The sequence below is a fragment of the Pseudomonas sp. Yb2C2 genome (assembly GCF_052112325.1).
GTDB lineage: Bacteria > Pseudomonadota > Gammaproteobacteria > Pseudomonadales > Pseudomonadaceae > Aquipseudomonas > Aquipseudomonas marginalis.
In genome coordinates this window covers 1-57,671 of the sequence record NZ_JAVAJK010000030.1, presented here as the reverse complement: position 1 = coordinate 57,671, position 57,671 = coordinate 1, and the positions used below count along the sequence as shown (strand labels likewise).

General features: G+C 61.2%; 39 protein-coding genes and 1 pseudogene. 31 read left to right on the top strand and 9 right to left on the bottom strand.

Translation table 11 applies throughout. From position 1 onward, the window contains the following. Positions 1-66: 66 nt before the first annotated feature. Positions 67-561 (bottom strand): DUF1543 domain-containing protein, encoded by a 495-nt coding sequence (locus Q8X51_RS29200; protein WP_074847003.1) that lies wholly within the window; start codon positions 559-561, stop codon positions 67-69. Between the two features lie 106 nt (positions 562-667). On the opposite strand from Q8X51_RS29200, the gene Q8X51_RS29195 reads away from it, so the two are divergent. Next, a complete protein-coding gene (locus Q8X51_RS29195; RefSeq protein ID WP_065927153.1) occupies positions 668-1,489 on the top strand; it encodes an aldo/keto reductase in 822 nt (273 codons plus the stop codon). Between the two features lie 53 nt (positions 1,490-1,542). On the opposite strand, the gene Q8X51_RS29190 is transcribed toward Q8X51_RS29195, so the two are convergent. Continuing rightward, on the bottom strand, positions 1,543-2,058 hold the full coding sequence (locus tag Q8X51_RS29190; RefSeq protein ID WP_065927152.1) for an Hcp family type VI secretion system effector: 516 nt from the start codon (positions 2,056-2,058) through the stop codon (positions 1,543-1,545). A gap of 477 nt (positions 2,059-2,535) precedes the next feature. On the opposite strand from Q8X51_RS29190, the gene tssA reads away from it, so the two are divergent. The 16 genes and pseudogenes from tssA (at position 2,536) to Q8X51_RS29110 (ending at position 22,282) form a co-directional block, all read left to right on the top strand. Next, positions 2,536-4,083 (top strand): type VI secretion system protein TssA, encoded by a 1,548-nt coding sequence (gene tssA / locus Q8X51_RS29185; protein ID WP_074847002.1) that lies wholly within the window; start codon positions 2,536-2,538, stop codon positions 4,081-4,083. Positions 4,084-4,114: 31 nt separating this feature from the next. After that, positions 4,115-4,612, top strand: a complete 498-nt coding sequence (gene tssB, locus Q8X51_RS29180) for a type VI secretion system contractile sheath small subunit (RefSeq protein ID WP_065927150.1) — start codon at positions 4,115-4,117, stop codon at positions 4,610-4,612. A gap of 28 nt (positions 4,613-4,640) precedes the next feature. Beyond that, positions 4,641-6,116, top strand: a complete 1,476-nt coding sequence (gene tssC, locus Q8X51_RS29175; protein WP_074847001.1) for a type VI secretion system contractile sheath large subunit — start codon at positions 4,641-4,643, stop codon at positions 6,114-6,116. 14 nt (positions 6,117-6,130) lie between these two features. After that, positions 6,131-6,532 (top strand): type VI secretion system baseplate subunit TssE, encoded by a 402-nt coding sequence (gene tssE, locus Q8X51_RS29170; protein WP_065927190.1) that lies wholly within the window; start codon positions 6,131-6,133, stop codon positions 6,530-6,532. Beyond that, positions 6,522-8,310, top strand: a pseudogene (tssF, locus tag Q8X51_RS29165) (type VI secretion system baseplate subunit TssF). Before tssE ends, tssF begins: the two are co-directional and overlap by 11 nt. Next, positions 8,274-9,281: a type VI secretion system baseplate subunit TssG gene (tssG, locus tag Q8X51_RS29160; RefSeq protein ID WP_407694193.1), complete on the top strand. Its 1,008-nt coding sequence runs from the start codon at positions 8,274-8,276 to the stop codon at positions 9,279-9,281. The pseudogene tssF and the gene tssG overlap by 37 nt, the downstream one beginning before the upstream one ends. Before the next feature lie 12 nt (positions 9,282-9,293). Continuing rightward, entirely contained in the window at positions 9,294-11,720 is a 2,427-nt protein-coding gene (locus tag Q8X51_RS29155) for an AAA family ATPase (RefSeq protein ID WP_065927146.1), read from the top strand. Then, positions 11,717-13,249 (top strand): sigma-54 interaction domain-containing protein, encoded by a 1,533-nt coding sequence (locus tag Q8X51_RS29150; RefSeq protein ID WP_137212511.1) that lies wholly within the window; start codon positions 11,717-11,719, stop codon positions 13,247-13,249. The genes Q8X51_RS29155 and Q8X51_RS29150 overlap by 4 nt, the downstream gene beginning before the upstream one ends. A gap of 59 nt (positions 13,250-13,308) precedes the next feature. Continuing rightward, positions 13,309-13,440: a type VI secretion protein gene (locus tag Q8X51_RS29145; protein WP_074846997.1), complete on the top strand. Its 132-nt coding sequence runs from the start codon at positions 13,309-13,311 to the stop codon at positions 13,438-13,440. 16 nt (positions 13,441-13,456) lie between these two features. Continuing rightward, positions 13,457-14,641, top strand: a complete 1,185-nt coding sequence (gene tagH / locus Q8X51_RS29140) for a type VI secretion system-associated FHA domain protein TagH (RefSeq protein ID WP_065927189.1) — start codon at positions 13,457-13,459, stop codon at positions 14,639-14,641. A 5-nt stretch (positions 14,642-14,646) separates the two neighbouring features. Further along, positions 14,647-15,147 (top strand): type VI secretion system lipoprotein TssJ, encoded by a 501-nt coding sequence (gene tssJ / locus Q8X51_RS29135; RefSeq protein ID WP_407694192.1) that lies wholly within the window; start codon positions 14,647-14,649, stop codon positions 15,145-15,147. Further along, positions 15,134-16,462: a type VI secretion system baseplate subunit TssK gene (tssK, locus tag Q8X51_RS29130; RefSeq protein WP_065948209.1), complete on the top strand. Its 1,329-nt coding sequence runs from the start codon at positions 15,134-15,136 to the stop codon at positions 16,460-16,462. Before tssJ ends, tssK begins: the two co-directional genes overlap by 14 nt. 5 nt (positions 16,463-16,467) lie before the next feature. Then, the gene (gene icmH / locus Q8X51_RS29125) at positions 16,468-17,331 is read left to right on the top strand and encodes a type IVB secretion system protein IcmH/DotU (protein WP_407694191.1); all 864 of its coding nucleotides are present in this window, start codon (positions 16,468-16,470) and stop codon (positions 17,329-17,331) included. Positions 17,332-17,346: 15 nt separating this feature from the next. Continuing rightward, positions 17,347-20,721, top strand: coding sequence for a type VI secretion system membrane subunit TssM (gene tssM / locus Q8X51_RS29120; RefSeq protein WP_407694190.1), 3,375 nt, complete (start codon positions 17,347-17,349; stop codon positions 20,719-20,721). A 5-nt stretch (positions 20,722-20,726) separates the two neighbouring features. After that, positions 20,727-21,443 carry a PP2C family protein-serine/threonine phosphatase gene (locus Q8X51_RS29115; RefSeq protein ID WP_074848182.1) on the top strand — a complete coding sequence of 239 codons (717 nt, stop codon included), beginning with the start codon at positions 20,727-20,729 and terminating at the stop codon, positions 21,441-21,443. After that, on the top strand, positions 21,440-22,282 hold the full coding sequence (locus Q8X51_RS29110; RefSeq protein ID WP_065927139.1) for a serine/threonine-protein kinase: 843 nt from the start codon (positions 21,440-21,442) through the stop codon (positions 22,280-22,282). Before Q8X51_RS29115 ends, Q8X51_RS29110 begins: the two co-directional genes overlap by 4 nt. An 8-nt stretch (positions 22,283-22,290) precedes the next feature. Here the strand turns inward: Q8X51_RS29110 and Q8X51_RS29105 are convergent, their stop codons facing one another. Further along, a complete protein-coding gene (locus Q8X51_RS29105) occupies positions 22,291-22,620 on the bottom strand; it encodes a DUF6388 family protein (protein WP_065927138.1) in 330 nt (109 codons plus the stop codon). A 287-nt stretch (positions 22,621-22,907) separates the two neighbouring features. On the opposite strand from Q8X51_RS29105, the gene Q8X51_RS29100 reads away from it, so the two are divergent. After that, positions 22,908-24,983, top strand: coding sequence for a PTS sugar transporter subunit IIC/EAL domain-containing protein (locus tag Q8X51_RS29100; protein ID WP_407694189.1), 2,076 nt, complete (start codon positions 22,908-22,910; stop codon positions 24,981-24,983). Here the strand turns inward: Q8X51_RS29100 and Q8X51_RS29095 are convergent. Genes Q8X51_RS29095 through Q8X51_RS29085 form a run of 3 tightly spaced genes read right to left on the bottom strand, consistent with a single transcriptional unit; the run spans position 24,980 to position 28,254 of the window. Continuing rightward, positions 24,980-25,813, bottom strand: coding sequence for a metal-dependent hydrolase (locus Q8X51_RS29095; protein ID WP_065927136.1), 834 nt, complete (start codon positions 25,811-25,813; stop codon positions 24,980-24,982). The genes Q8X51_RS29100 and Q8X51_RS29095 overlap by 4 nt on opposite strands. Positions 25,814-25,828: 15 nt before the next feature. After that, positions 25,829-26,719 (bottom strand): SDR family NAD(P)-dependent oxidoreductase, encoded by an 891-nt coding sequence (locus tag Q8X51_RS29090; protein ID WP_074846993.1) that lies wholly within the window; start codon positions 26,717-26,719, stop codon positions 25,829-25,831. Then, positions 26,716-28,254 (bottom strand): flavin-containing monooxygenase, encoded by a 1,539-nt coding sequence (locus Q8X51_RS29085; protein ID WP_407694188.1) that lies wholly within the window; start codon positions 28,252-28,254, stop codon positions 26,716-26,718. Before Q8X51_RS29085 ends, Q8X51_RS29090 begins: the two co-directional genes overlap by 4 nt. 275 nt (positions 28,255-28,529) lie before the next feature. Here Q8X51_RS29085 and Q8X51_RS29080 point away from each other — a divergent pair, with 275 nt between their 5' ends. The 11 genes from Q8X51_RS29080 (at position 28,530) to Q8X51_RS29030 (ending at position 43,151) form a co-directional block, all read left to right on the top strand. Further along, entirely contained in the window at positions 28,530-29,528 is a 999-nt protein-coding gene (locus Q8X51_RS29080) for an alpha/beta fold hydrolase (protein ID WP_323146011.1), read from the top strand. A gap of 294 nt (positions 29,529-29,822) precedes the next feature. Then, on the top strand, positions 29,823-31,103 hold the full coding sequence (locus tag Q8X51_RS29075; protein WP_065948215.1) for an alkane 1-monooxygenase: 1,281 nt from the start codon (positions 29,823-29,825) through the stop codon (positions 31,101-31,103). Between the two features lie 116 nt (positions 31,104-31,219). Further along, on the top strand, positions 31,220-31,714 hold the full coding sequence (praA, locus tag Q8X51_RS29070) for an alkane oxidation protein activator PraA (protein WP_065927131.1): 495 nt from the start codon (positions 31,220-31,222) through the stop codon (positions 31,712-31,714). Between the two features lie 123 nt (positions 31,715-31,837). After that, entirely contained in the window at positions 31,838-32,332 is a 495-nt protein-coding gene (gene praB, locus Q8X51_RS29065) for an alkane oxidation protein activator PraB (RefSeq protein ID WP_027608591.1), read from the top strand. 131 nt (positions 32,333-32,463) lie between these two features. Further along, positions 32,464-33,918 carry an outer membrane protein transport protein gene (locus tag Q8X51_RS29060; protein ID WP_065927130.1) on the top strand — a complete coding sequence of 485 codons (1,455 nt, stop codon included), beginning with the start codon at positions 32,464-32,466 and terminating at the stop codon, positions 33,916-33,918. Between the two features lie 254 nt (positions 33,919-34,172). Further along, a complete protein-coding gene (locus Q8X51_RS29055; protein ID WP_330214587.1) occupies positions 34,173-36,698 on the top strand; it encodes an acyl-CoA dehydrogenase in 2,526 nt (841 codons plus the stop codon). A 223-nt stretch (positions 36,699-36,921) separates the two neighbouring features. After that, positions 36,922-38,265 carry a 3-oxoacyl-ACP reductase gene (locus tag Q8X51_RS29050; protein WP_407694187.1) on the top strand — a complete coding sequence of 448 codons (1,344 nt, stop codon included), beginning with the start codon at positions 36,922-36,924 and terminating at the stop codon, positions 38,263-38,265. Between the two features lie 4 nt (positions 38,266-38,269). Further along, positions 38,270-39,160: a MaoC/PaaZ C-terminal domain-containing protein gene (locus tag Q8X51_RS29045; protein ID WP_315871707.1), complete on the top strand. Its 891-nt coding sequence runs from the start codon at positions 38,270-38,272 to the stop codon at positions 39,158-39,160. After that, complete coding sequence (locus Q8X51_RS29040) at positions 39,157-40,455, top strand: acetyl-CoA C-acetyltransferase (protein ID WP_065927126.1); 1,299 nt, start codon at positions 39,157-39,159, stop codon at positions 40,453-40,455. Before Q8X51_RS29045 ends, Q8X51_RS29040 begins: the two co-directional genes overlap by 4 nt. Positions 40,456-40,486: 31 nt before the next feature. Beyond that, entirely contained in the window at positions 40,487-42,190 is a 1,704-nt protein-coding gene (locus Q8X51_RS29035) for an AMP-binding protein (RefSeq protein WP_065927125.1), read from the top strand. Between the two features lie 112 nt (positions 42,191-42,302). Further along, positions 42,303-43,151 (top strand): hypothetical protein, encoded by an 849-nt coding sequence (locus Q8X51_RS29030; RefSeq protein WP_407694186.1) that lies wholly within the window; start codon positions 42,303-42,305, stop codon positions 43,149-43,151. A gap of 72 nt (positions 43,152-43,223) precedes the next feature. Here Q8X51_RS29030 and Q8X51_RS29025 read toward each other — a convergent pair whose 3' ends face one another. Continuing rightward, positions 43,224-44,339, bottom strand: coding sequence for a Gfo/Idh/MocA family protein (locus Q8X51_RS29025; RefSeq protein ID WP_407694185.1), 1,116 nt, complete (start codon positions 44,337-44,339; stop codon positions 43,224-43,226). A 298-nt stretch (positions 44,340-44,637) separates the two neighbouring features. On the opposite strand from Q8X51_RS29025, the gene Q8X51_RS29020 reads away from it, so the two are divergent. Together Q8X51_RS29020 and Q8X51_RS29015 are read left to right on the top strand one after the other, a co-directional pair. Then, positions 44,638-45,666 (top strand): WD40/YVTN/BNR-like repeat-containing protein, encoded by a 1,029-nt coding sequence (locus tag Q8X51_RS29020; RefSeq protein ID WP_174562745.1) that lies wholly within the window; start codon positions 44,638-44,640, stop codon positions 45,664-45,666. Positions 45,667-45,681: 15 nt separating this feature from the next. Next, the gene (locus Q8X51_RS29015; protein ID WP_027608582.1) at positions 45,682-48,057 is read left to right on the top strand and encodes an efflux RND transporter permease subunit; all 2,376 of its coding nucleotides are present in this window, start codon (positions 45,682-45,684) and stop codon (positions 48,055-48,057) included. Positions 48,058-48,111: 54 nt separating this feature from the next. Here the strand turns inward: Q8X51_RS29015 and Q8X51_RS29010 are convergent, their stop codons facing one another. Both Q8X51_RS29010 and Q8X51_RS29005 read right to left on the bottom strand, forming a co-directional pair. Further along, positions 48,112-52,782 (bottom strand): dermonecrotic toxin domain-containing protein, encoded by a 4,671-nt coding sequence (locus Q8X51_RS29010; protein WP_407694184.1) that lies wholly within the window; start codon positions 52,780-52,782, stop codon positions 48,112-48,114. Between the two features lie 44 nt (positions 52,783-52,826). Then, positions 52,827-57,671: dermonecrotic toxin domain-containing protein (locus tag Q8X51_RS29005; RefSeq protein WP_407694990.1), on the bottom strand; the 4,845-nt coding region annotated here is incomplete at its 5' end.

The following is a 57,671-nucleotide window of genomic DNA, read 5'->3' as shown; positions in this document are numbered from 1 at the left end:
ACAGCAAAAGCAGTGTTACGTCTGACGTTGCCGGAGTCATCTGATGTCAGGTCGAATAAGCCCCCATCAATTCAAGACGATATAGTCATTCTGCTGAATGATCGGCCGATGGGCGCCTTGCACCAGGTGCAGGTAGCGGCCGTCCACCAGGTCGATGGGCAGGCAGTCGTCGATATCCATCACGCCGTCGGTGTGGGCCTGGGACCAGTGGCGCAGCATTTGTTGCTTGCCCTTGCTGGTCGCCTCCCGTTTGTTGCGGGCGACCACCAGCAGGTAGTGGTGGGCTTCGCCAAAGCTGTTGGCTTCATAACCGCCAAGGTTGATGAAGTACAGGTGATGGGCGTCGGCAGCGGGGGCCAGGTGGCTGAGTTCGACTTTCCAGCCGTCGACGCCGTCCACCGCCATCCACGAATCTATATGCACGCCCTTTGGGCTGCCAAACCAGCTCTCGCGCAGTTGCGGGTAGGTATCTTCCAGGGTGTCTGCTACGGCGAACACCACATCGTGCACTTCAATTCTTGCTCGTGGGTGCTTGCCCCCGAGCATCACGACAAACAGCATTGCAGGTCCTTCCTGGCGACTTGGCAAAGGGCAACCATACTTCGATTGAACCCTTTTGTCCGGTCAATGCCACACTGTTAATCCGCGAATTCATCAGGAGGTTGTCATGCGCACCATTGATCTGGCGGGCGTTCCCGTCCCTGTCATCGGCCAGGGAACCTGGCGCATGGGCGAAGACCCGGACCGGCGTCGCGCCGAAGTCGCGGCATTGCAACTGGGGATCGACGAGGGCATGACCCTCATCGACACCGCCGAGATGTATGGCGAGGGTGGCGCCGAGGAAGTCGTCGGCGAAGCCATCAGCGGCAGGCGCGACCAGGTGTTCCTGGTGAGCAAGGTCTACCCGCACAACGCCAGCCAAAAGGGCGTGCCCCGTGCGTGTGAAGCCAGCCTCCGGCGCCTGGGCACGGACTACATTGATCTGTATCTGCTGCATTGGCGTGGCCAGTACCCCCTTGAAGAAACCGTCGAAGCGTTCGAGCGCCTGCGTGAGGCTGGCAAGATCGGCCGCTGGGGCGTCTCGAATTTCGATGTGGCCGACCTGCAGGAACTCGCATCCCCGGCCTGCGCGACTAACCAGGTGCTGTACAACATCGAAGAACGCGGGATCGAATTCGACCTGTTGCCCTGGTGGCAACAACACCATTTGCCGCTGATGGCGTACTGCCCGATTGCCCAGGGTGGGGCGTTGCTGTCCAGTCAGACCCTCAAGCAGATCGCCCGCCGCCACGAGGTCACGCCCGCCCAGGTTGCCCTGGCCTGGGTGCTGCGCCAGGACGGTGTGATCGCCATCCCCAAGGCGGTCACCCCGGAGCATGTACGGCTCAATGCGGCCGCCGCCAAGATGGTGCTCGATGAGCACGACCTGGATGCCATCGATCGGGTGTTCGGCGCACCCAAGCGCAAGCATCCCTTGGCGATGGTGTAGTTGCCTGGCAGAAACGGTGCCGTCCCTGGCACCTGTTCCTGCTCAGGTGCGACCTAACCCGCTACCGGGCTGCGCCAGTCATCGGACCCGGATGTGCCGGACACTTCGTGGGTCCACACGATCTTGCCATAGGTGAAGTGCACGTCCTCCAGGTGAGTGAAATGGGCATTGTCCGGATCCTGGCAGTGGGGCATGCGTGACTGTATGTCCACGATCTTCGCCCTCTCCAGTTCAATCGTGAAGTAGTGCTCTTGGGTGCCGGCTGGCGACGTACGGAACCACTCGAGTCGGCAGGTGACGTCTTCACCGCTGGTCAAGGCGCTGAACAGCAATGGCGATGACTTATCGAAGACCTTGCTGATCATCAGCGGCTTATGGACCCTCTGGCCCGTCGGCTGGCCGGACTGCGGGTCGCGTGGAACAATCACCTGATGGGAGAAGGCCTGGACCAGAATCTGGTCTTCATGGCCTTCCTGGTAAATATTGCCCACCGAGTCCTTGGTAAATGTGCCTGCCGTAATCAAGCCTTGCTTGGAGCCAGTGACGGAAAGATACGCGGGTGTTGGCATGACGGGTTTCCTTGTCTGATTGATGAGGTAGTTCCAACGGTTAATCGTACCGGTTGGGAATGTGGCTATTACAAGAAGCGTGCCGGAAAGTGTGGGAACCAATACGGACTTGGCGTGCTGTGGATATAGGCGTTGGATTTAAACGGGTGTTATGGTTTTTTTGGCTGTTTTGCGGAAAATGTTTGCGCATAAGTGCGCATTTAGTTGCTCATGTTGAAACGTCGCTCAGTAGTTGGTTTTCCGCTGGGGTTAGGTGAAATATATCTCTGTAGCTGCGCAAAAGCCTGCATATGCCTTGGTTTACGGGTGGTGTAGGAAATGTCTTAAGTGTGAGTCTGTTGCTTGCTGGATGTTATTGTCGTGGCTAAGGTTTACGAACTTCGCGGCGATTCAAGCGAAGGTTGATGGCAATCTAGTGTGAAAGTTAAATGCACTTAGTTTGTCGCTCGTGCCTTGGATAGTCGAGTGCGCTCCTAAATGGTCCATTCAGAAAAACTCTGCGCTTATTACCTCGAGGTTGCCCGGCAGCCCTGTTTGCCAGCGAACTTTGCCGGCAGTGATATGCGCTATTCAAATGAATATGAAACCCTGGAGTCCGAACTGGCAAAGTTGCAGTCCATGCATGGCGCCGGCCAGCCGGACTGGCAAAAGCTCCTGGAAATCAGCGAATGCCTGTTGCGTGAGCAGTCCAAGGATCTGCGGGTGGCCGTCTGGCTGACCTGGGCGCTTTACCACCGCGAGTCCTTTGCCGGACTGCTGGCTGGCCTCGGGTTGCTGCGCCATCTGTGTGAGCACCATTGGTCGGCGGTATACCCTGGAAAGCTGCGCACCCGCAGCGCAGCGTTCGGCTGGCTGGTCCTGCGCCTTGAGACACTGCTTGTCCAAGACCTTTCGGTTCAAGGCCCGCAACCCTTGTTCCAATCTATGCTTGAACACCTCACGCGCCTTGATGAACTCTGGACTGCACATTTGGGAGGCGACGCGCCGCTGTTGCTGCCGATTCGCAAACAATTGGAGCAGTGGTTGGCGCTTGCTGTGCAAGGCCATCCCCCTATCGCCGGGTTGAACGCCGCCGTTGCGCAAGTGCAACCCGCTGCTACGCCATCCTCAACGGCCAAACCGACGGTAAACAACGAAAAAGATGCGCATGACTTGCTGTTTGCCTTGCAGGAACAAGCTCGTCCGTTGTGTGCCTGGTGGTTACGCCAGGACGCCGCCGACCTACGGGCCTTGCACCTGAGTCGAACGCTGGCCTGGCTGTCCATCGTCCGCTATCCGGATGCCAACGGTGAGCGAGTCACCGCGTTGTGCGGGCCTGCCCCCGACAGACTCAAGTACTACCAGCAACGTTTTGCCCAAGGCCATCACGCCGAGCTGCTGCCTGAACTTGAGGCCGGCCTCTCAGGTGCGATGTTCTGGTTCGACGGGCTGTACATGCTCTGGCAATGCCTGGAAGCCCAGCAGGCGGAACTGGCCGTGAGCGAGTTGGAAGTGAGTTTCGCCCTGCTGTTGCAACGATTGCCGGACTTGCCGGCGTTTCGCTTTCAAGGGGGCGCTCCTTTTGCCGACGACGCCACTCGCGGCTGGATCGCATTGCATGTTTCCCATCACCTGCAAACCCCTGAGGCGCCCCGCGTGGGGGGCGATGCCGAGCCCTGGGAGATCGCCTTGCAGGATGTGCTACCGCGGCTGCGCAAGGATGGGCTCAAAGCCGCGGTACATGAGCTCAATCAAGGCCTGCATGCCGCTCGCAGCGATCGCGCCCGCTTTTATTGGCGGTTGGCCCTGGCGCGCTTGTGTGCACACGCTGGCAAACATGAACTGGCGAAGATCCAGCTCGAACAACTGGACCTCGAGCTGCAGCGCTCGGGCCTGGAGCGCTGGGAGCCGGAGCTGGCGTTTCAAGTGACACGCCTCTTGCACCGCTGCTGCGACCTGCTGCCACAAAACCATGCCGTGCGCGAGCGCAAGGAAGACACCCACCGCAGGCTGTGCCTCTTCGATCTGGAAGCGGTACTTGAATAGGCTTACGAGCCGCTTGAAAAGGAGATTTACCATGGCCAAAGAATGTTCGGTAGCACCCAAGGAACGCATCAATATCACCTTCAAACCCGCCATCGGCGGTGCGCGGGAAGAAGTCGAGCTTCCGTTGAAACTCCTCGTGCTGGGGGACTTCACCCAGCGTGAGGACCTGCGCAAGCTTGAAGATCGCAAGCCCATCACCCTCAACCAGAACACCCTCGATGAGGTGTTGGCCAAACAGGCGCTGAGCCTGACGCTGAATGTCCCCAATCGCCTCCAGGACGGCGCCGAGGTCGAAGACCTGGCCATCCAGTTGCGAATCAATTCGATGAGGGATTTCAACCCGGCGAACCTGGTGGAGCAGATCCCCGAGTTGCACAAGCTGATGGCCCTGCGTGAGGCGCTGATGGCGCTCAAGGGACCACTGGGAAATACGCCGAGCTTTCGCAAAGCCATCGAACAGGCCCTGGCCGACGACGAATCCCGTGCCCGAGTATTGGCGGAGCTGGGCCTGAGCGGCCGGACCGCCTGACATTTTTCAGTAAAAGGACACTGGCGCCATGACGACTCAACACACCTCGATACCCGTACTCATCACTGACGAGCACAGCATTCTCGACAACATCATCGCCCAGACTCTGTTGAGTGCGGATGATGAGGCCTACGGCATAGCCAGGCGTGGCGTCTCGGCATTTATCGAAGAGCTGATCAAGCCGCAGAACAGCGGGGAACCGGTCAAGAAACACCTGGTTGACCGGATGATTGCGGAGATTGACGAGAAGCTCGGTCGGCAAATGGATGAGATTCTGCACCACCCGCGCTTCCAGGCCCTGGAATCCTCATGGAAAGGCCTGCAGTTGTTGGTCGAGCGCACCAACTTTAGAGAAAACATCAAGATCGAACTGCTGAATGTCTCTCGGCAAGACCTGTTGGATGACTTCGAAGACTCACCCGAGGTGATCCAGTCCGGGCTCTATAAGCACGTCTACAGTGCGGAGTACGGTCAGTTCGGCGGTCAACCTGTGGGCGCAATCATCGCTGACTTCTTTCTTTCCCCCAGCGCCCCCGATGTGAAGCTGATGCAATACGCTTCCAAGGTCGCCTGCATGGCCCATGCACCGTTTATCGCGGCCGCCGGGCCGACTTTTTTCGGCTTGGAAAGCTTCACCGATCTACCTGACTTGAAGGATCTCAGGGATCATTTCGAAGGTCCGCAGTTCGCCAAATGGCATAGCTTTCGCCAGAGCGAAGATGCCCGTTATATCGGGCTGACGGTGCCGCGATTCCTGCTGCGCACGCCTTACGATCCCCTTGAATGTCCGGTCAAGACCTTCGCCTACCGGGAAACCGTGGTGAACAGCCACGAGCACTACCTTTGGGGTAATACCGCCTACGCCTTTGCCACACGATTGACCGACAGTTTTGCGCGGTTTCGTTGGTGCCCGAACATTATCGGTCCGCAAAGCGGCGGCACAGTGGAGGACTTGCCCTTGCATCACTTCCACAGCATGGGCGAAATCGAAACCAAGATTCCCACTGAAGTGCTGGTATCCGACCGTCGCGAATACGAACTGGCGCAAGAGGGTTTCATTGCCTTGACGATGCGCAAGGGCAGTGACAATGCCGCGTTTTTCTCCGCCAGCTCGGTGCAACAGCCCAAGCGTTTCGGCATCAGTGCCGAGGGCAAGGAGGCCGAGCTGAATTACCGCCTGGGCACTCAGTTGCCCTACATGATGGTGGTCAACCGCCTGGCCCATTACCTCAAGGTTCTGCAACGGGAGCAACTGGGCTCGTGGAAGGAGCGTACTGACCTGGAGCTGGAGCTCAACAAGTGGATTCGCCAGTACGTGGCAGACCAGGAAAACCCCAGTGCCGAAGTGCGTGGGCGGCGGCCATTGCGGGCGGCACGTATCGTTGTCAGTGATGTCGAGGGCGAGCCTGGCTGGTACCGCGTCAACCTGAGTGTGCGACCGCACTTCAAATACATGGGGGCGGATTTCACCCTGTCCCTGGTTGGCAAGCTCGACAAAGAATGAGCAGGGGCCAAGGGATGACCCGTAACCAAAGCCTCTTCGAGCGACTTGAAAGTCCGGCCGCGAAATCATCATGTGCAGTGACGTCCGTCGCAGCTCATCTGGGAAAGATGCTCAGCATCCGCGCTGGCAGTGTGCAGACACTGGAGGATTACGGTATGCCGGATCTCAATGACACGAGCCAGAGTCTGCATGAGTCATTGAGCCAGTCGCGCTTGTTGATCGAGCGGTTTATCCGGGCCTATGAGCCCCGCTTGAAGGATACGCACGTGAGGGCGTTGCCTTGTGGTGACGATCCTCTGGCGCTGGCGTTTGCCATTGACGCCACGCTCTGCGTTGACGGTGTGACGCAGCCCGTGGTGTTCACCGCGCGCCTGCAGGATGCTGGACAGGTTGAGGTCTTGCCTGATGTCCTTTAACCACTATTACCAGAGCGAACTCAGTGCGTTGCGACAGCTCGGGCGGCGCTTTTCCGAGCGCAATCCTGCTCTTGCGCCCTTTTTAGGGGAGGCCGGTCAGGATCCGGATGTGGAAAGACTGCTGGAAGGCTTTGCTTTCCTCACCGGTCGCCTGCGCCAGAAGCTGGATGACGAGTTGCCTGAGCTGACTCATTCCTTGATGCATCTGCTGTGGCCCAACTACATGCGGCCCATACCGGCGTTCAGTATCCTGCAGTTCGATCCGTTGAAACATGCGGGGCCCGGTGTGATGGTCGCACGGGATACACCGGTCGAAAGCGCTGCGGTCAATGGTGAGCGCTGTCGTTTTCGAACCTGCTACGCCACCTGCATCTTGCCGCTGCAACTGAGCGCGCTGGAGTACTGCGTCCAGGGAGAGCAGGCGTTGCTGAGCCTGCGCCTGGACATGGGCGGCGAAGGCAATTTCAGCGAATGTGCGTTCGATCAATTGCGCCTGCATTTGTCGGGAGACCGCTACATCAGTCAAGCGTTGTACCTGAGCCTGTTGCGCGAGGTTGAGGGTATCGAGTTGCTGCCATTGGGCGGTGATGGGCTTGCGGTCAGCGGGGCTGATGGCCAGCCCCTGCTGTTGCGATTGGGTGGCGATCAGGTCAGTCCGGTGGGGTTCGCGGAGGAGCATGCGCTGATGCCTTATCCGCAGAATACCTTTCGTGGATACCGCCATCTGCAGGAGTATTTCGCCTTTCCTGAAAAGTACCTGTTCGTCGATGTGCGTGGCCTGGATGCGTTGCAGCGGTTGCCCCAGGACGTACTCAAGCAAATCTGCAGCGTCAGGCTGTGCTTCAAGTTACGCACCCGGTGCCAGGCAACCGGATGCCCCACGCTGGACAACGTGAGGCTGTACTGCACGCCCATCGTCAACCTGTTCAAACATGATGCGGTGCCGATTCGCCTGGATGGCAAGCAGGACGAATACCTGTTGATTCCTGGGGGAATATGCGCGCGCAAACGCCTGTGTATTTTCCGTCGACAAGGTCACGGGCTGGCGCCCTGGCGGGCTGGGGTATCAGGCGTACGTACCATTTGAATCCTTTGAGCACGACGGCGTTATCGATGCATCGGCAGCGCCCACCAGCTACAGCATTCGTCAGCGTGCTTCGGCGCATCATGCCGGGCTCGATACCTGGCTGGGGTTCGGAAACGGGCGGGGGCATACCCAGGAAACGCTGTCGATCGAACTGACATGCACCAATCACAACCTGCCTCGGCAATTGCAGGCAGGGGAGATCAATCAGCCCTGTGAGCAGACACCGGAGGGCTTGTCATTTCGCAATATCTGCGCGCCGACTGCGAGTTTTGCACCGCCCCTGGACCAGGACTTTCTCTGGCGACTTATCAGCAACATGTCGCTCAACTATTTGTCACTGAGCGACATCAATGTCTTGAAGGTGGTCCTCGAAACCTATGACGTGCCGCGTTACCACGATCTGCAAGCGAAAAAGGTCAGCCAGAGAAGGCTGGGGGCCTTGCGATCCATCAGCCATACGGCCGTCGACCGCTTGCACCGGGGCATGCCGATTCGAGGGTTGCGGGTCGACCTGAGCATTGATTCCCAAGGTTTTCTGGGGGCGGGCGAAGCGTTTTTGTTCGCCTCGGTGCTCAACGAGTTCTTCGCGCTTTATGCCAGCCTTAATGCCTACCACGAGCTGCGTGTCATCAGCACACAAGGAGATGTGTACCTATGGCCACCTCAGATGGGGCAGCAGCCCCTGCTTTGAAGCAACTGTGCCGTGCCATCCGTGAATATTCGCTGTTCCAGGCGATTTCGCAGGTGATCAAGCGCCTGCGCGATGCCCATCCGCTACTGGATGACAACGCACTCTATGAGCGGCTGGAGTTTCAGGCCAACCCGGGTCTTGGTTTTCCCGGTCACGATATTGACCGGTTGGAGTTTTTTGTTGAACACGATCAATTGCGTGCGCGTCTTCGCCTCAATGTCCTGGGCCTCTGTGGCGCAGGTTCACCCTTGCCGGCCTTTTACGGTGAGCAGGCGTGTGCCGATGGAGCGGGCGGCCCCGCGACTCGAGACTTCCTGGACCTGTTTCACCATCGTCTGCAACGGCTGATGCTGCCGATCTGGCGCAAATACCGCTACCAGGCGTGTTTCCAGGCGCAGGCGCGTGATGCTTTTTCCGAGCAGATGTTTGCGTTGATCGGGTTGAGGGGCCAGCGCATCCGTACCACTGCGCAGTTGGACTGCAAGCGACTGTTGCCCTACCTGGGGTTGCTTGGCCTGCGGGCGCACTCGGCGGCGGTGATCGAGACAGTGCTGCGCTACTACTTCGAGCATGAGCGCGTGTTTATAGAGCAATGGGTGGAACGCACGGTTGCCATTGCTCCCCCGCAGTTGAACCAGCTTGGCTGTGCCAACAGCCTGTTGGGCTTCGACCAGGTACTGGGAAGCCGGATCACCGACTGCAACGGTAAGTTCCGGGTGCATATACAGGATCTGGATTGGCAGCGCTTCCATGGTTTCTTGCCGACGGGGTCGGAGTATCCACTGCTGTGTTCGTTGGTGCGACTGGCTGCACGAGACCCGCTGGAGCATGACCTGCGGCTGGTGCTGGCCAAGGAGGCGATCAGGCCGTTGCACGTGGGTGAACACAATGTCTGCAGGCTGGGGTGGACCACTTGGCTGGCACACGAGTGCGCCGATGGTGCGGTCATCGTGGCCAGCAATGCTCACTAGGGAACAATGATCATGATGAATGTAGACCTGCAACAGCTGATCCTGACATTGACGCCCGCAGTCCGTCAGGACCTGGAGCGCTCGGCCGAACGTTGCGTGACGCGAGGTGGCAGGGAGGTCCTGGTGGAAGACCTGCTACTGACCCAGCTGGAACGTCCCAGGGGGCTTTTGATACGAGCCTTGGCCGACGCCGGGATCGAGGCGCAGACGCTGCAAGCAACGCTGCAGCCCAAGGGGCAGGCAAGTGCCACGCGTAATCCGGTGTTCGCCCCGGCCCTCGTGCAGTGGTTACAACAGGCGTTGATGGTTGCCCATCTGGAGTTGCGCCAGAGCGTCGTGGACCACGGTGCACTGTTACTGGCGTTGTTGCGCCACCCGCTGCAGCACGCAGGCACCGGCTATCACGCGTTGTTGAGCCGTTTGGATGCACAGCGTATACACGGGTTTGTGCTGGACCAGGGGCCTGACATCTGCCCGGCAGCAGGCGGCGAGTCACTGCTGGCGCGCTTTACCCATGATCTGACACGCCAGGCCCAGGAAGGGCGTATCGACCCGGTGCTGTGTCGCGAGGGTGAGATCCGCCAACTGATCGACATCCTTATGCGGCGGCGCAAGAACAATCCGATCCTTGTCGGCGAGGCCGGGGTGGGCAAGACCGCGGTTGTCGAAGGCCTTGCCCTGCGCATCGCCAGCACGCAGGTGCCGGAGCCACTCAAGGGTGTGCGTGTGCTGACCCTGGACATGGCACTGCTGCAAGCCGGTGCCAGCATCAAGGGCGAGTTCGAGCGGCGTCTCAACGGCGTGATTGACGAGGTGAATGCCGCGCCGACACCGGTGATTCTGTTTATCGATGAAGCGCATACCCTGGTGGGGGCGGGGGCCGGCGATGCCGCCAACCTGCTCAAGCCGGCCCTGGCCCGCGGTGAGTTGCGGACCGTCGCGGCTACGACTTGGGGCGAATACAAGAAATACTTTGAAAAAGACCCGGCCTTGGCGCGGCGTTTCCAGCCTGTGCTGGTTGGCGAGCCCAGCGTTGAACAGGCGACTTCGATCCTGCGCGGGCTGGTCCCGGCCTACGAATCCAGCCATGGCGTGCATATACGTGACGATGCCGTCGTCGCGGCGGCGCAGATGAGCGCCCGCTACCTGGCAGGGCGTCAGTTGCCCGATAAGGCCGTGGATGTGCTGGACACCGCCTGCGCACGTGCGCGCATCAACCAGTTGACGGTGCCCGAGGCATTGGAACGCCTGTGTACCGAACAGGCTGAAGGCTCGCGCCAGCGCGAGGCACTGAATCGAGACAGGGATGCGGGGCTGCCAGTTGATGAGCAGTCTGCGCAAGCGCTGGGCCTGCGCTTGGCGGCTGTCGAGAGCGAACGTCAACATCGGCAGCAGCGCTGGCTTGCACAGCGCGCACTGGAGGAGCCGGTGCGCGTATGCCCTCGCCTGGTGGCAGAGGTCATCAGTACCTGGACGGGCATTCCGGTTGAACAACTGTCCCTTGAGCACAGTGCATCGGTGCTGGGGGTTGCCGATGCGCTGCGGTCGCGCATTCTCGGCCAGGAACCTGCCATACAGGCGCTTGACCGCAACCTGCGCGCGGTGGCTGCCGGACTGAACAAGGCCGATGCGCCGGTCGGTGTGTTTCTGTTGGTGGGCCCAAGTGGTGTGGGCAAGACCGAAACGGCGCTGGCCCTGGGTGATTTGCTGTATGGCGGCGAACGTTTTGTCACCACCCTCAACATGTCGGAGTTTCAGGAAAAACACGCCCTGTCTCGGCTGATTGGCGCACCTCCCGGTTATGTCGGCTATGGAGAGGGCGGGGTGCTGACGGAAGCCGTGCGCCGGCGCCCCTATTCGGTGGTGCTGCTCGACGAAGTCGAAAAGGCCGACCCGGAGGTGTTGAACCTGTTCTATCAGATCTTCGACAAGGGGCTGGTCAATGATGGCGAAGGCCGGGAAATCGATTTTCGCAATACGCTGATCCTGATGACTTCCAACCTGGGCAGCGATTGCATTATCGACTTATGTGCAGGCGGCCGACGACCTGGCACCCAGGTGCTGCAGGACGCAATTCACCCTCTGCTGCGCGACTATTTCAAACCGGCACTGCTCGCCCGCATGCGAGTCGTGCCCTATTACCCGTTGATGGGCGCTGTGTTGCATGACCTGGCAAGACTCAAGCTTGACCGTCTTGGGCGAAGGTTGCAGTCCCGCAAGCTGGCCTTGAGCTATACGACCGAACTGGTCACGCATATGGCTGAGCGGTGCGTCCATAGCGACAGCGGAGCGCGGTACATCGACCAATGGATCGAGATCCACCTGTTGCCGCAGATGGTCGATCGACTGCTTGGGGCGGTGGCGACGGGTGAGCCGCTGTCGCGGGCCCACGCCTGCCTGGATGGTGACGGGCTGCCGATCTGTGAGTTCAGCCAATGATGAACGATGTGCTTGCCCCTTTACCCCAGCCCCTGGCATACGCCGAGACGTTGTTGGCCTGGTTCACCCGAATGGGCATCGAGGGTGACGAGACAACGCTGCCAGGCCTGTGTGTTGCCGCGGCTGCGCAACTGAGTGAATGCGAACTCGGCCAGTTATATTGGCGGGACGAGGTCACGGGTCGGCTCGACTTGATTGCCCAGTATTTGCCTGGCGCATTGCCCCTCGGCGAGGGTGCTTGCGGCGCCGACTTTCAGCATCAGCAACTGTTGCGTCACGTGCTCGGCCATCCCAGCATCCTGAGCGTGGAGAACCTGGACGACAGTGTGTACGAAAGCGGTTTTCTACCCGCGACAGCTACGCCCTGGCACTCGTTGATATGCCTGCCGCTGTTCGGTCGCCACAAGGCCGTTGCCGGTCTATTGCTGTGCGCCAGCCAGCGGCCGAAATTGCTCCTGGACTACGGACCATCGTTAAGCCAACTGGCAAGCTTCGCCTTGAGTCAACTGGCGCTGTTGCGACGTGTGCGTCCGCCGCACAACGGCTCCCAGGCCAGGCCTTGTCTACCCTCGGCGCGTATGAAGTATGGGCTGATCGGCAACAGCGCAGCCATGGAAGAAACCTACCGGCTGATCGGCAAGGTGCTGAATGCGCCCTGCACGGTGCTGCTGCGCGGGGAGACCGGAACCGGCAAGGAGGTGGTGGCACGGGCCATCCATGCTGCCGGGGCGCGCCGTAGCAAAGCCTTTGTGGTGCAGAACTGTGCGGCCTTTCCCGAGGGTCTGCTGGAGAGCGAGCTATTCGGTTATCGCAGGGGCGCCTTTACAGGCGCCGAACGTAACCATGCGGGGCTATTTGACGCCGCCGATGGCGGCACGTTGCTCCTCGACGAAATCGGCGATATGCCGCTGTCACTCCAGGCCAAGCTGCTGCGGGTGTTGCAGGAAGGCGAGGTTCGCCCGTTGGGAGCCGATGCGGCCCATAAGGTCGATGTGCGAATTATCGCAGCGACCCATCGTGATCTGGCTGCAATGGTGGCGGAGGGTAGTTTTCGCGAGGACCTGTACTACCGACTGGCGCAGTTCCCGATCGAATTGCCGGCCTTGCGCGAACGCGACGCAGATGTGCTGCTGTTGGCGCGACAGTTCTCGCAATCGGCCTGCGCTGCGCTGGGGCTCTCGCCGGTGGAGTGGTCTGCTGCGGCCTTGGATCAACTGTCGTGCCACGCTTTTCCCGGGAATGTCCGTGAACTCAAATGTCTGGTGGAGCGCGCGGTACTGCTGTGTGACGACGCAGTGGTGCTGCCTGAACACCTGTCCCTGGCGCCCGGGTCGACCCCTGCAGCCGTCGGCGCGACGTTGCGCCAGCGCCTGGAGCGGGTTGAACGGGTATTCCTGATCGACTGCCTGCACAAGAACCGTGGCAACCGGACCCGTACGGCACGTGAGTTGGGGCTCGCACGCCGCACCCTGCTTTACCGACTTACACGCTTGAACATCCCTGGCGGCGATGTCCGAGGGGGATGCTGAATGGTGCACATATGGCTTCCACTCTTCGCCGCCGGCCTTACTTTCATTGGAGATACCTGATGCCACTTCGTACTTGGAAAGCCTGGGGGCTTGTCCTGTGCTTGTTGAGCGGCTGCAACGCCAATTACGTTTTTGATGACGCTGACTACCGTCCGCTGGGTGACCCCCAGGCGACACGTCGCAGCGATTGAACAGCGGAGCCTTGTCATGCAACTAGTGTTAGAGGTGTGCAATACCGGAAGCGGTGAGCCTGCATCCTGTAAGACATTCGACGGCGTCGGCGGCGTGATCGGCCGCGGGATCGGCTGTGACTGGGTCATCCCCGACGCCAGTCGCTTGCTCTCCAGTCATCATGGCCTGGTCAGTTACCGGGATGGCCAGTATTTTTTTACCGACATCAGCAGCAATGGCATTGGCGTGTCGGGCAGCGCGGAGCGTTTGTGCAAGGGGCAGGCACGACTGATCAGCGAGGGTGATGTCTACCAACTGGGGCCAGTGGATATCCGTGCACGACTTGTGGCGCCCGGGAGACAAAATGGCCGGCAGATGTTTTTCGGCAACGATACGATTCCGGATGACGCGTTTTTGGTGCTTGACCCCTTGCACGCACTCGATACCGAGCAGGTGCATGGCAGCTCACCCGGGGATCCGGAGGCGCTGAAACTCTCGGCTGCGAGGGCGGCCTGCGCACTGTCCCACTGCCCCCTGGAACGGGATCACTTGATCGTGCCGAGATGGGCCGAGCCAGTAACGGAAGAGGCCTCGACTCAACCCGCCCAGGTGACTGCAGCCAGTCGTGCCCCATTCTGGTCGCAGTTCGCGGACGCGATGGGCGTGCCCCTGGATACGCTCGATACCCAGGCATGCGAAGCCCTGGCGATCAAGGTGGCTGGCCTGTTCAGGCAAACCATCGAAGGGCTGCAGCAGAGTCTGCGTACTCGCGATGAGCTGAACGGCGAGTTGAACCTCGGTTGGACCGTGCCTGCCATTAAGAGTCACAACCCCTTGAAGGATTGCACCGATACCCCGTCTGCCCTGGCCTCACTGTTGGGCCTCGCTGAGCCGGGCCCGCTGCCTGCAGAGGTAGCGGTCGCCCAGGCATTCCGGGAAATGCAAATCCACCAGCTGGCCTTGGTCGTGGCTTGCCGTGCTGCAATACGTGGCGCTGTGGAGGCATTTGCACCAAGCCATCTATTGCTGTGCTTCGAGCGCCAGGACATGCCGGCCAGGTTCTCTACCGATGGAGCCCACTGGCGGGCCTACCAGCGCCATTACCGACACCTTATCGACGAGCAACCCTTGGGCGAGCAGCTGTTGCGTAACGAATTTTCCAAAGCCTACGCGGAGCAGGTGCGCCTGGTCGCCACGCTGCATGCGGCTTATCCGGGATGACTGTCATGTATCGAGCTGCCGTTCTGTCAATGCTGTTTGTACTCGGCTTGCTGACCGGGTGTGCCAGCGTCTCACCGTATTCAACCCTGACCAAGCTGGACCTGGCGTTGAGCGCCAGCGAAGGCGTCAACCGCGATCTTCACGGTCGCCCGTCTCCCATCGTGGTGCGCCTGCTGGAGCTGCGGCACCCGGTGGCTTTCGAAAACGCTGATTTCTTCACCCTCTATAGCCGCGCGGAGCAGGCGCTGCCCAAGGACTGGGTCAACAGCGAGGAGTTGGAGCTGCGCCCCGGTGAGCGGTTGGCGCTGAAGCTCAGTGTCGAACCACAGAGTCGTTATGTCGGGGTGGTGGCTGCCTACCGGGACCTGCCCCATGTGCAATGGCGGCTTGTGCTGCCCGTCGCCCGGCAGCGCCTGACGCGTGTCGAGCTGATGCTCGACGAGTCCGGGGTTCGCGTCTTTACCCCTCAAGCCCGGAGGTCGGAGGATAGACATGCAGGTTCATAAAGTCGTGTGGCAGGAGGGCATGCTGCTGCGCCCCCAACACTTGCAGCACAACGACCGTTACTACCACCAGCAACTCAACCGTACCCGTTTGCTGGGCATTGATGGTTGGGGATTCCTGACCCTTGACGTCGACGTGCAGTACCTCAACCTGGGTAAGGTAGTCGTCAACCAGGCCAGCGGTGTATTTCCCGATGGCAGCTTGTTCGAGCTGAGCAGCGTAATGGAGCCACTGGTGTTGCAGGTTCCTGCCCACACCAGTGGGCAAGCCATTTACCTGGCGTTGCCGTTGGCCATCGGCAATCAGGTTGAAGTGCGCCAGCAGGAGCACAGTGATGTGCTGGCGCGCTACGTAAGCTGCGAAGCGGAGATCACTGATTCGAATGCTGGCTTTGATTCCCTTTGCCGGATCAACTGTGCACGCCCGGACCTGCGATTGCTGTTAGGGGAGCAAACCAGTGACACGTTGCAGGTGAAACTCCAGGTTGCCCGGGTGCTGGATTCGACTCGCGAGGGCGGCGTGCGGCTGGACGCGGATTTCGTACCGGCGTTTATCCATGTGCAGGGCTCAGGCTATGTCGCGTCATGTATCAAGGAAGTGCTGAGTCTGCTGGGCACCCGAGGCGATGCGATCGCCGCGAGGATCCGGGGAGGTGGTGGATCGGAGGGGGCCCAGGTCGGCGATTTCCTGATGCTGCAGCTGATCAATCGAACCGAGTTGGTGTTGCGTCACTTCCTGAGTCAGAGCCAGGTACGTCCGGAGGTGTTGTACAGGCAGTTGTTGTCGATCCTCGGCGAGTTGTCGACGTTCGCCACCGACAACAAACGCGCGCAACTGGAGACTCGTTACCAGCATGGTGAGCAGGGGGCGAGTTTTCGTGGGTTGATGGAAGGCATTCGCACCGTGCTGTCGTTGGTGCTGGAACAACACGCCACTGAGCTCCCGTTGGAGCCGCGACAGTATGGTGTGCTGGTCTGTCCGGTGAGTGATCTCAAACTGCTGGGTAGCGCAACATTCATTCTGGCGGCAACTGCCCAGTGCGATTCGGAGGAGCTGCGCCACCGCCTTCCGGCGCACTTGAAAATCGGCTCCGTGGAGCGCATCCGCGAGCTGGTCAATCTGCATCTGGCCGGCATCAAGGTCAAGCCACTGCCGGTGGCGCCCCGACAGATCCCGTTCCATGCCGGCAAGACCTATTTCATGCTCGAACTCAGTGCCCGTGATATCACGCAGCTGGAGCAATCGGGCGGTTTTGCCTTCCACGCCAGTGGCGAGTTTGCCGAACTCAAACTCAATTTCTGGGCCATCAGGAACTGAATGCCATGACAATGGACAGCGAATACCCGCAGGACGAAAAAACTATCCTGCTTGACCTCGATGGTCGCGCGCCCGCAGGGGCGCCGGTGACGGACTTCCCATCGCCACCGCGCTTCGAACGGTTGGAAGACCGGATGATCTACACCGCCAGCCTGCAAGGGGCACAGAGTTTCAAGATCGGGCCCAACGTCCTGGTGGCCGCCGCCTGGGAACTCTTGTCGCAGGTCGTTCGACTCAAGCGCAGTTCCGGCCGGGAAAGCTTGCAGGCCCTCAATGATCGGTTGTCGTCGGGGATCACGGCGTTTGAAGCGTATGCCTTGCACCAGGGTGCAGAGGACAGGCAGGTCATGTCGGCGCGCTATGTGCTGTGCAGCGTTATTGACGAAGCCGTGGTCACTACCCCGTGGGGCAGTCGCAGTGACTGGTCGAAATCCAGCCTGTTGAGCCGCTTTCACAACGAAACCTTCGGTGGCGAAAAATTCTTCCAACTGCTGGAGCGCTTATCCCGCGACCCCGTCAAGCAACTGGCAATGCTGGAGTTGATGTACCTGTGCCTGTCACTGGGGTTTGAAGGTAAATACCGCGTCATGGAGCGGGGCGGGCCGCAGTTGGAAGCGGTACGAGATGGCTTGTATCGACAGATCCGGCATGTGCGCGGTGAGCGCCCGCCGATGTCTGTGCCCGCTGCCGCAGCACAGGCACCGGGTGCCGGGCTGCGCATCTTTTCCCCTGCCGGGGTCGTCGTCTTCACGCTCGCCTGTTTGCTGGCCATGTACCTGGGCTTTGCCTGGGCATTGGGCAATGAACGCATGGCGGTGCTGCAACCTTTTCAATCTTTGGCGTCGGATCAGACACGGTCGCCGTTGTAACGCTGGGAGCAATGAATGAACGCATTCTTCAAGGGCGTGGGCACGGCGCTGCGCAAGACTTGGGTCTGGAGCCTGTTTGTGGTGTTCGCCAGCGCGTTGCTGGTGTGGTTTTTCGGGCCATTGCTGGCGGTGGACGACCATCGTTTCTGGCAGGGCGCTCCAGCTCGTCTGTTGACCATAAGCGGGTTATTCCTGCTGTGGGGGTTAGCGATGGTCATGGTCGACTCACGCCGTACCGCACGATTGAATCGGCGCGAGCACCAGGAGCGCCACCAACGCAAGGGGTTGATTGACGAAGAGCGGAGGCAGGTGCGGGGGCGTTTCAAGGAGGCGTTGCACACACTGAAAACCTCCCGTCGTTATGGCGAGCGCAATGAGCGTTGGCGCAACGACTTGCCGTGGTATCTGTTGCTCGGCCAGCAGGGCAGCGGCAGAACCTGTCTGCTGGCCGCCTGCGGATCGCAGTTCCCACTGGATCGGGAGGAAGCGATGGCACCGGGCGCAACCCAGTATTTTGATTGGTATCTCGCCGACGAAGCTGTCCTTGTCGAGAGCGCAGGGCGCTACCTGGCCCAACCCGACAGTGCCGTGGATGGGGCCGGTTGGGCGACGTTTCTGGACCAGCTCAGATTGCGGCGCAGGGCTCGCCCGCTCAATGGCGTGGTGGTGACGCTGGCGGTGGAGACGCTGCTTGGCAGCAATGATCGCGACCTGGACCTGCATGCGCGCCACGTGCACACCCGGTTGCAGGACGTACAGCAGATGCTGCATGTGGATGTGCCGATCTATCTGGTATTGACCCAGGCTGACCGGTTGCCGGGCTTTGTCGAGTTCTTTGATGCGTCCCAGGGCGACGGCGCCGAAGCCCTGCTCGGAGAACCCGTGGCAACAGGTCCGGCCGGTACCGCGATCACCCAGGTTCGCGAAGCGTTTGAGGCGTTTCTGCAACGCCTTGGAGCAGAGCTGATTGCGCGTTTGCATCAGGAACGCGATATCGAACGTCGCGGGCTGATGCTCGATTTTCCTCGGCAGGCTGCGCAAATCGGTGAACGTTTGTGCCTGTTTGTGGAGTCTGCGTTCTCCTCTCATCGCTTTCAGCGTATTAACGGATTGCGTGGCTTTTACCTGACGAGTGCGCAGACTGCCGACAGGCGTTCCTACTTCGTCCAGGGCCTGTTCAACCGGGTGATTTTTGCCGAGGCCAATCTCGCCGGGCTGCAAACTCCGGAACGACAGCGTATCCGTCGACACCAAGGGTTGCTGGCGTTGGCCGCCTCCCTGGTCATTGTCGCGGCGGGGTGGCTGTGGGCACACAGTTATTCGATCAATCACCAGCGGCTGGTGCAACTGGCGCAACTGCTCAAGCCACAGCCGCCCGCGTCACCCGGTCTGGACGATACCCTGGTGCTCCTGCGTGTGCTGGACGACCGCCTGGCTGCGACCCAAGTGTTTCCAGCGTTGGCGGATGCCCGTGCGGTGGAGCGGGGCGGCTTGTATCAAGGGGAGGCGAGTCGGCCACTGTTGGTCAGTGCCTATGAAGACTTGCTGCACCAGCAGTTGTTGCCGCTGGTATCTACGATGCTTGAAGAACAGGTACGGGCCAGCCTTGGCGACCGCGAGGGGCTTTTGGACATCCTGCGGGCTTACCTGATGCTCAGTCTTCGCGAGCGGCGCGATAAGGTTTGGCTGGCGCAACGCGTGGCCGTTCATTGGGCTGTGCGCTATGCCGGTGATGCTTCGGTGCAGAAACGATTGAATGCACATTTTGCACGGCTGCTTGAGCGCCCCTTTGCGATGCCCTTGAACGTTGAGCTGGTCGCCGAGGCCCGCCAGGAACTGCGCGGCGAATCGTTGGCGGGCGTGGTCTATCGGGCGCTGCGTGACCAGGCGCGTGACCTTGAGCCCTTGCGCCTGGCCGAGGGGAGGGGGTTCGCAGCGATCGAGCAGCCCATCCCCGGCTTCTATACCCGGCGGTATGTGCAGTATTTCGAAAGGCAGGGCTCTCGGCTGGTGAATGCCATTGCTCAGGACAACTGGGTACTTGGGGAGGACGCAGACCTCAGCAGCCTGGATTTGCGCCAATTGATGCTGGAGCTCGAGCAGCGTTATTTCAGTGAGTACGCCGACACCTGGAGCCAAGCCATCGGCCAGGTGCGCCTGCAGGAAAGTGACAGCCTGAGCCAGCATGCTGACGGGCTTGCCAGCCTGGCGTCAGCGCAGTCGCCGTTGGTGCAGCTGTTGCGACAGGTTCGGGAAAACACACGCCTGCTGTCGACCAACGACCCCCTTGAGGCCTTGAGCCCGCCCGCCGGCGAGCTCGAGACCAGCGCTTCCAGCGTGTTGTCCAGCCCGTTGCATGGGCAGGCAAAGCCTGATTCTGCCCGGCGTGCACTGCAGCGTCGGTTCGAGCACCTGCACCAATTGCTGGACGCGGATCAGAACCCTGGAGCTGAACTGACGCAGGCGTTGCGGCTGCTCGATGAATGGCATCTGCAACTGGCGGCCCTTAACCGCGAAGCTACCCCAGGGCAGGCGGCATTCATGATGGCCAGGCAACGAATGGAAGGGCAGCAGCCATTGCTGGGGAATCTGCGGGATGCTGCCGGGCGCCTGCCGTTGCCGGTCAAGGGGTGGTTTGAAGGCATTGCCGATGACAGTTGGCGGCTGCTGCTCGATGATGCCTATGTGTATATAAATCAGCGTTACCAAAGTGAGGTCTATGGCTTTTACGCCAAGGCGATCCAGCGTCGGTACCCATTCACCCCACGGTCCGAGAGTGATGTTGCCCTTGGCGATTTCCAGGACTTTTTCAAGCCGCGGGGTGGCATGGCGCGCTTTTATGAAAGCTACCTGCGGGCCTTTGTCAGTGCCGAGTCCGGTCGCTATCGTCTACGCGGCCTGGATGGCCGTAGCCTGGCGCTGTCGCGCTCATTGCTGGACCAGCTGACGAAGGCCCAGGTGATTCGCCAGGGGTTTTTTACTGAGGACCAGGGGGAGTGGGCGGTTCGCTTCACGCTGGCCCCCTATAGCCTGGACCAGGCGGTTAGCCGAGCGATCCTGAGCATTGGTGATCAACACCTTGAATACCGCCATGGCCCGATCGTGCCCATGGCTTTCCAGTGGCCAGGCGAGGCGGACGATGGCCGTAGCAGCCTGGTGCTGGAGCGGGGGGCGGAGCGGCCGCTGGGTATGGAAAAAAACGCTGGTCCCTGGTCGTTGTTCCGGTTTTTCGAGCTGATGCAAAGTGAGCCTGGGAGTGGCCGGGGTTCTCGGCTGCTCAAGGCTGAGCTCGCTGGCACGCGTGCCACCTTCCTGCTCAACAGCCATCGCAACCCTGGTCCTTTTCAGATGGCGAACTGGCGCACCTTCCGTTTGCCGGAGCAACTGTGAGGCATGTGCATGCCGATGGGTGCAGCGCCGGGCGAACGGCGCGAGGCAAGACACGCGCGCGCAATGAGGATGCGTTCCTCGACTGCCCCCGGCGCGGTTGTTGGGCGGTAGCGGACGGAATGGGTGGGCATTTGGCTGGGGATTTGGCCAGCCACTGGGTCATCAGCAGCCTGGCTTCGTTGCCCGACCAAGGCAGCTTTGACGAGCGGATCGATGCCATACGCCGCTGCTTGCGATGGCTCGACCGTCAAATGGGGCAAGCCACGACGGAACAAGCTGCCCACGGCATCATGGGCAGCACCGTGGTTGCGTTGCTGCTGGAGGGTAATCGCGCAGCCTGCATCTGGGTCGGGGACAGCCGTTGCTATCTTTGGCGGGGACGACGTTTGTACCAACTGTCGCGGGACCATTCCCTGTGGCAGCAACTGATGGACAAGCAGCAGTTGAGCCTGGAACAGGCCCTGGCGCATCCGGATGCCAGGGCGCTGACCCGTGCCATTGGTGGTCGGCAGCCATTGAGCCTGGCGGTGCTGGAGTTCATTACCCAACCTGGGGATGTGTTTTTATTGTGCAGCGATGGTTTGTATCAGGGGCTCAGCCATGGCGAGTTGGGCAGCGCCCTGAGTGTGGGGCCGCCCCGCCAGGTAGTGGATCGGTTGTTTTCCGACGTGCTACGGGGGGCGGCCCAGGATGACCTGACGGCCGTGGTAGTCCAGCCATGAGCGAGGTCGCCGGCCCGCCGAAACTGCTTGCGGGGCGCTATCAGCTGGATCGGCTATTGGGCAGCGGTGGCATGGGAGTGGTCTACCGAGCCAGGGATATGCTGCACGAGGCGTTCGGCGAGCCCAACGCGTGGGTGGCTCTCAAGTTGTTGGGCGATACGCTTGCCGAATCTTCCGACGGCCATGTATTGCTGTACAGCGAGTTTGCCCTGACCCGGAGCCTGCGGCACGATCACGTGGTCAGAACGTACGCTTTCGAGGTCGATACTCCGCGTCAGGTTGCGTTCTTCACCATGGAATTGCTGCAGGGCAGGACCCTTGACCGCATCCTCTCGGAGTGCCCGTATGGATTGCCGTGGCGGGAGTTGCAACCCATCGCCCTGCAACTGTTGGATGCACTGGCTTATGCCCACAGGCAGGGCGTTCTGCATGGCGATGTGAAACCGGCCAATATCATGCTGGGCGAGCAGGGAGTGCGGCTGTTCGATTTCGGCCTGGGCCATGCCGAGGCGGAGCAGGCTGCGGGGCTGCCCACCTTGAGTCGCAGTCGCTTTAAGGCTTGGACGCCCGGGTATGCGGCGCCGGAACTGGTGGCCGGGGGAAACATCTCCGCCAGGGCCGACTTGTATGGCGCCGCCTGCGTAATCTATGAGCTCGCCCAGGGACGGCGCCCCGGCGAGCATCAGTCGGATCAGCCATTGTCCAGGCCTCGGCAATTGCCTCGGCGGTGTTGGCCGGCATTGCGTTCTGCGCTGGCCCTGGACCCTGAGTGCCGAACCATTGCCGTCGAGGAGTTGTGCGAAGCGATGAATAGACGACGGCGCTACTGGTTTGTGTAGTGGGCGTGTCAATCAGCCAAATCATGCAGTTGGCAGTATTCGGTCCAACTCAAGCCGGCCATCTGGGCAACTTCCTTGTGTACTTCCAGGCGCCGCGCCTCGAAGTCAGCAGGGGACTGGCTGGTCAGCCTGAGGGTCAGCTCCCAGGCAAACAAACCCTGGCGTTCTGCTTCTGCCTCGAAGGCTTCATGCAGCCGTTCGGCGCGGTACTGTGCCAGGGTTTCACCCTTGGCCTGAGCGGCCAGTGGGTTCAGGGTGTTCAGTTCGGCAGCCACATCGGGATGTTCGTTCAGGAATCGATCCAGCGCGAGCTGGTGGTTATCGCCGGGAGGTGACAAGGGCGTGCTCCAAATCAGGTGGGACCAGGCCTCGGTTTCTGGCGCGAGGCAAGCCGTGTGTGCATAAGCAACACGGATAACGGGTATTGAAGCAGATTCCAGGACCGGTCCAGATCAGAAAATTAAATTATTGGAGATGCCCGGCTTTGACTGTCACTCATTGCTGGAAATTCACCGATACCCATGGCAAAGGACTTTCGCTCCCGGTGCCAGGACGTGTAGCGTTAGCCCCGGTGCTTCCGACCCTGCTTTCCAAGGGCAGCGGGCGATGGGCAGAGGGATGGGTCATGGCGCAAACGCTGTTCAAACTTTTCTTTACCCAGCGCCTGGCCGCTTTGGCCAGTGCCGATTCGTTGCGAGCGATCCGCGAAGGGCTGCTGTGGATCTTGCCGTGCCTGCTGGTGTCGGCGGCCTTTCTGATCCTGTCCGAATGCGCTCGGGTGTTGGGCTGCAGCCCGCAGGTGGTGAGCTTCCTGGCGGGGTTGCACAATCAGATCAGTTCGGTGATCCCGTGGCTGGTGGCCGCCTCCATTGGCTACATGCTGGCGATCCAGCACCGCCTGCCGCAATTGCCGGTGGCGTTCCTGTGCCTGGCCCATGTGGTCTTGGCGACGTTTATCCTGCGGGAATATCCCCGGGCATCGGCCACCTTCCTGCTGTTTATTGCTATTGCCTCGCCGCTGCTGAATGTACCGGCCTTGGCCTGGCTGCACCGTTTTCGCTGGACGCGCCTGGTCAACGAAGACCTGGTGGGGCACAACCTGCGAGGCACGATCAATATGGTGGTGCCAGGGGCCATTACCGCCCTGGCGCTGGTGGCAGCGCTGTCCTTGTTGTTGCAGATACCCTATGTGGCGCAGTTGCAGGGCCCCCAGGTGCTCGATGCGCTGGAATCGCCCTACGGCAGCGGTTTGTTTGTCACCCTGATGAACTCGCTGTTGTGGTTTTTCGGGGTTCACGGCGTCTATGCCATGCAACCGCTGTTTGATGTGCTGGACCAGGCCGTGGTGCTCAACGGCGCCGCGTTGGCAGCGGGCGAGCCAATCAGGTATGTGCTGAACGGCGGCCTGTTGGGCAGCTTTGCCTTTATCGGTGGTTCGGGCGGTGCGTTGTGTTTGTTGATCGCAATCCTGCTGTTTTCCAAGAGCCAGTCCATGCGCCTGGTGGCCGTGGCGAGTTTGCCGCTCTCGCTGTTCAACGTCAGTGAAGTCCTGCTGTTCGGCCTGCCGATCATCCTCAACCCGCGTCTGTTCATTCCGTTTCTACTGGTGCCTGCGCTGAACGCAACGGTGGCGCTTACCGTGGTGCAACTGGGCTGGGTATCCCCGGCGGTGGCCAGCGTCCCGTTTACCGCACCGGTGTTGCTCAATGCCTACCTGAGTACTCATGGCGACCTGGCGGCAGTCGCGCTGCAAGTGACGCTCCTGGGCCTGGGCACGCTGGTGTATGCACCCTATGTGCGCGCGATTCATCGCCAGGCTGCCGAAGGTGGCACGGTGTACCTCAAGTCCCTGGACATGACCTTCCGCGGCCTGGAAGAAAAAGGCCGGCTGCGCGAACTGGACCCGGTCCTGGCTTCCCACAAGGCCCTGGCGCGCCAGGCCAATGAACTGAATCGCATCCAGCAGATCAGCGATTATGAGTTCTATCTTGAATACCAGCCCCAGGTCTCGACCCGCACCGGGCTGTGTACTGGCTGCGAAGCGCTGATGCGCGCCCGCGATGCCCAGGGTAAGGTGCATTCACCGTGGGAGTTCCTGCAATGGCTGGCCCAGGCGCGGTTGATGCCGGACGTGGATATGTGGGTGGCATCCCAGGCGATTCGCCAATACCAGAAATGGCAGAAACTCGGCTTTACCCTGCCGATGACCATCAATATTTCCAGCGCCACCCTGACCGACGCCGCCCACGGCGAGCGCCTGGTGGAGATCCTCGCCCAGGCCCATGGCCAGGTATCGGTGGAGATCACCGAAGACGCGCTGGTCAGCGATATCCCTGCCACGCGCCAGAACATCCAGAAACTGCAGGGCATCGGCGCCAAGGTCTATATCGATGATTTCGGCACCGGGTTTTCGGCCTTGAGTTACCTGCACCAGTTCCCGGTGGACTTCATCAAGATCGATCGCAGTTTTGTGGTGGCGCAGCACGATCCCAAGGGCGCCCAGGTCCTGACCGGCATGCTGCGTTTCTGCGAAGCGCTGAACCTGGGCGTGGTGGTGGAGGGCGTTGAGACCGCCGAGCAGTTGGCCTTCTTGAACACCGGCGCCGAGCTGATTATCCAGGGCTGGTATTTCAGCAAGGCACTGCCGGGGGACCAGTTGGAAAGCTTTGTGCGCCAGCGTGCGGCCATGGCGCAGGTCTAGTAGCCGCGTTGGGTTTGTTCGATCTCCTCGACCAAGCGATCGATACCCGCCAGGCGTGCACGGTTGTCGTGATCCCAGGGGTGAAAGCCGGGTTTGAAGTAGTGCAACCACGGCCGCAGCATGCGTGGGAAGACGCCCTTGGGGCCATAAAGAAATTTCAACATGCGCCAGAAGCCTTTGAGGTGCCCACCCGCCTTGCGGTCGGCAATCAACAGCCGCACATGAAAATCCAGCACCACCAGCCAGAAAAACACCGTAGTTGTCAGCATGGTTCCGGTGCGCAGCAGGTAACGCTTGGGCCCGGGTTTGATCACCGTGTTCCACACATCAAAGGCCACGGCCTTGTGTTCGGTCTCTTCCAGGGCGTGCCAATACCACATCTGCTGGTAGCCCTTGAGCGAATCGCCAAAGCGCGACGGGTCACTCAGGAGGATTTCCGCGAGCATCGCCGTGTAGTGCTCAAGGGCAATGGTGATCGCCAGGTTGAACGACGGTGCGAAGTGTTTCTTCTGCAGATCGAGAATGAATTTAAGCCGACGGTCCAGGGTGTGCGCCGGAAGCCCGGCTGCTTGCATCAGGTCGTTATAGGCCACATGTTCGCGGCTGTGCATGGCCTCCTGGCCGATAAATCCCTGGATCTGTTTCTTTAGCGCCGGATCGTCGACGCGTTGGCGGTAGTGACGCACGCTGTCCATGAAAAACAGTTCGCCCTGGGGGAACAGCAGCGACAAGGCATTGAAGAAATGCGTGATGAACGGGCCCTGTTCGTGCCAGTCGGTGATGCGTTCGGCGGGCAGGGCAAAATGGAGGTCGCGGCGGATCGGCAACATGATTCGTGCTCCTGTTCAGAGACGGGGCTCGTCGTTGGTTTCAAACACTGGCCTGCGTTGCTTGGGGGCCATGCGCTTGCTGGCCAGCACCACCAGCGCTTGATAGGCCGCCGGCAGGCAACGGGCGAGCAGGTCGAGGAAATACGCGTCGCGGCCAATCAGCACGCGACGCTTGTTTTTGCGGACGCCTTGCAGGATCACCTTGGCGGCCTGGTCGGCATCGGTGATGAAGAGTTTTTCGAAGTCGGCGCGGGCCTGCTGTTCGCTGTGGATCAGGAAGCCGGTCATGTTCGCGTCGATGCGGCTGCTGCGACAGATATCGGTGCGGATGCCGCCGGGGTGCACGCAGGTGGCCGAGACGCCGCAGCGTTGCAGGTCCAGCTCCTGGCGCAGGGCTTCGGTAAAGCCGCGCACGGCGAATTTGGTCGCGTTGTAACCGCTCATGCCGGGCTGGGCAAACAGGCCGAACACGCTGGACGTGTTGATCACATGGCCGTCGCCGCTGGCCTTGAGGTGCGGCAGGAACGCCTTGGTGCCGTGGACCACGCCCCAGAAGTTGATGCCGACGATCCACTCCAGGTCGGCGTAGTCCACGCCTTCGACCGTACTCGACAGGGCCACGCCGGCGTTGTTGAACACCAGGTTGACCTGGCCATGCTCGGCCACGCAGCGCGCCGCCCAAGCCTCCATGGCCTGGCGGTCGGCCACATCCAGGACCTGGGTGGTAATCGTCACCGGCGCCAGGGTTGAGGTCTTGATCAGTGCCAGGGTCTGCTCCAGGCCTTGGGCGTTTTTGTCCGCCAGTGCCAGGTGGCAACCTTCACGCGCGAGGGCCAGGGCCAATGCGCGACCCATGCCGGATGCCGCGCCGGTAATCGCCGCCACGCGGCCGTTGAATGACTTCATGAGAGGCTGCCTTCTGCCGTGGAGTGGGGCGCCGTGGCCGGACGGGGCGGCGCAGTGAGGGGCAACAGGTCGACCGCATAGTCCTTGAGTGCGAACTGCCGGGTGACCCGCTTGAAGCGCCATGTCGAAGCGGGCCACAGAGTGGTGTTCTTGCCGGTACGTGGGTCGAGGTACCAGCTCTGGCACCCGCCGGTGTTCCAGATGGTGCGTTTGAGCTGGTCTTGCAGGTGCTGGTTGTAGGCGCTCTCCACTGCGGGTTTGACGTCCACCGTGGCGATGCGATGGCGCTGCATCTGCCTGAGCGCGTCGAGGATGTAGGTCACCTGCGCCTCGATCATCAGGATCATCGAGTTATGCCCCAGGCCGGTGTTGGGCCCGATGATCAAAAACAGGTTGGGATAGCCTGGCACCGTGGTGCCCTTGTAGGCGTGGGCGCCGTCGCGCCAGGTGTCCATCAGGTCAACGCCGTCGCGACCGATGATGCAGTCGCGGGGCAGCGGGTCGGTGGCCTGGAAACCGGTGCCGAAGATCAGGCAATCGGCCGGGTGCTTGACCCCGTCGGCGGTGATCACGCCGTCGGCTTCGATGCGCAGGATGTTGTCGGTCACCACCTCGACATTGCTGCGCGACAGCGCCGGGTAGTAGTCATTGGAGATCAGCACACGCTTGCAGCCAATGGTGTAGTCCGGCGTCAGGGCCTTGCGCAGGGAAGGGCGCGGCACTTGTTTGCGAAGGTGGCGCAGGGCGACTTTCTGCACCATTTTCATCAGCTGCGGATGCAGCGCAAATCCCAGCACACGGCCTTCCAGTGCCCAGTAGAAGGCGCCACGCACCAGGCGCTGGGTAACAGGCAGGTGTCTGAACAGCCAGCGTTCGAACGCTGAAATCCCGCGGTCGGGCTTGGGCATGATCCACGGTGGAGTGCGCTGGAACAGATCCAGGTGCGCCACCTGCGGCGCAATCTGCGGCACGAACTGGATGGCACTGGCCCCTGTGCCGATCACCGCCACGCGCTTGCCCTTCAAGGCGTATGCGTGATCCCACTGCTGGGAGTGGAAGCGCTTGCCCTTGAAGGTTTCCAGCCCCGGAATCTCCGGCAGCGCCGGGCGTGCCAGGGCGCCCATGCCCGACACCAGCACCCGCGCACTGACGTGGCGGCCATCGCTGAAACTCAACTGCCAGCGTTGTAGCTGTTCATCGAACACCGCGCGCTTTAGGCCCATGCCGAAACGCAGGTAGGGCGCCAATCCGAAGCGCACCGCGCAGTCTTCCAGGTAGGCGCGGATTTCCGCTTGCGGCGCGAACTGCCGAGTCCAGTCCGGGTTGGGTGCAAAGGAAAACGAATACACGTGGGACTGCACATCGCAGGCGCAACCGGGGTAATGGTTGTCCCGCCAGGTGCCGCCGAGGGTGTCGGCCTGCTCGGCGATAAAGAAGTCGGTGAGCCCCGCTTCCTTGAGTTTGATGGCCATGCACAGGCCGGCAAAACCCGAACCGATGATGGCGATGTCGATGGAATCACTGTGGGCATTCATAGGCGGTCCTTCATGGGCATCGGATGTGCTCCTGTTTTTGTTGTGTCTTTTAGATAGAACACCATTGCAAAGAAAAATTGAATTAATTATTTTAAAAAAGATTTTAAATAATCTACCTGAAAATAGCGCCTACGCTAGGACCTTGTGCCTTATGTGCGACTTGTCCGACGGACGAGCGTGGTACGCACTCCGTTCAGGTCCAGGGTGTGGACGTTGGCCGAGGCCTTGATCAATTCCGGTCAGGTCGCCGGTCACAGGGAAGCCGAGGACGAGCTATGGCTGTGCAATGGGTGACTGCTGCAGGTGTGCTGGTGGGGGCAAGTGCGGTGCTATGGGGTTTCAGCGCCTGGATGACACGGCGCATCGAAGCCGCTGTTCCGATCAACGGGCGCTTCGTGGAGGTGAATGGCGAGCGCTTTCATTATGTGGAAGAGGGCGAGGGCCCGCCCCTGGTGATGATTCACGGGCTGATGGGCAGCAGTCGCAACCTGACCTATGCCTTGTCCCGCCAGTTGCGTGAGCACTTTCGGGTGATCACCCTCGACCGTCCCGGGTCGGGGTATTCCACGCGGCATAAAGGTACCGCTGCGGACTTGCCGGCCCAGGCGCGGCAAGTCGCGGCCTTCATCAACCAGCTTGGCCTGGACAAACCCTTGGTGCTCGGGCATTCCCTCGGCGGCGCGATTTCCCTGGCCCTGGCCCTCGATCATCCCGAGGCTGTATCGGGCCTGGTGCTGGTGGCACCGTTGACCCATCCCCAACCCAGGTTGCCGCTGGTGTTCTGGTCGCTGGCGGTGCGACCGGCGTGGTTGCGACGTTTTGTGGCCAATACCCTCACCGTGCCCATGGGCCTGTTGACTCGACGTTCGGTGGTCAAGGGCGTGTTTGCGCCGGACGCCGCTCCCGAGGATTTCGCCACCCGGGGCGGCGGCTTGCTGGGTATGCGCCCCGACAACTTTTACGCCGCCTCCAGCGAGATTGCGCTGGTCAACGACTGCCTGCCCGGGATGGTCAAGCGCTACCCCCAACTGGCCCTGCCCATCGGCCTGATCTATGGCGCGCAGGACAAGGTGCTGGACTTCCGCCGGCATGGCCAGGCCCTCGCCGATAAAGTGCCCGGCCTCAAGCTGCAAGTGGTGGAAGGGCGCGGCCACATGCTGCCGATCACCGCCACGGCGCGGGTGGTCGAGGCCGTGCTGCACGTGGCCAAGCGCGTGCGCCCGGTGGAAACGGCCACGGTCCTGCATCCGCCCTTTGCCTTGGCGAACAAATAATCGTGGCCCTCATCGCCGGGTCGAACGTCGCAAATGCCTGCCCTAGAGACCTGACCAAACAGCTGAAAAACAGACTGTCCAGTCACGTAAAAAAGGCCTCGAAAAAGTAGTTGACGACCTAACGATTCCGCGCTATTTATTTAAAAAAATATTTCAATATTTATTTTGAAATGATTTTTGAAATGCCTAAGAGCGAATAAAAATGAAAAAAACGTCTTTTATCGCATGGTTGATTTCCCGGAGCACCCAGCGCTCCCTGAACCTGTTTTCCGCCTGCCTGCCAAGGAGGCTGCCATGAACCGGACTCTGGCAGCGCCAAGCGTTTGGACCGACGGCAAGCGCCACCTGTGGTGGTTGGGCATCCTGCCATTGGCCACCCCTCTGTTGTCCGGCGCACTCGCCATTGCCACCGGCATCCAGCAACTGTGGTGGATCGGCGTACTGGTGATCTTTGGCCTGATCCCCCTGATCGACGGGCTGCTCGGCGAAGACATCAGTAACCCGCCCGAATCCGCCGTCAACCACCTGGAATCCCAACGCTACTACCGCTGGATCGTCTACACCGGTGTGCTGTTCGTCATCTCGTCGGTGGTGATTACCGGATGGCTGGCCGCCGGCGGCATCGACTGGATCATCCGGGGCGGCCTGCTGCACGCTACCGCCAACCTTGAACCTTCCAGCTGGCTGGCCAACGCCGCCGGTTACATCACTGAGCGTGCGCAACTGCATGGCCAACCAAGCTGGTTTACCTACCTGGGCATGGCCATGTCCACGGGGGCTGCCACCGGTATCGCGATCAACACGGCCCATGAACTGGGGCACAAGCCCAATGCCCTGGAAGTGTTCCTCGCCAAGGTCACCCTGGCGCCGACCTTCTACGGGCACTTCTACACCGAGCACAATCGTGGCCACCATGTGCGCGTCGCCACGCCGGAAGATCCCGCCAGCTCGCGGCTGGGTGAAAGTTTCTGGGCCTTCCTGCCGCGCTCGGTGTGGTTCAGCGCACACTCGGCCTGGAACCTGGAGCGCGAGCGCCTGCGCAAACTCGGCCTGCCGGCCTGGCATTGGAAAAACGCTGTGCTCAGTGCCTGGATGTACAGCGTGGTGTTGTGGGGCGCGATGATTGCCTGGCTCGGGGCAGCGGTGATTCCGTTCCTGGTTATCCAGGGCATCTACGGCTTCTCGTTGCTGGAAGTGGTGAACTATGTGGAGCACTACGGCCTTAAACGCCAGAAGTTGCCCAACGGTCGTTATGAACGGTGTTCGCCTCGGCACTCCTGGAACAGTAATCGGATTGTCACCAATATCTTTCTGTTCCAACTGCAGCGGCACTCCGATCATCACGCCAACCCGACGCGCAGTTATCAGTCGTTGCGCCACTTCGATGAGTCGCCGCAACTGCCTTATGGTTACGCGAGCATGATTGTCTGGGCGTATGTACCGTACTTGTGGCGGCGGCGCATGGATCATCGAGTCCTTAATCATTATGCCGGGGATATCACCCTGACCAATCTTCAACCTTCACAGCGTTTGAAGTACCTGGAGAAGTACAGCGGCAGTGCCAAGCCGTTTTGATCTGAAGTAACACTTAGTTTTGTTGTGTGCTCGGGGCCTGATTGCCGCGCAGGATTTTATCGCCCCGAGAAAGTGCTTTGACCCGAAAAAAATAATGAAAGGGAAGGACGTACACCATGCAAACACCTGCCAAGTTCACCACCCATATCGTATTGGCCGTGCTGGGCCTGATCACCTATCACCAGGCCCAGGCCGCGCGTATCGAACCGGCGGGCAGCGCCTTTACCGCCCAGGGCCCGATCAGCTTCTCCAAAGGCGCGCTGATCAGCGCCGATTGCACCATCAAGGTGGCCGGCAAGGTCGCTGCGGACGGTTCCTCGGTCAATGTCGACAAAGTCGAATTCGACGGCGGCCTCAAGTGCAGTCGCGTCGAAGCCATCAACTTGCCGTGGATCCTGGTCGCCAAAGATACCAGGAGCGGTTCCATGTCGAAGATCAGTGTCGATGTTCACGCTTTCGGCCTGGGCGGCAAGTGCGGGCCTTCCACCGCCGATGGCACCTGGGATAACGCCACCGGCAAGTTGGAAGCCGCCAATGTACCGATTGGCGAAGACTGCAAGATCAAGACGGTGTCGATCAAGATGCCGCCGAACTTCAAAGTTGTTGAGTAACGTGCTTCGGTAATTGAATTGAAATTTGGCTGGAAAGGGAAGTTCTGCAGTTTCACCGTGACCTCTCGTTCATGGCCATTACCCCCTGGCGAAATGACTCGCCATAACATGTGAGGAAAAACAATGAAAAGCTTGAAAACCCTCGTATCGTTGTCTGCTTTGGCTGTTTGCATGGGTGCTGCGTCGATGGCCAATGCCTATAGCATCACCCCGGTGAACTCGAGCTTCACTGCGCCAGGCACCATTTCGGTGAAGTCGCCATCGTCGTTCCAGGCCACTGTTAACTGCGGCGCAACTTTTACCGGGAACGTCGATGCCAGCGGTGTGGCAAAAATCACCGGTGTGGCGGTGACCGGCGGTGGTCTTTGTGCGCTGCCGAAAATCACCGGTCTGCCATGGACCTTGACCGCCACCGGTGCCGCTGCGGGCTCGGTCAGCAACGTTGGTTACACCATCGCCGCGTCGGTTCTGTATCCGGCGTCCAATTGCGGTCCGTCCACCATCACCGTGGGCTACAGCGGTGGTGTACTGACCGCCTCCAACCAGACCCTGAGTGGTAGCTGCACCGTGGTGAGCCTCAGCGTTACCCCAAGCCCGACATTTACCATCGTGCCTTGATGGGCAACTGACACACCGGGCTGATCACCTGTTGAAAGACTGGCGCCTCGATCGGGCGCCAGTTTGTGAACTGCCGGAAGCAAAACGAACCGGCGGGGCCGGCTCAGAGAAATAACAATAAGGAGTGCCGCATGAATAATAAGAAACAACACGTGCAGGTTTTGCTGGGGCTGGCACTGATAGGCGGGGCGATGGTGAACGCGCCTGCACAGGCCGGCGGTTTTTCAACACCGACCTACGGCGCACCCGGTTGGGGCCGGGCATTTGCCGGTGGCTCGTTGTTCAAGAACGATCCCAGTTCCGCGTACAACAACCCGGCGGCCATGGCGTTTGTCGAACACAACGTGGCGCAATTTACCGTCGACTACGCCCGCATTAAGATCAAGTACAAAGGTGACGCCTCTGATTATGCAGGCAACCCGATTTCCAATACGCCCTTGGACGCCAATGGTTTTCCCGACGTCGCATCGACCACGGTGAATAACAACGACGGCGGCCAAGGCGGGTTCACTGCCTGGTTGCCAACCGGTTTCATGGTCATGCCCCTGGGGGATCGGTTCGCTTTCGGCCTGAGCCAGGTAGTGCCGCAGGGTATGCGCTCCACTTGGGATCAGGACTCGAAACTGCGCGACTTTGCAGTGGACACCAAAATTGAAACCGTAGGATTGACCGGATCCCTGTCCTTTAAGGTGAATGATCAATTTTCTATCGGCGGTGGCGTGATCGTGCAACACAGCAAGGGCTTCGTCAGTCAAAACGTGGACTTGTTGTCTGCCGCCGCGGTGTCCGATTCCGTGCTGGGCGGGATCAATTTTCCGTCTGATGTCGGCAGTGCCTTGATGCGTGTGAAGGTCGACAACATTTCAGCGGGCTGGTTTACCGGCATTGTTTGGAAACCCACGGAGCGAGACACCCTTGGCTTGAATTACCACGCCAAGATCAAGAACAAGATGACCGGCAAATATAATATTTACGCCGATCAGTTTTCCTACAACCTGATGACCCAGCCAAGTCCGTTTGGCGGTAGCGGTACGTTGGTGAATACCGCTTATCCAGGGTTAGAGCTGGCACCGGACGGCGCCCATGCCAGTGTCCAACTGGACATTCCTGCCACGGCCGGCCTGGACTGGGTACACCAGTTCAACGATCGCTTCACGATGGGGGCCAGTGTGACCTGGACTGAGTGGTCCTCTTTCAAAGACCTGACGCTCGAGTCCGGTGGCACCACCATTGTGTCCATTCCCTACAACTACAAGAACACCTGGATGTACTCCCTCGGCGGTGACTACCGCTTGACCGATGAGTTGACCTTGCGTGCAGGTGTAGCCCTTGACCAGACACCTACACGCAATTCGACCCGCGACCCGCGAATCCCGGATGGCGACCGTACATTCCTGTCGTTGGGGGCTGGTTACGATGTGAAAGCAATCAAGGGCCTCAGTCTTGACTTGGCCTATTCCCACCAGTTCGTGCAAGAGGTCAAGCTCAAGACTCAAAACGTCGATCGCCTGGGTGGCGCAAGCCTGAATGGCAAGGCGGAGTCGTCGGGCGATGTGGTGAGCGTGTCGGCCACCTACGCGTTCTGATATTTCATAGAGGGTGATGGAAAAGGCACCAAGCGCATCTTGATGCCTTCACCCTCATTCCACGTCAACAGTTCCTTGAGTATTGGCATTCCAGGCTGATTCATTCAGCCGCTATTTTTTCGTCCAGGTATTAAATAAAAATTTCAAAACAAAATTTGAATTTGTCTTTCCAAGTTTGTAGTGTGGCTTTACGCCGCAGGTCGATCCGACCTTTCGCACGTAAACCACGCCCTGAATCGAGTAGAGGTATCCCCATGGTTATCTGGTTATTGGTGGGTGTCGCAGCCGCGATTGCCCTGGCGTATCGACAAGCTGCCGCCATCCTGTGGTTGGGCGCTGGCCTGATCTGGCTGACAGCGGGCTACCTGTTCAATGGAGTGGCGGCTTTCGGCGCCACCGTCGCGGCCGTGCTGGTGGTATTGCCGGCGTTGTTGATGAGCCTTAAACCGCTGCGCCGCGCGCTGTTGACCGGCAAGGCCCTCAATCTGTTTCGCACGATCATGCCGGCGATGTCCGACACCGAACGCGCCGCCATCGAGTCCGGCACCGTGTGGTGGGACGCCGAGCTGTTCAGCGGCAAGCCCGACTGGCAGCGCCTGCTGCAAGCGGCCCCGGCGAGCCTGAGCGCCGAGGAGCAAGCCTTCCTCGACAATGAAGTGGAAACTTTGTGCGATATCGCCAACGACTGGGAAACCACCCAGGTCTGGCAGGACATGTCCCCCGAAGGCTGGCAGTACACCAAGGACGCCGGCTTCCTTGGCATGATTATTCCCAAGCAGTACGGCGGCAAAGGCTTCTCCCACTACGCCCATTCCCAAGTGGTGATGAAGCTGTCGACGCGCTGCTCGGCGGCGGCGATTTCGGTGATGGTGCCCAACTCCCTGGGCCCGGCCGAGTTGCTGTTGCACTACGGCACCGACGCCCAGCGCAATTACTACCTGCCGCGTTTGGCCCGGGGCGAAGACATCCCGTGTTTTGCCCTGACCAGCCCGTATGCCGGCTCCGATGCCGGGGCGATTCCCGATCTGGGCATCGTCTGTAAAGGCACCCATGAAGGCCAGGAAGTACTGGGTTTCCGTGTGACCTGGGACAAGCGCTATATCACCCTGGGACCGATCGCCACGGTGCTCGGTCTGGCGTTTCGCGCGGAAGATCCGGACGGATTGCTGGGGCCGAAAGGCTCTCTCGGCATCACCTGTGCCCTGATCCCCACCTCCCATCCCGGCGTAAACAGTGGTCGCCGGCACTGGCCGCTCAATGCCGTATTCCAAAACGGCCCGACCACCGGCAAGGATGTGTTCATCCCGCTGGAGTGGGTGATCGGCGGCCGCGAACAGGTCGGCAACGGCTGGCGCATGTTGATGGAGTGCCTGGCCGCCGGCCGCGCCATTTCCCTGCCGTCGGCCAACGTCGGCCTGGGCAAGGTCGCGGTGCGTGGTACCACGGCCTACGCGGCGATGCGCAAACAGTTCGGCTTGCCCATCGGCAAGTTCGAAGGGGTGCAGGCGCCGCTGGCGCGCATGGCCGGGCACCTGTATGCCTGCGATGCGGTGCGCAAGGTCTCGGTGGCTTCATTGGATGCCGGTGAGAAACCCTCGGTGATCTCGGCCATCGCCAAGTACCACGTCACCGAACGCGCGCGGATGATCGTCAACGACGGCATGGACATCGTCGCCGGCAAGGGCATCTGCATGGGCCCCAATAACTTCCTGGCCCGTGCCTATCAGCAAAGCCCCATCGCCATTACGGTGGAAGGCGCGAACATCATGACGCGCTGCCTGATCATCTTTGGCCAGGGCCTGATTCGTTGCCATCCCTATGTGTTCCGCGAAATGGAAGCGGCGCGCAACCCGGACCGGCGCCAGGCGCTGGAAGACTTTGATAGCGCGATGTTCGGCCATGTGAGCTTTGTATTGGCCAACACCGTACGTGCGGCGGTGCATGCCCTGACCGGCGGGCGCCTGATTTCCGTACCGGCCAAGACCGACCCGGCGCTGGCGTCCTACTATCGCCAGGCCAATCGCCTGTCGGTGGTACTGGCGCTGATCTCGGATATTTCCATGGGCGTGCTGGGCGGTGCCCTCAAGCGCAAGGAAAGTATCACCGGGCGTTTGGGCGATATTCTGTCGCAGCTGTACATCCTGTCCTGCGTGCTCAAGCGCTTCGAGGACGACGGCCGGCCCCAGGCAGACCTGCCGCTGGTGCATTGGGCGGCACAGGACGCATTGCTGCGTGCCCATGAAGCCCTTGCCGAAGTGCTGGACAACTACCCCTCCACAGCGGCGGCGGCGGTGCTGCGTGGCTTGACGTTCCCGTTCGGTATTCCGTTGCGCAAACCTTCGGATCAGCTGCTGGCCCAGGTGGCCGATGTGGTGCAGATCCCCGGCGAAACACGCGACCGCCTGCTGGCCAATTCCTACATTCCGCGTCCGGAAATCGACAAGCTGGCCTACGGCGAGTTGGGCTTCCGCCTGCTGCCGCAAGTCGAGCTGATCGACGCCCGGCTCAAGCCGGCCATCAGGCAAGGCCTGCTCGAACCGATGCCGATTGCCGCCACGGCCTTCACCGCCTGGCGCGTCAAGGCGCGGGCGCTGGACCTGATCAGCGACGACGAAGACGCCTTGCTGGCGCGCTATGTGGAATACGCCGACCACGCTATCCAGGTGGATGACTTCCCCCAGGACTTCGGTTTGCTGGAGGCGTTGCAGCAGCGCAGGCAGGCGTTGGAACCGGTCGCCAAGCGGCGCAGCAGCCAAAGCGAAAACGCCTCGGTCAACTAGGAGAAACGCGGTCAATGTGGGAGAGGGATGGGTCCAATGCCAGTCATGTAGGAGCGAGCTTGCTCGCGAAGAACGTCTAAGCAACGCGTTCATTCTGGAGAAACGTGGTGGCCCTGAGTTTCTTCGCGAGCAAGCTCGCTCCTACATGACTGGCATTAGGGCTTGCCCCCTCCGACATGGATCGGGTTTACACGGCAAGTTTGTGTGGTGAGTGGATCTATCTATGAGTGACAGCTACCTATCGTTCGTCAATTCCCCCTGGGGCCGTCGCCTGGCCCAGGTGGTGGGCTTGCCCCAGCCCGTGCCGTTGCAGCGTCACCGCAACGGCCAGCCAGGCCTGGCCAACCCGGTGATTGTCGCCGGGGCAGGGCGCCTGGCTGCGCAGGTGCAACAGGTGTTCAGCGCCACCGACACGGTCACCGCCACCCCGGCGACGCTCAAGGCGCCGTCCACGGTCAAGGTGCAGGGCGCAGTGTTCGATGCCAGCGGCATAACCGGCTTGCAACAACTGGGCGAGCTCTATGAGTTCTTCCACGCCAACGCCAAACGCCTGGGCCAACATGGCCGCGTTGTGGTGCTGGGCACCGCGCCGGAACACTGCACCGAGTTGCCCCAGGCCATCGCCCAGCGTGCGCTCGAAGGCTTGGTGCGTTCATTGGCCAAGGAGTTGCGCCGGGCGATCACCGTGCAGTTGTTGTACGTGGCTCCGGGAGCGGAAGACGCACTGGACAGCAGCCTGCGTTTCTTCCTGTCGCGGCGTTCGGCCTATGTGTCGGGGCAGGTGGTGCGCCTGGAAAAACCGGTGGATGGGCAGGTCGCCGTCAATTGGGACAAACCCTTCGCCGGCCGACGCGCGCTGGTCACCGGTGCTTCCCGAGGCATTGGCCTGGCCATCGCCCAGGTCCTGGCCCGCGAGGGCGCGCATGTGGTCTGCGTGGACGTGCCCCAGGCCCGGGACTCGCTGCAACAGGCGGCCGCGAGTGTGGACGGTTCGGCGCTGCCTTTGGACATCACGGCAGCGGACGCCGCTGCCCAGTTGCATGCCCATGTCGGCCAATACGGTGCCTTCGATGTGGTGGTGCACAACGCCGGGATCACCCGCGACAAGACCATCGCCAAGATGACGGAGGCGGCCTGGCGCAGCGTGCTGGCGGTCAACCTCGAAGCACCGTTGCACCTGAGCAGTGCCTTGTTGGATAGCCAGGGCCTGAATCCGGGGGGGCGTATCGTGTGCGTGTCGTCGATCTCCGGCATTGCCGGCAACCTCGGGCAAAGCAACTACGCCACCTCCAAGGCCGGCGTGATCGGCCTGGTGCAAGGCCTGGCCCCGCGTGCGGCGGCGCAACAGGTCACGGTGAACGCGGTGGCGCCGGGGTTTATCGAGACCCAGATGACCGCAAAAATTCCGCTGATGATTCGCGAAGCGGGGCGGCGCATGAACTCGATGTCCCAAGGCGGGCAGCCGATCGATGTGGCCGAAACCATTGCCTGGCTGGCGCACCCGGCGTCGGGCGGGGTCAATGGCCAGGTCGTGCGCGTGTGCGGCCAAAGCCTGCTGGGAGCCTGAGTCCATGGACTACGTGACGCAGATCATCGACCCACCGCCATCACGCACGCGCCTGTTGCTGGACGGCGTACGTGGCCTGCGCAAACCCAAGCTCGACGGCGCACCGCTGTTGCCCAGGGAGCGCCTGGTGCGCTCGGCGGTGGAATTGTCCGCTGCGGGCATTGCGGCTTACGGCCGTGCCTGTGGCTTTCGCCGCGAACAAGGCGTGCCGCTGTCGTACCCCCATGTGCTGGCGTTCCCCCTGCACCTGATGCTGCTGACCCGTCCGAGTTTTCCGTACCCGGCCAGTGGCATGGTGCACCTGGCCAACCGCATCCGGCAGCACCAGCGCCTGCAGGAAGGCCAGGCGCTGCGCCTGGAAGTCTTTTGCGAACGTTGGGTGGCCCACGCCAAGGGCCAGGCGCTGAGCATCGCCACCCGTGCCTACAGCAGCGGCAGCCTGGTGTGGGAAAGCGACAGCCTGTACCTGCGCCGCGCGGTGAAAGGTCCCGTCGGCGAGCCATGGGAGGACGCGCTGGCGTTGCAGGAGGAGGGCCTGTTGCGCACCCAGCGCTGGGTGTTGCCGGCCGATCTGGGGCGGCGCTTCGCCAAGGTCTCCGGGGACTTCAACCCGATCCACACCTCACTGATCGGCGCCAGGCTCTTCGGTTTTCGCCGCGCCATCGCCCATGGCATGTGGACCCTCGGCCGCGCATTGGCCGCTCAACAACCCCCCGGGGGCCTGGGTCAGGCCGAAGCCCATTGCGACTTCAAGCTACCGATCTTCCTGCCCGGCCAGGTCGCCCTGTGGCAACACCCCGTGAGCGGCCCGCAGCGCGAATTCGAAGTGCGCAATTTCGCCGGCGACAAACCGCATATGCGCGGGCTATTTGTCTGGAATGAGAGCCCTACATGAGTGACTACAGCTTCAATCCGGCCCCGACCCGCCGCGTGGCGATCATCGGCGGCAACCGCATCCCGTTCGCCCGTTCCAACACGGTGTATGCCCACGACAGCAACCAGGACCTGCTGGTGGCGGCGCTGCAAGGCCTGGTCGACCGTTACAACCTGCACGGCCAGCGCCTGGGCGAGTTTGCCGCCGGCGCGGTGATCAAGCATTCACGGGATTTCAACCTGGCGCGTGAATCGCTGCTGTCGACCACCTTGTCCCCGCAGACCCCGGCCTACGATGTGCAGCAAGCCTGCGGCACCGGCCTGGAAGCGGCCTTGCTGGTAGCGAATAAGATCGCCCTCGGCCAGATTGACGTGGGCATCGCCGGTGGTGCCGACACCACCTCCGACGCGCCCATCGGCATCAATGAATCCCTGCGCCACACCTTGCTCGCGGCCAACCGCGCCAAGGGCATGGGCGACAAGGTGAAGGCGCTGCTGAAGGTGCGTCCGTCGATGTTGTTCAAGCCGCTGTTGCCGCGCAATGGCGAGCCGCGTACCGGTTTGTCCATGGGCGAACATTGCGAAGCCATGGCCCAACGCTGGCAGATCAAGCGCCTGGCCCAGGACGAGTTGGCCCTCACCAGCCACCAGCGCCTGGATGCCGCGTATCAGCGCGGTTTCTTCGACGACCTGATCAGCCCCCATCGCGGCCTGGCGCGGGACAACAACCTGCGCGCCGACGCCAGCCTGGAGAAACTCGCCGGCCTGTCCCCGGCCTACGACCGCCAGCACGGTACCCTCACGGCGGGCAACTCCACGCCACTGACGGATGGCGCCTCGGTGGTGCTGCTGGCCAGCGAAGATTGGGCGGCGGCCCATGGCTGGCCGGTGTTGGCCTACCTGCGCACGGGCGAGACGGCGGCGGTGAATTTTGTCGACGGCAGCGAAGGCCTGCTGATGGCGCCGGCCTACGCCGTACCGCGCATGCTCAAGCGCGAAGGACTGAGTTTCGCCGACTTCGATTTCTTCGAGATCCACGAAGCGTTTGCCGCCCAGGTGCTGTGCACGCTCAAGGCCTGGGAAGACGCCGACTACTGCCGCGAACGGCTCGGCCTGGAGGCGCCGCTGGGGGCCATCGACCGCGCCAAAATGAACGTCAACGGCGGCTCTCTAGGCTGCGGCCACCCGTTTGCCGCCACCGGTGGCCGGCAATTGGCGGCGCTGGCCAAGGCCATTCACGAGCGGGGCGGCGGTCGCGGCCTGATTTCCATCTGCGCGGCGGGCGGGCTGGGCATTACCGCTATCGTCGAAAAGTAGCCCCATCAAAAACAACAATAAGGAGACTGCCATGAACGCTATCAGCCTGGAACACACCGAACGGGTCTGGTTGAACGCTTACCTGCCCGGCGTCCCGGCGGACATCGATGCCGGTATCGAGGACTACCCGTCGTTGCGCGAGGTGTTCCTGGAGCACCTGGAGAAATTTCGCGAGCGGGTCGCCTACGTCAGCATCGGCACCGAAATGACCTACGCCGACTGGCAGGTGCAAGGCATTGCGTTCGCCGCCTGGCTGCAGGGCCAGGGCGTACAGAAGGGCGACCGCGTGGCGCTGATGATGCCCAACTGCTTGCAGTACCCGATCTGCCTGCTGGGCACGATCCTGGCCGGCGCGGTGGTGGTCAACGTCAACCCGTTGTACACCGCCCATGAGCTCAAGCACTTGCTCAAGGACAGCGGCGCCGAAACCGTGGTGATCTTCGAAAACTTCGCCCACACCCTGGAAAAAGTCATCGCCGGCAGCAGCATCAAGCGCGTGGTGGTGGCCGCCATCGGTGATCTGCTTGGCAGCTTCAAGGGCGCGGCGATGAACTTCATCCTGCGTCGCGTGCAAAAGCAGGTGCCGGCGTTCAACCTGAGGGGCTCGGTGCGTTTCAACCAAGTGCTGAAGCAGGGCCGCGCGCTCAACCACTTCCCGGTGGACATGCACCTCGACGACCTGGCCTTCCTGCAATACACCGGCGGCACCACCGGGGATGCCAAGGGCGTGATGCTCAGCCATCGCAATATCATCGCCAACCTGTTGCAGGCCAAGGCCTGGGTCGGCGACCAACTGGACCAGGACAAGCAGGAAACCAACGTCACCCTGCTGCCGCTGTACCACATCTTTTCCCTGACGGTGAACTGCCTGATGTTCATGTGCCTGGGCGGGCGCAACATCCTTATCGCCAACCCGCGGGATGTGAAGCGGGTGCAGATGATCCTGCGCAAGGAGCGCTTCAATGGCATTGCCGGGGTCAATACGCTGTTCAACGGCTTGCTGGAGAATAAGGAGTTCTGCGCCCGGGACTTCTCCGACCTGCGCATGGTGATCGCCGGCGGCATGGCCACGCACACGGCGGTGGCCAAGCGCTGGAAGGACGTCACCGGGCTGCCGATCATCGAAGGCTACGGCCTCACCGAATGCTCGCCGGTGGTGAGCATCAGCCCGATCGATATTGCGCGCATGCGCGAAATGGAATTCACCGGCAGCATCGGCGTCCCGCTGCCGTCGACCTGGGTACGGTTTATGCGTGAAGACGGCGAGCTGGCCGATATCGGCGAGCAAGGCGAACTGCAGGTGCGCGGCCCACAGGTGATGCAGGGCTATTGGAAGCGTCCGGACGCCACCGCCGAAGTGCTCGACGCCGAGGGATGGTTGTCGACCGGTGACATCGGCGTGATGGATGAACGCGGCTATATCCGCCTGGTGGACCGCAAGAAAGACATGATCCTGGTCTCGGGCTTCAACGTGTACCCCAATGAAATCGAAGACGTGGTGGCGCTGCACCCGGGCGTCGGCGAAGTGGCGGCCATCGGCGTGGAAGACGGCGTGACGGGGGAGAAGGTCAAGATCATCGTGGTGCGCAAGGACCCGAACCTGACCCAGGAACAGCTCCTCGCCCATTGCCGCGAATACCTGACGGGCTACAAGGTGCCCAGGTATGTGGAGTTTCGCAGTACCGAGTTGCCTAAAACGACAGTGGGCAAAGTGCTGCGTCGAGCCTTGCGCTAGAAAAGCAGGAACTGATTCGGACAGGCTTGCCACATAAGGACTACTTGCAACCCAGCGTTATCGCTGTGTATCTGCGTCCTGGTGCGACGCTGGACAGGCAGGTGAACACTTTTTGGCCAAACCGGACTGGAGACATCAAACGATGTTGGCGCCTGCTCTTGATAAACCTGTTACTTCCTCACGCCTGGACTCGGAGGTGGATCAGGGCAATAGCTCTTCCCCAAAACCAACGGCGAATTCGTCCGCCACTCCGCAAAAGAGCGCCTCAATCAGCTTTCAGTCGAGTGACACCCCGCGGTCGCCGGCGTTTTACGCGAACGCGGATACCGCCGGCTTCGAGGCGCGTGACCGTGCACAGCAGATCAAAGCAGGTTATTGGCCCCTGGGGGTTATGAGCAATTTCAAGCTGTTCGTCCGCCACTGCTTTGGCGCCCAGCGCCCTCCAAGTCCCGACCCGTTCCCCTGCAGGCCCTGCTACGGTTTCGGTAGCAAGAGCAATGCGGACCTATCACGCATGCTGCTCGACAGGTTCGATGACTTCAAGGCACCCAATGGGTTCATCACCAAGGACGGCCTGAAGGATATGGCCGGCAAACCGCTGACCGGCGATTATGAAAAAGACCAGAATATCCGCCTGGCACGGGAACTGATGAGGCGTGGAGGCCTGGTCGATGATATGGACCGTCACCATATCACCGGCGGGCTGGATGGCCTGATCGATCGAAACAACCTCAACATCACGATGTTTAAAAACCAGAATGACAAAGAGTTGGCCCGAGAGCTGATGCGTGATGTCGATCTGTTCAAGGCTCCGCAGTGGCCCTTCCACCTCAGCCTCGAAAAACTGCATGAAGTTGCCAACTGGACCGTTACCAGGCATCCCTACTTCGGTCGCCAGGCCTGGCTGGCGAAGGAACTCCTCAGGCGTCCCGACATGCTCGACAGGCTTCACTTCCGCTGATTGAGAGGTGTGCAGGTGATCTGAAAGTCGGGAGGGGGGCTTGCCCCTCCCACAAGGGTTTTGCATTGCGCTTCAGAGCGAGTTTAGGTTGACCCAGCGTTCTTCACGGGCCGCCACACGAATCGCCGTCGCCAGCCGTTCCACCTCCCACGCCGCGTCAAAGTCGGTGCCATCCGCGCCCTGGCCGGCCAGCGCCATGATCAACTCCTGCACCTCCAGGGTCTTCAGCTCGTTGTAGCCCAACTGATGCCCCGCCGCCGGGCTGAACGCTGCGTAGCCGGGCAGGGCAGGGCCGGCCAGCAAACGCTGGAAACCGTCCTGGCCGACACGGCACAGGCGCAGTTCATTCAAGCGCTCCTGATCGAACGCCAAGGTGCCCTTGGTGCCGCTGATCTCGAAACTCAGGTGGTTCTTGTAACCGTGCTTGAGCCAACTGCTGCTCACCGTGCCGCGCGCGCCGTTGGCGAAGCGCAGCAGGGCGTGCACCTGGTCATCCACGGCGATGGCTTTCTGCTCGGCGCTGCCTTTGACGGCCGGGCGTTGGGCGTGGACGGTCTGGGTGTCGGCACACACGGCGGTCACATCGCCCACCAGGTAACGCGCCATCGACAGCAAGTGGCTGCCCAGGTCCGCCAGGGCGCCACCGGCATGCTCCACTTCACAGCGCCACGACCACGGTGACGCCGGGTCGGCCATGAAGTCTTCGCTGAACTCGCCCTGGAAGCTGATGATGTCGCCGAGGTCACCCTCGGCAATCAATTGCCGCGCCAGGCCGATCATCGGGTTGTGCTGGTAGTTGTAGCCGACCCGCGTCACCACCCCGGCTTCGCGGGCGGCCTGGCGCATGGCATCGGCCTGCTCCAGGCTGACCGCCAGGGGTTTTTCGCAGTACACCGCCTTGCCCGCTGCAATGGCCGCCATCGCCATGGGAAAGTGCAGGTGGTTCGGCGTGGTGATGGCCACCACATCCACGGCGGGGTCGTCGATCAGCGCCTGCCAGTCGCCGTGGGCCTGGGCAAACCCCCAGGCCGTGGCACAGCGCCGGGCGCGTTCGGTGTCGGCATCGGCCAGGGCGGCCAGCTTGAGGTGTACCGGCAGTTCAAATACCGCCCGGGCATTGTTGAAGGCCAGTGCATGGGCGCGGCCCATGAAGCCTGTGCCGATCAAGCCGATTCCGAGTTCACGCATAGCCGTGGTCCTTTGGATTATTGTTTTCAGGAAGGCTATTAATGGAATAAAAATTCCCATATTTCAATAGATGGAATAAAAATTCATTAATCAGCCTGGCTAATACCCTCCTATTCAGGCATGGCCAAACGCCGTCAGTTAACAAAAGATAACGTAGCACCGATTGTCAGACGATTCGAAAGCCCGATAGGATGGCCCCTGCTTCCTCCAGGCGCTCTAGATTGCAGGTTTCAGGGCCCGGGAAGGCGAGACGACCTAACAATAATAAATGGGAGAAAGGTCTATGAGTGAGCCTGTCATGGGTTGGGTTGTTTGCCGCCCACGCGCCGCACGCAGGGTTGCGTTGCTGGCCGCAGCGCTCTCGCTGTTTGGGACTGTCGCGTTGCCGACCGTCGTCCAGGCCGCCAGCGATACCTCTTTTGCGATTGAATCCCCCAAGGCCGCCAAAGGCCTGATGATCGATGTCGTCCATGCCGGCAAGCGCCTGGTGGCGGTCGGTGATCGTGGGCACATCCTCTATTCCGATGACCAGGGCAGCACCTGGACCCAAGCCAAGGTCCCCACCCGGCAACTGCTCACGGCGGTGTATTTCGTCGATGACAAGCAGGGCTGGGCGGTGGGCCATGATGCGCAAATCCTCGCCAGCACCGACGGCGGTGCCACCTGGACCCAGCAGTATCAAGACCTCAAGCGTGAAGCGCCGTTGCTCGATGTGTGGTTCAACGATGCCCACCACGGCCTGGCCGTGGGCGCCTATGGGGCGCTGATCGAAACCACCGACGGCGGCAAGACCTGGGAAGACGTCAGTGACCGCCTCGACAATGAAGACCAGTTTCACCTCAACGCCATCGCCCGGATCAAGGACGCCGGCCTGTTTATCGTCGGCGAGCAGGGCAGCATGTTCCGCTCCAGCGACGACGGTCAGACCTGGGAAAAACTCGAAGGCCCCTACGAGGGCTCGCTGTTTGGCGTGATCAGCACCGCACAACCCCAAACCCTGCTGGCCTACGGCTTGCGCGGCAATCTTTACCGCTCCACGGATTTCGGCAGCACCTGGGAACAAGTCGAACTCAATGCCGCACGCGGCGCCCTGGAGTTCGGCTTGTCGGGGGCCACCTTGCTCGAAGACGGTTCGCTGGTGGTGGTCGGCAACGGCGGCAGCGTGGTGGTCAGCCATGACGACGGCCAGACCTTCAGCGTGTTCAATCGCCCCGACCGTATTTCATTGTCGGCCGTCACGGCGGCAGGCAACGGCAACTTGATTCTGGTCGGGCAGGGTGGTGTTCGCGTCGCCACACCCACTGGCGCCGAACCGACAAAACAATAAGAAGGCGGGGAACGCATGAGCAGTCATCACAACGATAAAGCGACCTTTCTTGAGCGCCTGATCTTCAATAACCGCCCGGCAGTCATCGTGATCTGCCTGCTGGTGAGCATTTTCCTGTTCTGGCAGGCGACGTTGATTCGCCCGTCCACCAGCTTTGAAAAGATGATCCCCCTCAAGCACCCCTTCATCGAAAAGATGATGGAACACCGCAACGACCTGGCCAACCTGGGCAACACGGTGCGTATCTCGGTGGAGGCCAAGGACGGTGACATCTTCACTAAGGAATACATGGAGACCCTAAGGCAGATCAACGACGAGGTGTTCTACATCTCCGGCGTCGACCGCTCGGGCCTCAAGTCGCTGTGGAGCCCCAGCGTACGCTGGACCGAAGTCACCGAAGAAGGCTTCGCCGGCGGTGAAGTGATCCCGCAGAGCTACAACGGCTCGACGCAAAGCCTCGATCAACTGCGCAACAACGTGCTTAAGTCCGGCCAGGTCGGACGGCTGGTGGCCAACGATTTCAAGTCGAGTATCGTCGACATCCCGCTGCTGGAGTCCTACCCGGACCCGCAGGACCAGGGCAAGCTGCTGGCCCTGGATTACCGCAAGTTCTCCCATGAACTCGAAGACAAGATCCGCGACAAGTTCGAAGCCCAGAACCCCAACGTCAAGATCCACATCGTCGGCTTCGCCAAGAAGGTCGGCGACCTGATCGACGGCCTGGTGATGGTGGTGCTGTTCTTCGGCGTTGCCTTCGTCATCACCCTGGTTCTATTGCTGTGGTTCACCAACTGCCTGCGCAGCACCATCGCCGTGTTGAGCACCACACTGGTGGCGGTGGTCTGGCAACTCGGCCTGATGCACTTCTTCGGCTTCGGGCTGGACCCGTACTCGATGCTGGTGCCGTTCCTGATCTTCGCCATCGGGATTTCCCACGGTGTGCAGAAGATCAACGGTATCGCCCTGCAATCCAGCGAGGCGGACAACGCCTTGACGGCCGCGCGGCGCACCTTCCGGCAACTGTTCCTGCCGGGGATGATCGCGATCCTGGCGGATGCCGTGGGCTTTATCACGCTGCTGATCATCGATATCGGCGTGATCCGCGAACTGGCCATCGGCGCGTCCATCGGCGTGGCGGTGATCGTGTTCACCAACCTGATCCTGCTGCCGGTGGCGATTTCCTATGCGGGTATCAGCAAGCGTGCCATCGCCCGGAGCAAGAAAGACGCGCACCGCGAACATCCGTTCTGGCGCCTGCTGTCGAAATTCGCCAGCCCCAAAGTCGCGCCGGTCTCGGTCCTGCTCGCGCTGGTCGCCTTTGGCGGCGGCCTCTGGTACAGCCAGAACCTGAAGATCGGCGACCTCGACCAGGGCGCGCCGGAGCTGCGCCCGGATTCGCGCTACAACAAGGACAACAACTTCATCATCAGCAACTACTCCACCAGCTCCGACGTGCTGGTGGTGATGGTCAAGACCAAGGCCGAAGGCTGCTCGCGCTATGAAGCCATGGCGCCCATCGACCAGTTGATGTGGAAGATGCAGAACACCGAGGGGGTGCAGTCGGCGATCTCGTTGGTGACCGTGTCCAAGCAGATGATCAAGGGCATGAACGAGGGCAACCTGAAATGGGAAACCCTGTCGCGCAACCCGGATGTGCTGAACAACTCCATCGCTCGCGCTGACGGCCTGTATAACAACAATTGCTCCCTGGCACCGGTGCTGGTGTTCCTCAACGACCACAAGGCCGAAACCCTCGACCGCGCCGTGCATGCGGTGCAGGACTTCGCCAAGGAGAACAACAAGGACGGCCTGGAATTCATCCTCGCCGCCGGTAATGCCGGGATCGAAGCGGCCACCAACGAGGTGATCAAGGAGTCCGAGCTGACCATCCTGATCCTGGTGTACCTGTGTGTGGCGACCATGTGCATGATCACTTTCCGCTCCTGGGCCGCGACCCTGTGCATCGTGCTGCCGCTGGTGCTGACCTCGGTGCTGGGTAACGCGCTGATGGCGTTCATGGGTATCGGCGTCAAGGTCGCGACCTTGCCGGTGGTGGCGTTGGGCGTGGGGATCGGCGTGGACTACGGCATCTATATCTACAGCCGCCTGGAGAGCTTCCTGCGTGCGGGGTTGCCGTTGCAGGAAGCCTATTACCAGACGCTCAAGTCCACCGGCAAAGCGGTGCTGTTTACCGGCCTGTGCCTGGCCATCGGTGTGTGCACCTGGATTTTTTCGGCCATCAAGTTCCAGGCCGACATGGGCCTGATGCTGACCTTCATGCTGTTGTGGAACATGTTCGGTGCGCTATGGCTGTTGCCGGCGCTGGCGCGGTTCCTGATCAAGCCTGAGAAGCTGGCGGGGCAGAAGGGTAATTCGCTGTTCGCCCACTGAGCCTGCAGCCTGTGGCGAACGCGTAAGTGCCGCCGCCACAGGCTATTGCCGGTCTCACGACTCGAAGGACAGGAACCAGCGTTCAGCCAGCTGTTTGCCGATCAAGCCTCGATGCACATTGACGATGGCCTGGGGACTTTGCGCCTTGGCCAGCAGGCTGTAATAGCTCTCGCGGCGTTGCTCACGGGTTTTCAAATGGGCGGCCGTGTAATCGGCCTTGGGCGTATTCGCGCCGGGGTAGTGAAAGTGCGCGTACCACAGCGTAAAGCCTTTCGCGTCGTTGATCGCGTACTCCTGGATGAAGTCACGACGTGGGCCACCCAACTGAATACGTTTGCCCAGCAACGCAACGTTCGCCTGTTGCTGGTCGATGAGGTATTCGAGGTTGGCATGGGTGGGCGGCAGTTGCAGGCACAGTTGCAAACGTAACGCCTGGCCTTGGCTGTTCAACCGCGAGTAGGCCTCGCGCAGTTGCACCACCAGCGCTTGGTCGGCGGCGCTCCTGCTAGCCTCGGGTTGGGCTTCGATGGCACGGTGCAGCTCTGTGGCCAAGGTGTCATAGCGCACGGCTTCATACTGCAAAATTTCCTGCACTTCCTGCGGGTGCCTGGAGATTTTTCGATAGGCCTCCCCCCGGTTCAAGTGGTCCTGAAGCATGGCCAGGAGTTTGCGTGCCTGGCCCTTTACTACGCTCAGGCTACGGGTCGGCGCCGGCGGTTGTGGGGCCGGCGCCTGGACGAATTCAACCCATTCATCACCGCTTTGTGAATACATCCCCAGCAACTGGTCGCTGCCCTCGGCGCGGACTTCGACGATATCGACGTTGCCGATGGGCTTGAGTTCACCGATGAATGTGCCTTTGCGGCGGGTCTTGATCACGCGCTTAGGCGCAGCGCCGTGGCTGCTCATCGGGCGTTTTGGCAAGCGCTTGGGCGCTTGTGCCGCCGGTTTGATTTCGCTGGCCAGGCGCTGGCTGGCGTCCTGGTAGAGCGCCTCGACCAGCGTGAACAGTTTGCTGCTGTAGGTGTGGTCGAGGACTTCGGCATCGAGGATGCCAAGGCCCTGCAAGGCGTCGAGGGCACTGCCATAGTGTTCCACCAGGCTCTCCAGTACATTCAGGCGGTCACTGCCCGGCAGTTCAAGGCTGTTGAGTTCGCTGTGGGTGCGTACATGCTCCTGCAAGGGATCGACGATGGTGTTCAAGGCATTGAACAGAGGATGTTCAACGTCTTTGACAATCAAACGCTTCAAGCAGCGAATGTGCAGGTCCTTGACTGCCAGGGCGCTGATTTCGTTCGACCGGTCGGCCGTCAATCCAGTCGCACTCTCGGCGCCGGCAGGGCTCAGCTCAAACAGCTGTTCCAGGGAGCGGTCCTTGAGCTCCAGCCAATGAATGCTGCGTTCATTGATCTCCAGCAGCCGCTGGAGAAACTGCCGGTAGCTCGCCGGCTCACCAAGCACCGCCAGGTACAACGCCGGGCCTTCGCGGGTAAAGCGTTGATTGGCGCGATAGAGGGCTTGCCGGTCATTTTCTGCCACGACCACATGCTTGCGCGTATTTTTGACGGTATTTTCCAGGATGCGCTCGAGCGGTGTAAGCGGTAATGCGATGCCCAGTTCGCCCCGTTCCTTGGCGCTGTCCAGGATCTTCTGAAATTCCGCTGTCTGGCTGTGCAGCGCGCTGTCAAATTGTTTTCGGATCCGGGCCCGTTGGGTTTCTCCGATCGTCGGGTCCTTGTCGGCTTTGTCCATGGCCGCTTGAGCTTCATCGGCGGAGCTCTGCAGCGACGCCTGGCCTTTGAGAAATTGCTCATACTCGGTTTGCAATTGGCTGATACGCATCGCTTTACGTTGGCGTTCGGCGGCAATGCGGCCCAGGGGCATGCCACCGCGCAGGCGCAGGCGGGTATCGATCGTCCACGTGCCGGGCGTCTGCGTCCTTAGGTAAGGGCCGCTGCGATCAGGGTCGGCGGGATCCACAATCACCACGCTGGCGTCGTGCCCCAGGCTGACTTGAAACAGCTCACCGTCAACCCGTGCATGCCAGGTGGTGCCGATCAAGTACAGCCCCTTGCGCGGACCGTTGAGCACCGGCTGCGGCAACGTGGCAGGTGGTGTGACCCTGAAGGTTTGCAAGCGCATGCGCTGGCTGTGGGTGAGGCGCTGGTGGGCCTGGGCAAAGCTGAAATCCAGGGCGGTGTGGTTGCCCTGCGGCAGCTCGCCGGGCAGGGCGACGGTGCCTTGGCGAATCTGGGCCGGCGCAGGCACCGGCCATTGTTCGGCGCTGCGCCGTGGCAGCGCGGTGGCGGAGGCGGGCGGTGTGACCGCCAACGGCAGCGGGCGCCGTGTGATGGGCGTTGCCGGGAAGTCCAGCAGCAACAGCGCGACGTTCAGCAACAGGTCGATGCTGCCCTGTTCACGGACCTTGGGGTTCTGGCTGCCGAGCGCCTGGATGTCTTGCGTCAGGCTGGTCGTGATGGCCAGCAACCACCCCATCAGCATTGCCGGGCCGCGCAGCACGGGTTGTATAACACTGAAGAACAGCAAGCCGCTGCCTTCGCGCAAGGTCTGCCAGCGACTTTCACTGTTGGACACGGAGGCTCGGTCAGCCTGTTGTACCAAGGCGCGGGCGTTATCGCTGAACAGGTACTGCATCAGGCTGCCCGTGACCAGGCACTGCTGCAATTCTTCGTTGATACCATCGAGTGCCAGGGTCGCCGGCGGCGGCGTTTCCCTGGGGGCGAACTCATCGCCCTGGCCGAACCGCAGGTAATGGGGTTCGTGAAAACCTCCGTTGTCGTAGATCGGCCTGGTGTTGTCGGGCAGCCAGGTCAGGATGCTGGCTTGCATGTCGCCAGGTGCGGCGATCGCGGCCAGCAGGTCGGCGTGGCTGGCGTACTCGTGCAACGGTTGGGCATAGAGCGGGCGAAACAGCAGGTGCGGGCCGCTGCTGACGTCCTGGAACTCAATGATGTACATGTTGCTCACCACGTCCGGCTGGGCGGCGGGGCTGTGCAGCAGCGCCAGATGACGAATCACCACTGCACGGCCGTCGAGTTGCTGCTCGCTGCTGGTGGCCTGCATCAGGCACTCGACCATGCGTGCGCCCACGGGCGTCACACCGGCTTCGCGCTTGAGGCTCAACTCCAGCGCCAATAGCGGCAGTTGTACCGACAGGTGTTCAGCGAACAGCGTTTCCTGGGTGCGGGCCTTGGCCGTATCGCTGAGCAACTGGTCCTTGAGGTAATGGGGGTAATGCTGGCCGATATCCACTCGCTCAACCAGGGCGATAACGTAGGCCGGTGTCAGCCACGCCGGTAAGGGGGTGCCCTGGCGATGGGCGAGGGTGAACTCGCCGCTGGGACGACCACTCAGGTTTCTGATGGCCAGCTCCGTGAGGCTCATGCGCACGTGCTCGACAATCCCGGCACCACCCGGGTAACCGGCGGCAACCACGAACGTCAGCTGCACATCATCCGGGTTAAGCCCCTGTGTCGGGATCTGGTCTGGACCGTTGCCGACGGCTGTTTCACGGCCCATTTCGCGTTGTAGGGCCGCAACGGTAAAACGTTGGATGTCTTCAATGTCGGTGGCAAGGGCCGGGTCCTGTGCGCGTTGTTTCAGACCCGCCAGGGCCAAGGTGTAATGGCGGTAGCGGGCACGGTCGGCGGGGCTGGCGCCACGCAGATTCTGCGGTAGCTGCGCACGCACGCTGGCGAGTGTTTGCGCAGGGGCTTGCAGGGCGTCGAGAAAGCACAGCCCTGGGTCGGTGATTTCCAGGTACAGCGTGTGCAGCGTCTGCAGGTCTTGGCCGAGTGGCAGTTGCAGGGCGCCCAGGCGCGTGAGTTGCTGGTTCAGAATCATCGACGCCTGGTGGTCGAAGATGGAGCCTTCGGGTTCGTAACGATTACAGGTAATCGTGCTGGCCTGGTAGTGCGCCGCCAGGCGCTCGCCCCAGGCCTGCAAGAGCGCGTCCATTGAGGCAAAGGATTCGACTTGCCCGTTTGGCGCACACAAAAGGGCTGGCGCCACGCCGTTGATGGCGCGGGTCAGCACCATGTGTTCGGTCAGTTGGCGATCGGCCTGGCCATTGCTGCTCAGCGTGGTCTCAAGCCCATAGGCGAGCACGCTGTGGTCGCCGTGTTTGGCCAGGCGTTGTGCACGGTCCGGGGTGGTGATGAGTTGGTCCAGGGTTTGCCAGGCGGCCTCGTCCAGTTCCGGCTGGCGCAGGGTGCTGGCGCGCAAGGTGCTCCTGAGCATGTCGCTGAGCCAGCGCCAGCGGCTGACTGTTGTGTCTGACGGGGCATTCCAGTACTCGGCCAATGCGTCTTGCAGGGCAATGGGCAGGGTGGGCGGCAGCGTCTTGATCAGCGCCTCAATGACTTTCATGTCCGGCCCAGGCGTCTCGGTGCCGGGTAGCTTGAGGCGCTTGGGCGGGACATCCGACAGGTAGTAGGGCAGATGGTCGACTTCGTTGAAGTCCAGTGGTCCACCTTCGGCCAGGTAGCGCTGGATAACCGTCATCAAGGGGGCCAGGGTCCAGCCACCTTTCCCGGTGGGGGTTGCCAGGCGTGTGCGCGACAGGTCGATGATCAAGTCGGGGTATGTTTCGGCAATGGCTGCGCCGAGTAAGGGTTGGATCACCGCCTCCAGGGAGGGGCGACTGGCAAATTGGGCACTGACGGCCTGGGCGGTCAGCGCATGAGTAGTGGGTGTTGCGTGCATCGACATAAAAATCCTTTTTATGGGCGGTCAGCCCGACGCGGGGTTTATTCAGGTATCAGGACGAGGAACAGTTGTTGGTCCAGCGGCCGGTTGATGGGGCTGTAGAGGTCATTGACGATCACGTGGCTGTCCGGGCCTGCCTTGGCGATCAGGTCCTTGAAGGTGGTGAACCGGTGTTCCGGGCGTTTGAGGTGGGCGGCGGTGTAGTCGCCGCGCGGGCTGTCGGCGCTGCTGTAGTGAAAATGCGCGTACCACAGCACGTCGACGCGGTTCTTTTCGCGAATGGCAAACTCCGAGACATAGTCATTCGCGCCAGTGCGCTGCGGGCCATGCACCAGGCCGATATCCACGGCGGCATGGCGACGCAGGTAATCAATGTTTTCCTGGCGCGGACGCTGGGCCTTGTAGCCTTCTATGCAGTGTTGCTCACCCTGACGGCGCAGGTCCGTTGCACGCATGCGCAGGCGCTCCAGGGCCTGGGGGACATCAGGCTTATCCAGGTGATGGGCCTGGATTTCATCGGCAATCGCCTCGATTTTCCTGGCTTGGTGGCCGAACATGTCATTCCAGTCTTGTGGGTTGACGTCGTCACGGCGCTGCGGGTCGGCCAGTTTGCGTTTCTGAAACTCGATGGATTTTTCCAGGGCGGTGATTTGATCGATCAGCCGCTGAGCTTCCGTACGCAGGGTCGCCAGGGCTCGCTGGCGTGGCACGGGTGCCGGGCGCTGCGGCGGTGCGTCGACGATTTCCACCCAGCCTTCATGGGGATGCTCCATGAACCGCGCGCTGATTTCGTCGGTCAGCGGGTTTTTGACCACAATGGTTGGAAAGGGCATCTCGGCGTCGGGGGGCAGCAGGTTGCCCACCAGTGTTCCTTTGTCCCGCGACCGGAACACGCGCTTGGTCGGGGATGGCAGTTGCGCTGGTTTGAAACGCACGAACTGGGCAGGCAGGAATTCATCCTCGCGAAGTACATCCGCCAAGTCTGTCTCGGCTGCGGCGCGCAGGGTTTCCAGGCGCTCGATCAACAGCGGCATATAGCGCGGACGCAGCAGTGTCGAGTCCAGTTCCATCAGCATGCGGTAGGCCTGGAGGCGCCGGCTGTAATGCTCGATCACATTCACCAACACCTCTTTGCGCTCGGCAGAGGTGAAGCCTTGGGTGGTCAACAGGTCGATGTACGAGTGCTCTACGGAGACCTGAGGGAAGTGCAAGGTCTCCAGCCGCGCCATAAAGTATTCTTCCTGGGCGGTGGCTGGCTCCCTCAGCTCATCAATGCTCAACGCCGCCAGCAGGTCGAGCGGCTCGACAATGGCACAGAGGCGGTTGTAGAAGCGCCGATGGGGCATGGCATTGAGGAACTTCAGGCGCTCTGCCGGCCCGGTCTTGAGGCGGTTCGCCATCTCTTCCAACGTCATGTCGATAGCAATCAGGGACTGGGCATGGCGCTCGGAGGTGGCAAAGTGCATTTCAGTCATATCGAGCAACCGCTGATTGGCCGGCTCGTCGCGCTCCATCCGCAACAGGTCGTTCATCAGCTCGCCCCGATCAGACACAAACGTGGCGGTGTGCAGTGACGCCAGGAAGCTGACATCCACCTCCTGCGCCGCCAGCAGGGTTTGGTACTGTTCAAGGCAACTGGACTCATAATCGAACTTGCCATCGGCCGCCTTGACCTGCGCGTAGGCGTCGATTATCGCGCGGCGATTTTGCTGTAACTGCTCGGTGACCGGGGCGTACTTTTCATAGGCCACGAGAAAGTGCAAGCGAGCCCGGGTCCTGTTACGCGCCTCAACGGCGTGGGCGCTGACGGCTGACGGGTCATTAGGGGACAGGCGCAGGCGTTGCATTGCATGGGCCAACTCGCGGTCGCGCACTTCAAATTGTTTCTTGGTTGCCGTCACGGTGTCGAACAAATGGGCGGTTTGGTCAATTTGTTCAAGGATTTGGCTTTCCAGGCGAGTGACCTTCAGCCACGCCTCTGCACGTTGCTGTTCAATTTGCGCCAACTTGGCCTTGAGTCGGTTTTTCGGCCCCCCTCCACGCAGTTTGAGACCCAGGTCCAAGGCCCAGCGTCCTTGCCCGTCGTAGCTGAGCTTAAAGCCTGGGTGCAGGTTTTTTTGTGGATTGACGATGAACACTTCGCCTGCGTCGGGAACGATGCTGACCTGGAACAGCAGGCCGGCTACCGAGGCATGCCACTGCTGACCAATGCGGTACAACCCTTTGAAGGCACCCAACTCGACCGGAGAGGGAGCGGGCACCGGCCAGGCTACGTGGTGCTCGAGCAACGCGTTGAACAGACGGCGTCGGGAACCGTCACGCGCGGTGGAGTGGATGAAGTCCACCTCGGTACGATCACTCGCAGGCGGCTCGGACGGCAGGCCAACCGGGCCTTGTTCAATCTTTGGCGCAACGTGTGCAGACGGCGTGGGAGGTCGTCGCAGCAAGGTACTCAAGGCCTTGGACACGGGCGGTTTGGCTGGGGTGAAAGCGGGCTCGATTGATGGATGTTGCGCCGACGCCCTGTGTATCAGTAACAGGCCGATATTGAGCAGGACATCGACCCAGGCCAGTTCGCGTGCGACCGGGTCATCGCCGTGCAAGGCCTCCAGGTCATGTTGCAGGCTGACGGCCAGTTGTACCATCCAGCCCGCGACCATGGCGGGGCCGCGCAGCAACGGCAGCAATAGTGCGTTGAACAGCAGCCAGCCACCCTCCAGCAAAATCGCCCAGCGGCTTTCGGCGTTGGACACGGCGTCACGGTCGGCCAGGTCGACCAGCGCCCGCGCGTTGCTGCCGTACAGGTATTGGGTCAGGTTGCCAGCGGCCAACGACTGGGCGAGAGACCCCAGCACTGCATCCCCGTTGCTATCGTCCGCCAACTGCGCGGGTGCCGGTGCCGGCCATTGCACGGTGTCGTCGCCCTGGCCAAAACGGATGATATGCGGGCTGACAAAGCCATTGTTGCTGTAGATCGGCCGGGCGTGGTCGGGTAGCCAACTGAGCACACTGTCTTGCAGGGGGCCAGGCTCAGCAATGGCGCCCAACAGCGCGTCACGGCTCGCAAACTGGCGTAGCGAGTCCGGATACAGCGGCCGGTAGAGGATATGCGGACCGACCTGACGGTCCGACGCCTCGATAATGAACATGTTGTTGACCACATCCGGCTTGGAATGCGGTGTGCGGTGGAAGGCCAGGGCGTGAATCACAATGCTCAGGTCGTCGACCACCCGGTCCGCGGCGCTGCGCTGCATCAACGCCTGCACATAACGGTAGCCTTGCCAGGTCATGCCATGCTCGCCCCGTATCTTGTGCTCCAGGGCCTGCAGTGGCAGGCGCACGCGCAATGCTTGGTCGAACAACGCTTCACGGCGTTGGGCTTCACTGTCGTTGCCCAACAACAGGGCCCTGAGGGTGGTGGGGTAGCGTTCGCCGATATTGGTGCGAGCGATCAGCCCCTGGGTGCTGGTGAACAGGCCTTTTTCTCCCAGCAGGTAGTCGGCGTTCATCCAGGCCGGTATCGTCGCGCCGGATTTGGAGCGCAGGGTCAGGCTTCCCTGGGGCGCGGCCGCCAGGTTCTTGATCGCCAATTGCGTCAGGCTCATGGACACGGGCGTGAGGTAGCCGCTGCCCAGGTCGCCGACGGGTACATGGAAGGTCAATTCAAGGTCGTCCGGATCAATCGTCGTGACCTCGGGATGATCGGCGTGGATCTGTTCGAGCAAGGTATTGCGCGTGAAGTCATGCAGGTTCTCGACGCCATCCAGAAACGAAGCCCCCGCTGTTTGCCGGTGTACGCGTGCCAATTCAGCCAGCTGTTGGCGGTAGGCAAAACGATCACCGGGTGTCGCTGTTTGCAGCCACACGGGAAGGTTCGCCTGGAGGGTGTGCTCAAAGGTCGGGCTCGGCGCCGGGGCCTGGATGAACCAGGGCGTGGGGTCTGTGGTGTCGGCAATGCGCTGTTCCAAGGCGTTCAGGCCGTCGCTGGCCGGCAGCACGACGGTGCCGAGCGCTTCCAGTTGTTGGTTAAGCAGCAAGGCCGCGAGGGTGTCGAAGCTATTGCCGTCGGGCTCATAACGTTTGATGGTCACGCTGTCGGCCAGCACCTGGCGCGACAGGTCCCGCCCCCGCGCCTGGGTGAAGGCTTCAAGGGAATCATGGAACTCCAATGTGCCGTTGCTGCGGTACAGCATGACGTTTTGTGCCTGCACCACCAGCAATTCGGGTTCCATGATGTTGGCGGTGTGGCTGCCCTGGACGATGCTCGTTTCCAGGCAATAGGCATGCACCCCGCCTTGCACCGGCGTCGGGCGCGTTCTTTGGTCCGGGTAAGCGGTCAAGTGGTGCAGGGCTGTTTGTTGTTGCTGGTATTGGGTCGGTAACAGGCTGGCGGTGCTGCTCAAGCCTGTGGCCAACAGGTCGCCCAGCCATTGCCAGCGGATAGGGCCGGTGTCGCCCGGCTGGTTCCAGTAATCTGTCAGAGCGTCCTGGAATACCGTCATCAGGGTGGGTGTCAGGTCGAGGATTTTTGCCTTGATCAGTTGCAAATCCGGCTCTCTGACCGCTTCGGCCTCATAGGTCAGGGGATGGGGCGCTCGGTTGGTCAGGAAGCAGCGGCGCCCGTCGATGACCGTGTCCGTGTCTAACAGCGTACCGCTGCCCACGTAATCGAGCGCCACATCCAGCAAGCGCTTAAGGTCCCAGCCCCCGACCAGGTTAGGGACCGCTAGCCGGGTAAGCTGCACGTCAAGGTCCAGCGGCGGGTATTGCTCTTTGATCGCTTTTTGCAGCATTTGCCCGAACACCGCTCTCAGGCTCGGGCGCGAGGCGAACTGACGGCTGACCGCCTGGGCCGGGGCGTCGCTGTGTTGGGTAAAGGTCGGGGG

Excerpts from the sequence above, each read along its gene's own strand:
- Q8X51_RS29100 (WP_407694189.1), top strand. The coding sequence starts at position 22,908 with ATGGCGCAAACGCTGTTCAAACTTTTCTTTACCCAGCGCCTGGCCGCT.
- tssC (WP_074847001.1), top strand. The coding sequence starts at position 4,641 with ATGACGACTCAACACACCTCGATACCCGTACTCATCACTGACGAGCAC.
- tssJ (WP_407694192.1), top strand. The coding sequence starts at position 14,647 with ATGTATCGAGCTGCCGTTCTGTCAATGCTGTTTGTACTCGGCTTGCTG.
- Q8X51_RS29075 (WP_065948215.1), top strand. The coding sequence starts at position 29,823 with ATGAACCGGACTCTGGCAGCGCCAAGCGTTTGGACCGACGGCAAGCGC.
- tagH (WP_065927189.1), top strand. The coding sequence starts at position 13,457 with ATGCAACTAGTGTTAGAGGTGTGCAATACCGGAAGCGGTGAGCCTGCA.
- Q8X51_RS29020 (WP_174562745.1), top strand. The coding sequence starts at position 44,638 with ATGGGTTGGGTTGTTTGCCGCCCACGCGCCGCACGCAGGGTTGCGTTG.
- Q8X51_RS29050 (WP_407694187.1), top strand. The coding sequence starts at position 36,922 with ATGAGTGACAGCTACCTATCGTTCGTCAATTCCCCCTGGGGCCGTCGC.
- Q8X51_RS29200 (WP_074847003.1), bottom strand. The coding sequence starts at position 561 with ATGCTGTTTGTCGTGATGCTCGGGGGCAAGCACCCACGAGCAAGAATT.
- Q8X51_RS29035 (WP_065927125.1), top strand. The coding sequence starts at position 40,487 with ATGAACGCTATCAGCCTGGAACACACCGAACGGGTCTGGTTGAACGCT.
- Q8X51_RS29095 (WP_065927136.1), bottom strand. The coding sequence starts at position 25,813 with ATGTTGCCGATCCGCCGCGACCTCCATTTTGCCCTGCCCGCCGAACGC.
- tssG (WP_407694193.1), top strand. The coding sequence starts at position 8,274 with ATGGCCACCTCAGATGGGGCAGCAGCCCCTGCTTTGAAGCAACTGTGC.
- tssE (WP_065927190.1), top strand. The coding sequence starts at position 6,131 with ATGACCCGTAACCAAAGCCTCTTCGAGCGACTTGAAAGTCCGGCCGCG.
- tssM (WP_407694190.1), top strand. The coding sequence starts at position 17,347 with ATGAACGCATTCTTCAAGGGCGTGGGCACGGCGCTGCGCAAGACTTGG.
- Q8X51_RS29060 (WP_065927130.1), top strand. The coding sequence starts at position 32,464 with ATGAATAATAAGAAACAACACGTGCAGGTTTTGCTGGGGCTGGCACTG.
- tssA (WP_074847002.1), top strand. The coding sequence starts at position 2,536 with ATGGTCCATTCAGAAAAACTCTGCGCTTATTACCTCGAGGTTGCCCGG.
- tssK (WP_065948209.1), top strand. The coding sequence starts at position 15,134 with ATGCAGGTTCATAAAGTCGTGTGGCAGGAGGGCATGCTGCTGCGCCCC.
- Q8X51_RS29015 (WP_027608582.1), top strand. The coding sequence starts at position 45,682 with ATGAGCAGTCATCACAACGATAAAGCGACCTTTCTTGAGCGCCTGATC.
- Q8X51_RS29055 (WP_330214587.1), top strand. The coding sequence starts at position 34,173 with ATGGTTATCTGGTTATTGGTGGGTGTCGCAGCCGCGATTGCCCTGGCG.
- Q8X51_RS29190 (WP_065927152.1), bottom strand. The coding sequence starts at position 2,058 with ATGCCAACACCCGCGTATCTTTCCGTCACTGGCTCCAAGCAAGGCTTG.
- tssB (WP_065927150.1), top strand. The coding sequence starts at position 4,115 with ATGGCCAAAGAATGTTCGGTAGCACCCAAGGAACGCATCAATATCACC.
- Q8X51_RS29040 (WP_065927126.1), top strand. The coding sequence starts at position 39,157 with ATGAGTGACTACAGCTTCAATCCGGCCCCGACCCGCCGCGTGGCGATC.
- Q8X51_RS29110 (WP_065927139.1), top strand. The coding sequence starts at position 21,440 with ATGAGCGAGGTCGCCGGCCCGCCGAAACTGCTTGCGGGGCGCTATCAG.
- Q8X51_RS29090 (WP_074846993.1), bottom strand. The coding sequence starts at position 26,719 with ATGAAGTCATTCAACGGCCGCGTGGCGGCGATTACCGGCGCGGCATCC.
- Q8X51_RS29010 (WP_407694184.1), bottom strand. The coding sequence starts at position 52,782 with ATGCACGCAACACCCACTACTCATGCGCTGACCGCCCAGGCCGTCAGT.
- Q8X51_RS29155 (WP_065927146.1), top strand. The coding sequence starts at position 9,294 with ATGATGAATGTAGACCTGCAACAGCTGATCCTGACATTGACGCCCGCA.
- praB (WP_027608591.1), top strand. The coding sequence starts at position 31,838 with ATGAAAAGCTTGAAAACCCTCGTATCGTTGTCTGCTTTGGCTGTTTGC.
- icmH (WP_407694191.1), top strand. The coding sequence starts at position 16,468 with ATGACAATGGACAGCGAATACCCGCAGGACGAAAAAACTATCCTGCTT.
- Q8X51_RS29080 (WP_323146011.1), top strand. The coding sequence starts at position 28,530 with ATGGCTGTGCAATGGGTGACTGCTGCAGGTGTGCTGGTGGGGGCAAGT.
- Q8X51_RS29195 (WP_065927153.1), top strand. The coding sequence starts at position 668 with ATGCGCACCATTGATCTGGCGGGCGTTCCCGTCCCTGTCATCGGCCAG.
- Q8X51_RS29085 (WP_407694188.1), bottom strand. The coding sequence starts at position 28,254 with ATGAATGCCCACAGTGATTCCATCGACATCGCCATCATCGGTTCGGGT.
- Q8X51_RS29025 (WP_407694185.1), bottom strand. The coding sequence starts at position 44,339 with ATGCGTGAACTCGGAATCGGCTTGATCGGCACAGGCTTCATGGGCCGC.
- Q8X51_RS29150 (WP_137212511.1), top strand. The coding sequence starts at position 11,717 with ATGATGAACGATGTGCTTGCCCCTTTACCCCAGCCCCTGGCATACGCC.
- Q8X51_RS29045 (WP_315871707.1), top strand. The coding sequence starts at position 38,270 with ATGGACTACGTGACGCAGATCATCGACCCACCGCCATCACGCACGCGC.
- Q8X51_RS29145 (WP_074846997.1), top strand. The coding sequence starts at position 13,309 with ATGCCACTTCGTACTTGGAAAGCCTGGGGGCTTGTCCTGTGCTTGTTG.
- praA (WP_065927131.1), top strand. The coding sequence starts at position 31,220 with ATGCAAACACCTGCCAAGTTCACCACCCATATCGTATTGGCCGTGCTG.